General features: G+C 61.8%; 56 protein-coding genes and 1 other RNA gene (2 of these 57 only partly in view). 19 read left to right on the top strand and 38 right to left on the bottom strand.

All coding sequences use genetic code 11. The features are described 5' to 3' along the window. On the bottom strand, positions 1-275 hold the start of the coding sequence (locus AC1ECN_RS00525) for a TetR/AcrR family transcriptional regulator (RefSeq protein ID WP_018072870.1). It extends 304 nt beyond the left edge of the window; 275 of the gene's 579 nt are visible here — the first part of the coding sequence; the start codon lies at positions 273-275; the stop codon falls past the left edge of the window. Between the two features lie 218 nt (positions 276-493). Here AC1ECN_RS00525 and AC1ECN_RS00520 point away from each other — a divergent pair, with 218 nt between their 5' ends. From AC1ECN_RS00520 to AC1ECN_RS00510, 3 genes are all read left to right on the top strand, one after another. After that, positions 494-1,294 (top strand): inositol monophosphatase family protein, encoded by an 801-nt coding sequence (locus tag AC1ECN_RS00520; protein ID WP_130662188.1) that lies wholly within the window; start codon positions 494-496, stop codon positions 1,292-1,294. Positions 1,295-1,405: 111 nt separating this feature from the next. Next, positions 1,406-2,512 (top strand): flagellar motor protein MotA, encoded by a 1,107-nt coding sequence (locus AC1ECN_RS00515; protein WP_477951850.1) that lies wholly within the window; start codon positions 1,406-1,408, stop codon positions 2,510-2,512. 3 nt (positions 2,513-2,515) lie between these two features. Beyond that, a complete protein-coding gene (locus tag AC1ECN_RS00510) occupies positions 2,516-3,547 on the top strand; it encodes a peptidoglycan -binding protein (RefSeq protein ID WP_018481040.1) in 1,032 nt (343 codons plus the stop codon). A gap of 110 nt (positions 3,548-3,657) precedes the next feature. Here the strand turns inward: AC1ECN_RS00510 and AC1ECN_RS00505 are convergent, their stop codons facing one another. The 5 genes from AC1ECN_RS00505 to AC1ECN_RS00485 all read right to left on the bottom strand — a co-directional run bounded on the left by AC1ECN_RS00505 (position 3,658) and on the right by AC1ECN_RS00485 (position 8,812). Continuing rightward, on the bottom strand, positions 3,658-4,896 hold the full coding sequence (locus AC1ECN_RS00505) for an RNA polymerase sigma factor (protein ID WP_130673075.1): 1,239 nt from the start codon (positions 4,894-4,896) through the stop codon (positions 3,658-3,660). 7 nt (positions 4,897-4,903) lie between these two features. Continuing rightward, entirely contained in the window at positions 4,904-5,242 is a 339-nt protein-coding gene (locus AC1ECN_RS00500; RefSeq protein ID WP_024323253.1) for a YciI family protein, read from the bottom strand. Positions 5,243-5,513: 271 nt separating this feature from the next. Then, positions 5,514-5,702 (bottom strand): YegP family protein, encoded by a 189-nt coding sequence (locus AC1ECN_RS00495; protein ID WP_017968150.1) that lies wholly within the window; start codon positions 5,700-5,702, stop codon positions 5,514-5,516. A gap of 174 nt (positions 5,703-5,876) precedes the next feature. Continuing rightward, entirely contained in the window at positions 5,877-6,866 is a 990-nt protein-coding gene (locus AC1ECN_RS00490; RefSeq protein ID WP_018072876.1) for a Bug family tripartite tricarboxylate transporter substrate binding protein, read from the bottom strand. Positions 6,867-7,009: 143 nt separating this feature from the next. After that, positions 7,010-8,812, bottom strand: a complete 1,803-nt coding sequence (locus tag AC1ECN_RS00485; protein ID WP_130662185.1) for an ABC transporter transmembrane domain-containing protein — start codon at positions 8,810-8,812, stop codon at positions 7,010-7,012. Positions 8,813-9,005: 193 nt separating this feature from the next. Between AC1ECN_RS00485 and rpmE the strand changes: the two genes are divergently transcribed. Next, positions 9,006-9,227 carry a 50S ribosomal protein L31 gene (rpmE, locus tag AC1ECN_RS00480; protein WP_003542805.1) on the top strand — a complete coding sequence of 74 codons (222 nt, stop codon included), beginning with the start codon at positions 9,006-9,008 and terminating at the stop codon, positions 9,225-9,227. A 150-nt stretch (positions 9,228-9,377) separates the two neighbouring features. Here the strand turns inward: rpmE and rcdA are convergent, their stop codons facing one another. The 3 genes from rcdA to AC1ECN_RS00465 all read right to left on the bottom strand — a co-directional run bounded on the left by rcdA (position 9,378) and on the right by AC1ECN_RS00465 (position 11,966). Then, on the bottom strand, positions 9,378-9,893 hold the full coding sequence (gene rcdA, locus AC1ECN_RS00475) for a protease adaptor protein RcdA (RefSeq protein WP_003542804.1): 516 nt from the start codon (positions 9,891-9,893) through the stop codon (positions 9,378-9,380). A gap of 390 nt (positions 9,894-10,283) precedes the next feature. Then, positions 10,284-10,475 (bottom strand): DUF1192 domain-containing protein, encoded by a 192-nt coding sequence (locus tag AC1ECN_RS00470; protein WP_024323251.1) that lies wholly within the window; start codon positions 10,473-10,475, stop codon positions 10,284-10,286. Positions 10,476-10,667: 192 nt separating this feature from the next. Continuing rightward, the gene (locus AC1ECN_RS00465) at positions 10,668-11,966 is read right to left on the bottom strand and encodes an MFS transporter (RefSeq protein ID WP_024323250.1); all 1,299 of its coding nucleotides are present in this window, start codon (positions 11,964-11,966) and stop codon (positions 10,668-10,670) included. Between the two features lie 172 nt (positions 11,967-12,138). On the opposite strand from AC1ECN_RS00465, the gene AC1ECN_RS00460 reads away from it, so the two are divergent. After that, positions 12,139-12,303, top strand: coding sequence for a hypothetical protein (locus AC1ECN_RS00460; protein ID WP_165406136.1), 165 nt, complete (start codon positions 12,139-12,141; stop codon positions 12,301-12,303). A gap of 45 nt (positions 12,304-12,348) precedes the next feature. On the opposite strand, the gene AC1ECN_RS00455 is transcribed toward AC1ECN_RS00460, so the two are convergent. From AC1ECN_RS00455 to tkt, 8 genes are all read right to left on the bottom strand, one after another. Beyond that, positions 12,349-13,272, bottom strand: a complete 924-nt coding sequence (locus AC1ECN_RS00455; protein WP_130662183.1) for a PhzF family phenazine biosynthesis protein — start codon at positions 13,270-13,272, stop codon at positions 12,349-12,351. Between the two features lie 156 nt (positions 13,273-13,428). Continuing rightward, positions 13,429-14,454 (bottom strand): class I fructose-bisphosphate aldolase, encoded by a 1,026-nt coding sequence (locus AC1ECN_RS00450; protein ID WP_130662182.1) that lies wholly within the window; start codon positions 14,452-14,454, stop codon positions 13,429-13,431. Between the two features lie 324 nt (positions 14,455-14,778). Further along, complete coding sequence (locus tag AC1ECN_RS00445; RefSeq protein ID WP_024323247.1) at positions 14,779-15,984, bottom strand: phosphoglycerate kinase; 1,206 nt, start codon at positions 15,982-15,984, stop codon at positions 14,779-14,781. Between the two features lie 70 nt (positions 15,985-16,054). Beyond that, positions 16,055-17,929 (bottom strand): potassium/proton antiporter, encoded by a 1,875-nt coding sequence (locus AC1ECN_RS00440; RefSeq protein WP_130673074.1) that lies wholly within the window; start codon positions 17,927-17,929, stop codon positions 16,055-16,057. Between the two features lie 496 nt (positions 17,930-18,425). Beyond that, a complete protein-coding gene (locus AC1ECN_RS00435; RefSeq protein ID WP_024323245.1) occupies positions 18,426-18,605 on the bottom strand; it encodes a hypothetical protein in 180 nt (59 codons plus the stop codon). Between the two features lie 244 nt (positions 18,606-18,849). After that, on the bottom strand, positions 18,850-19,164 hold the full coding sequence (locus AC1ECN_RS00430) for a hypothetical protein (protein WP_003552580.1): 315 nt from the start codon (positions 19,162-19,164) through the stop codon (positions 18,850-18,852). Positions 19,165-19,413: 249 nt separating this feature from the next. Beyond that, positions 19,414-20,424 carry a type I glyceraldehyde-3-phosphate dehydrogenase gene (gene gap, locus AC1ECN_RS00425; RefSeq protein WP_024323244.1) on the bottom strand — a complete coding sequence of 337 codons (1,011 nt, stop codon included), beginning with the start codon at positions 20,422-20,424 and terminating at the stop codon, positions 19,414-19,416. A gap of 81 nt (positions 20,425-20,505) precedes the next feature. Next, positions 20,506-22,479: a transketolase gene (gene tkt / locus AC1ECN_RS00420; RefSeq protein WP_130673073.1), complete on the bottom strand. Its 1,974-nt coding sequence runs from the start codon at positions 22,477-22,479 to the stop codon at positions 20,506-20,508. Positions 22,480-22,813: 334 nt separating this feature from the next. Between tkt and AC1ECN_RS00415 the strand changes: the two genes are divergently transcribed. The 3 genes from AC1ECN_RS00415 (at position 22,814) to ssrS (ending at position 23,710) form a co-directional block, all read left to right on the top strand. Continuing rightward, positions 22,814-23,089, top strand: a complete 276-nt coding sequence (locus tag AC1ECN_RS00415) for a DUF4164 domain-containing protein (RefSeq protein WP_012758879.1) — start codon at positions 22,814-22,816, stop codon at positions 23,087-23,089. 15 nt (positions 23,090-23,104) lie between these two features. After that, positions 23,105-23,482: a cell division protein ZapA gene (locus tag AC1ECN_RS00410; protein ID WP_003542783.1), complete on the top strand. Its 378-nt coding sequence runs from the start codon at positions 23,105-23,107 to the stop codon at positions 23,480-23,482. A 69-nt stretch (positions 23,483-23,551) separates the two neighbouring features. Continuing rightward, positions 23,552-23,710: non-coding RNA, 6S RNA (ssrS, locus tag AC1ECN_RS00405), on the top strand. Between the two features lie 81 nt (positions 23,711-23,791). Here ssrS and AC1ECN_RS00400 read toward each other — a convergent pair. The 4 genes from AC1ECN_RS00400 to AC1ECN_RS00385 form a co-directional block, all read right to left on the bottom strand. Then, positions 23,792-25,279 carry an esterase-like activity of phytase family protein gene (locus AC1ECN_RS00400; RefSeq protein ID WP_477951840.1) on the bottom strand — a complete coding sequence of 496 codons (1,488 nt, stop codon included), beginning with the start codon at positions 25,277-25,279 and terminating at the stop codon, positions 23,792-23,794. A gap of 245 nt (positions 25,280-25,524) precedes the next feature. Beyond that, positions 25,525-26,508, bottom strand: a complete 984-nt coding sequence (locus tag AC1ECN_RS00395; protein WP_075225401.1) for an NAD-dependent epimerase/dehydratase family protein — start codon at positions 26,506-26,508, stop codon at positions 25,525-25,527. Between the two features lie 97 nt (positions 26,509-26,605). Beyond that, a complete protein-coding gene (locus AC1ECN_RS00390) occupies positions 26,606-27,142 on the bottom strand; it encodes a helix-turn-helix domain-containing protein (RefSeq protein WP_130673071.1) in 537 nt (178 codons plus the stop codon). A gap of 76 nt (positions 27,143-27,218) precedes the next feature. Next, positions 27,219-27,551 (bottom strand): ArsR/SmtB family transcription factor, encoded by a 333-nt coding sequence (locus AC1ECN_RS00385; protein WP_018072893.1) that lies wholly within the window; start codon positions 27,549-27,551, stop codon positions 27,219-27,221. A 69-nt stretch (positions 27,552-27,620) separates the two neighbouring features. Here AC1ECN_RS00385 and AC1ECN_RS00380 point away from each other — a divergent pair, with 69 nt between their 5' ends. The 3 genes from AC1ECN_RS00380 to AC1ECN_RS00370 all read left to right on the top strand — a co-directional run bounded on the left by AC1ECN_RS00380 (position 27,621) and on the right by AC1ECN_RS00370 (position 31,837). Beyond that, positions 27,621-28,103: an SRPBCC domain-containing protein gene (locus tag AC1ECN_RS00380; protein WP_477951838.1), complete on the top strand. Its 483-nt coding sequence runs from the start codon at positions 27,621-27,623 to the stop codon at positions 28,101-28,103. Between the two features lie 135 nt (positions 28,104-28,238). Continuing rightward, positions 28,239-29,270: a phosphogluconate dehydrogenase (NAD(+)-dependent, decarboxylating) gene (gnd, locus tag AC1ECN_RS00375; RefSeq protein ID WP_018072895.1), complete on the top strand. Its 1,032-nt coding sequence runs from the start codon at positions 28,239-28,241 to the stop codon at positions 29,268-29,270. Between the two features lie 458 nt (positions 29,271-29,728). Continuing rightward, on the top strand, positions 29,729-31,837 hold the full coding sequence (locus AC1ECN_RS00370) for a mechanosensitive ion channel family protein (protein WP_477951835.1): 2,109 nt from the start codon (positions 29,729-29,731) through the stop codon (positions 31,835-31,837). Between the two features lie 6 nt (positions 31,838-31,843). Here the strand turns inward: AC1ECN_RS00370 and AC1ECN_RS00365 are convergent, their stop codons facing one another. Continuing rightward, positions 31,844-32,221: a DoxX family protein gene (locus tag AC1ECN_RS00365; protein ID WP_027689298.1), complete on the bottom strand. Its 378-nt coding sequence runs from the start codon at positions 32,219-32,221 to the stop codon at positions 31,844-31,846. A 237-nt stretch (positions 32,222-32,458) separates the two neighbouring features. Here AC1ECN_RS00365 and mprF point away from each other — a divergent pair, with 237 nt between their 5' ends. Both mprF and AC1ECN_RS00355 read left to right on the top strand, forming a co-directional pair. Further along, a complete protein-coding gene (gene mprF / locus AC1ECN_RS00360) occupies positions 32,459-35,062 on the top strand; it encodes a bifunctional lysylphosphatidylglycerol flippase/synthetase MprF (protein ID WP_477951833.1) in 2,604 nt (867 codons plus the stop codon). Beyond that, entirely contained in the window at positions 35,059-36,441 is a 1,383-nt protein-coding gene (locus AC1ECN_RS00355) for a virulence factor family protein (protein WP_027689297.1), read from the top strand. Before mprF ends, AC1ECN_RS00355 begins: the two co-directional genes overlap by 4 nt. Positions 36,442-36,490: 49 nt before the next feature. Here the strand turns inward: AC1ECN_RS00355 and AC1ECN_RS00350 are convergent, their stop codons facing one another. The 8 genes from AC1ECN_RS00350 to ruvC form a co-directional block, all read right to left on the bottom strand. Beyond that, the gene (locus tag AC1ECN_RS00350; protein WP_027689296.1) at positions 36,491-37,054 is read right to left on the bottom strand and encodes a DinB family protein; all 564 of its coding nucleotides are present in this window, start codon (positions 37,052-37,054) and stop codon (positions 36,491-36,493) included. Positions 37,055-37,145: 91 nt separating this feature from the next. After that, positions 37,146-37,658 carry an NUDIX hydrolase gene (locus AC1ECN_RS00345; protein ID WP_027689295.1) on the bottom strand — a complete coding sequence of 171 codons (513 nt, stop codon included), beginning with the start codon at positions 37,656-37,658 and terminating at the stop codon, positions 37,146-37,148. Between the two features lie 7 nt (positions 37,659-37,665). Next, entirely contained in the window at positions 37,666-38,568 is a 903-nt protein-coding gene (locus AC1ECN_RS00340) for a metallophosphoesterase (protein WP_027689294.1), read from the bottom strand. Continuing rightward, the gene (gene ruvB / locus AC1ECN_RS00335) at positions 38,569-39,609 is read right to left on the bottom strand and encodes a Holliday junction branch migration DNA helicase RuvB (protein WP_003552548.1); all 1,041 of its coding nucleotides are present in this window, start codon (positions 39,607-39,609) and stop codon (positions 38,569-38,571) included. It lies immediately after the preceding gene. A gap of 83 nt (positions 39,610-39,692) precedes the next feature. Continuing rightward, positions 39,693-40,307, bottom strand: coding sequence for a Holliday junction branch migration protein RuvA (gene ruvA / locus AC1ECN_RS00330; protein ID WP_130673069.1), 615 nt, complete (start codon positions 40,305-40,307; stop codon positions 39,693-39,695). A gap of 13 nt (positions 40,308-40,320) precedes the next feature. After that, a complete protein-coding gene (locus tag AC1ECN_RS00325) occupies positions 40,321-40,734 on the bottom strand; it encodes a type II toxin-antitoxin system VapC family toxin (RefSeq protein ID WP_027689293.1) in 414 nt (137 codons plus the stop codon). Continuing rightward, positions 40,734-40,985: an AbrB/MazE/SpoVT family DNA-binding domain-containing protein gene (locus AC1ECN_RS00320; RefSeq protein WP_018069007.1), complete on the bottom strand. Its 252-nt coding sequence runs from the start codon at positions 40,983-40,985 to the stop codon at positions 40,734-40,736. Before AC1ECN_RS00320 ends, AC1ECN_RS00325 begins: the two co-directional genes overlap by 1 nt. Positions 40,986-41,042: 57 nt before the next feature. After that, positions 41,043-41,552 (bottom strand): crossover junction endodeoxyribonuclease RuvC, encoded by a 510-nt coding sequence (gene ruvC / locus AC1ECN_RS00315; protein ID WP_130673068.1) that lies wholly within the window; start codon positions 41,550-41,552, stop codon positions 41,043-41,045. A 245-nt stretch (positions 41,553-41,797) separates the two neighbouring features. On the opposite strand from ruvC, the gene AC1ECN_RS00310 reads away from it, so the two are divergent. Next, positions 41,798-44,113: a methyl-accepting chemotaxis protein gene (locus tag AC1ECN_RS00310; protein WP_477951828.1), complete on the top strand. Its 2,316-nt coding sequence runs from the start codon at positions 41,798-41,800 to the stop codon at positions 44,111-44,113. A 126-nt stretch (positions 44,114-44,239) separates the two neighbouring features. Further along, positions 44,240-45,241 carry an LLM class flavin-dependent oxidoreductase gene (locus tag AC1ECN_RS00305; RefSeq protein WP_018069004.1) on the top strand — a complete coding sequence of 334 codons (1,002 nt, stop codon included), beginning with the start codon at positions 44,240-44,242 and terminating at the stop codon, positions 45,239-45,241. A 208-nt stretch (positions 45,242-45,449) separates the two neighbouring features. On the opposite strand, the gene AC1ECN_RS00300 is transcribed toward AC1ECN_RS00305, so the two are convergent. Continuing rightward, positions 45,450-46,196: a YebC/PmpR family DNA-binding transcriptional regulator gene (locus AC1ECN_RS00300; protein WP_017968114.1), complete on the bottom strand. Its 747-nt coding sequence runs from the start codon at positions 46,194-46,196 to the stop codon at positions 45,450-45,452. Positions 46,197-46,337: 141 nt separating this feature from the next. On the opposite strand from AC1ECN_RS00300, the gene AC1ECN_RS00295 reads away from it, so the two are divergent. Continuing rightward, positions 46,338-46,841: a pyridoxamine 5'-phosphate oxidase family protein gene (locus tag AC1ECN_RS00295; RefSeq protein WP_012758860.1), complete on the top strand. Its 504-nt coding sequence runs from the start codon at positions 46,338-46,340 to the stop codon at positions 46,839-46,841. A 137-nt stretch (positions 46,842-46,978) separates the two neighbouring features. On the opposite strand, the gene AC1ECN_RS00290 is transcribed toward AC1ECN_RS00295, so the two are convergent. The 7 genes from AC1ECN_RS00290 to AC1ECN_RS00260 form a co-directional block, all read right to left on the bottom strand. Next, a complete protein-coding gene (locus AC1ECN_RS00290; RefSeq protein ID WP_130662168.1) occupies positions 46,979-47,824 on the bottom strand; it encodes an MBL fold metallo-hydrolase in 846 nt (281 codons plus the stop codon). Between the two features lie 267 nt (positions 47,825-48,091). Next, the gene (locus AC1ECN_RS00285) at positions 48,092-48,916 is read right to left on the bottom strand and encodes a TIGR00282 family metallophosphoesterase (protein WP_011653409.1); all 825 of its coding nucleotides are present in this window, start codon (positions 48,914-48,916) and stop codon (positions 48,092-48,094) included. A 3-nt stretch (positions 48,917-48,919) separates the two neighbouring features. Beyond that, on the bottom strand, positions 48,920-49,507 hold the full coding sequence (locus tag AC1ECN_RS00280; protein ID WP_018069001.1) for a 5-formyltetrahydrofolate cyclo-ligase: 588 nt from the start codon (positions 49,505-49,507) through the stop codon (positions 48,920-48,922). Between the two features lie 117 nt (positions 49,508-49,624). Further along, a complete protein-coding gene (locus AC1ECN_RS00275) occupies positions 49,625-50,335 on the bottom strand; it encodes a hypothetical protein (protein WP_130656175.1) in 711 nt (236 codons plus the stop codon). Between the two features lie 59 nt (positions 50,336-50,394). Next, entirely contained in the window at positions 50,395-51,312 is a 918-nt protein-coding gene (locus tag AC1ECN_RS00270; RefSeq protein WP_130662167.1) for an NAD-dependent epimerase/dehydratase family protein, read from the bottom strand. Further along, positions 51,309-52,133 carry a glycosyltransferase gene (locus AC1ECN_RS00265; RefSeq protein ID WP_027689288.1) on the bottom strand — a complete coding sequence of 275 codons (825 nt, stop codon included), beginning with the start codon at positions 52,131-52,133 and terminating at the stop codon, positions 51,309-51,311. The genes AC1ECN_RS00270 and AC1ECN_RS00265 overlap by 4 nt, the downstream gene beginning before the upstream one ends. 351 nt (positions 52,134-52,484) lie before the next feature. After that, entirely contained in the window at positions 52,485-53,705 is a 1,221-nt protein-coding gene (locus AC1ECN_RS00260) for an NAD-dependent epimerase/dehydratase family protein (protein ID WP_477951823.1), read from the bottom strand. Between the two features lie 119 nt (positions 53,706-53,824). Between AC1ECN_RS00260 and ybgC the strand changes: the two genes are divergently transcribed. From ybgC to tolR, 3 genes are all read left to right on the top strand, one after another. Beyond that, positions 53,825-54,280, top strand: coding sequence for a tol-pal system-associated acyl-CoA thioesterase (gene ybgC, locus AC1ECN_RS00255; protein WP_018068996.1), 456 nt, complete (start codon positions 53,825-53,827; stop codon positions 54,278-54,280). 375 nt (positions 54,281-54,655) lie between these two features. Continuing rightward, entirely contained in the window at positions 54,656-55,375 is a 720-nt protein-coding gene (tolQ, locus tag AC1ECN_RS00250) for a protein TolQ (RefSeq protein WP_477951822.1), read from the top strand. Positions 55,376-55,393: 18 nt separating this feature from the next. Continuing rightward, on the top strand, positions 55,394-55,465 hold the beginning of the coding sequence (tolR, locus tag AC1ECN_RS00245; RefSeq protein WP_003542730.1) for a protein TolR. Its footprint extends 384 nt past the window's final position; the window shows 72 of its 456 coding nt (coding positions 1-72); the start codon lies at positions 55,394-55,396; the stop codon falls past the right edge of the window.

The following is a 55,465-nucleotide window of genomic DNA, read 5'->3' as shown; positions in this document are numbered from 1 at the left end:
GCGAAGGCGACGAGAGCGCCTTCCAGAGCCTCGATCGGCCGGTCTTCGCGGCGAAGATCAGCGATGATCTTGTCGATGCTCTCCACATTGTAGCGCTTCAGCGCTTCCAGATAGAGGCCGCGCTTGTCGCCGAAGGTATCGTACATGCTTTGCCGGCTGATCTTCATCGCCGTCAGCAATTCCTCGGTCGAAGTGCCCTCATAGCCGTGCTCGGAAAATACGCCGATGGCGGCATGAAGGGCGGTGTCGCGATCGAATTCCTTGTGTCGTGCCATGACCAGGCTTCTACTCTTATTGGACTGATCTGTCCAGAATAAAATTAATGGTTTCTGGCGCCGCAGGGCAGCCATGCGTGCCTCCCCTTGAAATTTCCCTGATTTTGTGGTCTTGAGGCCGCCAATCTTCGCAGCGCTGCCTGTCATGCATGTTCAGGGACACTTCCCGGCCCTGGCAGCGCGCGCGCCTCGTATCAGTCCCAAGGAAAAATGCGCCGATGGCCCGTTCAGCTCTTCTCAATGTCATGGTTCAGGCTGCCCTCAAGGCAGGAAAATCGCTGGGGCGTGATTTCGGCGAAGTGCAGAACCTGCAGGTTTCCGTAAAAGGACCGGGCGACTTCGTTTCCACCGCCGATCGCAAGGCCGAAAAAATCGTCAAGGAAGAGTTGCTCAAGGCGCGTCCGACCTATGGCTTCCTCGGCGAGGAAAGCGAGGAAATCAAGGGTACGGACGGCGCGCATCGCTGGATTGTCGACCCGCTCGACGGCACGACGAACTTCCTGCACGGCATCCCGGCCTTTGCTGTCTCGATCGCGCTCGAACGCAACGGCGAGATCGTTGCCGCCGTCGTTTTCAATCCGGCAACCGACGAGCTCTATACCGCCGAGCGCGGGGGCGGCGCCTTCCTCAATGACCGACGCCTGCGCGTCGCCGCGCGTCGCGCGCTGTCGGATTGCGTCATCGGCTGCGGTGTGCCGGCGCTCGGCAAGCGCAATCACGGCAAGTTCCTGGTCGAGCTTCGCCACGTGATGGGCGAAGTGGCGGGCATCCGCCGCCTGGGTTCGCCGACCCTCGATCTTGCCTATGTCGCTGCCGGGCGGTTCGACGGTTTCTGGGAAGCGGAGCTTGCGCCGTGGGACATGGCAGCCGGCATCCTGCTCATCCGCGAAGCCGGCGGTTTCGCCACCGACTGGGACGGTGGCGCAACGATGCTGGAGAGCGGCGCGATCGTCGCCGGCAACGAGATCATCCACAAGGCGTTAATCGAAGTCATCAAGCGGCCGGTTCCCGCCAAGTGACCGAACGAAAATCTGGCTGTTGTAAAGTCACGGTTTTCGCCCCGGCATACTTCAATTCGGCACAATGTTGCTCTAGTCTCCGCCAGCAATGACTCCGGAGGCAGCGACCCTATGGAAAATGTGAATGTGGCGGAGATCGGCTCCACCGAAAAGACGGCTGGCACCTATGCCAACAGGCTTTCGAGCCCCATGCCCTTCCTCTGGACGATGCTGCTTTTCCTCGTCATCGTCGGTTTTATCGCCGCTATCCTCTTCCGCCAGACGCAGACCGCCTTCATGCACAATCCGGCCCTGAACGGCCTGATCGTCGGCGTTCTCGCGGTCGGAATCATCCTTGTTTTCAACCACGTACTGGCGCTTCGCCCCGAGGTGCGCTGGTTTAATTCGTTCCGCGCCGCCGGCAGCGTCGACAAGGTCAACCGCAATCCGCGGCTGCTTGCACCAATGCGGGCGCTGCTCGGCAGCCGCAAGTCCGCAGTGTCTCTGTCGACGACGGCGCTGCGCTCGATCCTCGATTCGATTGCCAGCCGCCTCGACGAATCGCGCGACGTTTCACGCTACCTGATCGGCCTCTTGGTCTTCCTCGGCCTGCTCGGCACCTTCTGGGGCCTCATAGGCACGATTGGTTCGATCAGCATTGTCATCCAGTCGCTCGATGCCGGTTCGAACGGCACCGGGGACGTGCTCTCGGCGCTGAAGGAAGGGCTTTCCACGCCGCTTTCGGGCATGGGCCAGGCCTTCTCCTCCTCGCTGCTCGGCCTTTCCGGTTCGCTCATTCTCGGCTTCCTCGACCTGCAGGCCGGCCGCGCGCAAAACCGCTTCTATATGGAGCTGGAAAACTGGCTCTCCTCGGTGACGGATGTCGGCTCCGATCATCTTGCCCCGGCTCTCGACGCCGTTTCCGGCGCGTCCTCAGACGACATGCGCGCGCTCTCCGATTATCTGCGCAAAGTCTCCGAAGAGGGCGGCGCCGGCAGCCAACGCTCCGTCGCTGCGATGGCAAGCCTTGCCGAAGGTATTCAGGGCCTCGTCAAAAACATGCGCAACGAGCAGCAGATGCTGCGCGACTGGATCGAGGCACAGCAGGACGAGGCGAAGGCGATGCGCCGGACGCTTGACCGGCTTGCCGAACGCATCGGTGTGCAGGAGCGCGCGGGCGACCGGGGCGAGCGTTTGCGCGACCGTGCCAGCCAGGCAGAAAAGAGCGAGGGCAAGTAAGCCATGGCTCTTGCCCGCAATCGGCGCCGCGAACGCACGGTCGATTACTGGCCGGGCTTCGTCGACGCGCTGTCGACGCTGCTCATATCGATCATGTTCCTGCTGACGGTCTTCGTCGTCGGGCAGTTCATCCTCAGCCGCGAGATCACCGGACGCGATGAGGTGCTCAATCGCCTCAACAGCCAGATCAACGAGCTGACGCAACTTCTCGCGCTCGAAAAGGGCAGCAACCAGGATCTCCAGGATTCGGTTGCCAATCTGCAGGCCTCGCTTGCCAGTGCTGAAGGCGATCGTTCGCGGCTGCAAGCGCTGCTGAATGCGGGTTCGGGCGGTCAAGATGCGGCGCAGAAGCGGATCGGCTCGATGACGCAGGAGCTCGACGAGCAGAAGCAGGTGAGCGAACGGGCGCTCAGCCAGGTCGAACTGCTGAACCAGCAGATATCAGCGCTTCGCAGCCAGATTGCCGCCGTCGAAGCAGCCCTTCAGGCGTCGGAGGAGAAAGATCGGGTCTCGCAGACCAAGATCGCCGATCTCGGCAGCCGCCTTAACGTTGCGCTCGCCGCGCGCGTGCAGGAGCTGAACCGCTACCGTTCCGACTTCTTCGGCCGGCTGCGCGAGATTCTCTCGGACCGCGAAAATATCCGCATCGTCGGCGACCGGTTCGTCTTCCAGTCGGAAGTGCTGTTTCCTTCGGGCGGTGCCGATCTCAACCCCGAGGGGCAGACCGAGATGGCAAAGCTTGCCGCCGCCCTTCTCGATCTCGCCAAGGAAATCCCGCCGGAGATCAATTGGGTGCTGCGCGTCGACGGTCATACCGATAACGTGCCGCTTGCCGGAACGGGCCGCTATCGCGACAATTGGGAGCTCTCCTCGGCGCGCGCGATTTCGGTCGTCAAGTTCCTGATCGCACAGGGCGTGCCGGCCGACAGGCTGGTTGCCGCCGGCTTCGGCGAGTTCCAACCGATCGCGCCGGGCGATACGCCGGATGCGCGCTCTACCAACCGCCGCATCGAGCTGAAGCTGACCGAGAAGTGATTACGGTGCCGCGCGTCTTTGAAGACGCGCAAAGGAGGCTGTAACACTTTGAATTGCTGCATAATTCCCTAAATCGATTCCGATTTGGGGAATTATGCGGTGGCCTGACATTACCGCTGCACGCCTTTTAACCGGCCGGCGAGAAAGTCGCGCACGGCAGGGCTGTCGCTGAGGCCGATCGCTGTCATATAGGCGTCGGCTGCGGCGGCACTGTCGCCGGCCTGCGCCTGAAGATAGGCACGCACGGCCCAGTAAGGCTGATAGGCTGCGACGTCGCGCCGATCGAGCTTGTCAAGCTGCTCCAGCCCGGCAGCGGCGCTCGAGGCCCTGCCGATTACCGCGGCCTGGCTGACGCGTGCACCCAGCGTCGGCTTCATCATCACCAGCGCCGCGTAGAGCGTCGTCAGCGCCTGCCAGTCGGTCGCTCCTGACAGCCGGCGCGCCGCATGCACGGACTGGATCGCCGCCTGGCACTGGAAGGGGCCGAAACGCTCGAAGCCTCCGGCCTTGCGCAACAGCGCATCCGCTTCGGCAATCATGATCGCGTTCCACGCGGCCGTATCCTGCTCGTCGAGCGGCACATATTGGCCGTTGCTGTCGCGCCGGGTGCTCCGGCGGGCTTGGCAGTGAAGCATCAGCGAGAGGAGGCCTATCGCCTCCGGTTCGTCCGGCAGCACTGCCAGAAGCGCACGGCCGAGCCAGATCGCCTCGCCAGCCAGCGAATGGCGTTCGTTCTCCCCGTCGAGCCCGTCCCATCCGAGACCGTAGGCGGCGTAGATCGCTGAAAGCACGGCGGCGAGCCGCCCGGGCAAGGCGGGGCGAGGCGGGACGGCGAAGGGAATGCCGGCATCGCGGATCTTTACCTTGGCCCGCACCAGCCGCTGGCTCATTGCCTCTGGTGCGACGACGAAGGTCCGCGCGATGGTCTTTGCCTCGATGCCGAGAACGGTCTGCAGCATCAGCGCCGTATGCACGGAGCTGTCGATGGCGGGATGGGTGCAGGCGAAGAGCAGCTTCAGCCGCTCATCGGGAAAGACGGCATTGCCGGCCTCGTTCATGCGTTCCTCCGCCTCCTCGAAGGCGACCGATATCGTCGTTTGCGCATTGGCCTCGACGGTGCGGTGGCGGGCGGCCTGCATGAGGTTGCGGCGGGCGGCCACCAGCAGCCAGGCTTCCGGATTGCCGGGAACGCCGCGCTCCGGCCAGACGCGAAGCGCCGAAGCCAGCGCTTCCGACAATGCATCCTCTGCCGCCGGCACGTCGCGCGAGCGGGCGGCGAGGAAGGCGATCAGCTTGCCGTAGGACTGACGCGCCACCTTTTCGGCAGCGCGTCCGGCATCGGGCGGCATTGCCGCCTCACATCTGCAAGCGCGGGCGTACTTCGACCGAGCCCTTGTCGGAGATCGGGACGCGGGTCGCCCATTCGAGCGCGGTATCGATATCGGGAACATCGATCAGATAGAAGCCGCCGAGCTGTTCCTTGCCTTCCGGATAAGGCCCGTCCTGAACATCGTGTTCCTCGCCTTTGCGGCGCACGATCGTGCCGGTCTCCGGGCCGGTCAGCCCGGCGCCACCGGTCATGATCCCCGCCTGAGCAAGCGCCTGGCTGTAGGCGACCCAGCCGTCGCGATAGACGGGATCGCCGCGGCGGGCGAAATCTTCGGCGGCTTCGCGAATAATGAGAGCATATTGCATGGAGAACTCCTGATCTCGTTGTTGCGTTGATCCGGGCGTGCCGATTTCGGGGACCGATATCCCGAAAACCGTGACGCCCGGCGGAGCGGCGGGGCCGTTCCGAAACAATGAGGCGCGGCCACCGGTCGTTTCGACATGGCCTTCAAAAAAATATGCGAAAAAGAAAAATGGCGCCGAAAATCGCAAGCAAGCGAGCCGGGCTCAAGGGCACCGGCGCTGCTCAAGGGCGCGAAAGGGCAGGGCGGCAATCACGCCGCCGCTGCCGGTCTGCTCAGGACTCGGCCTTCGTCTGGTCGACGACCTCGGCGCTTGGCGTGTTCTTCTTGATGGATTCGATGGCACTCATGGCGGACGCCTTCGCCTTGTAGCCCTCGGACGAGAACATGGCCTCCCCGTTCGATGCCTTGAAGCGGAAGCGGAACTCGCCGGCCTTATCCTTATAGACTTCGAATTTATACATAGATGTCTCCCGAAATCCCAAAACGCTGAATTGCAACCATCAGCTTAGGGGAAGCTAGATCAAAATGGCGAGCTTTTCCACTGCCTTAATCAGGATTGGATTGCCTAGCGTCCAATTGCCGCCGTTTCCATTGGACGCAAGTGAAGGAAGGATGCCGGTACATGCTCTTTCACATTACTCCATCTGGATATTCGCGCCCTTGACGACCGGCCCCCATTTGGCGAGCTCGGCCTTTACATGAGCAGCCAGTTCCTCCGGCGTCGAGCCGACGATGGTGGCGCTGAATTCCTTCATGCGTTCAGCGACGGCAGGGTCGGCAAGCGCCTTTTTAGCCGAGGCGTTGAGACGCATCACCACCTCGTTCGGCGTCTTGGCCGGGGCGAAAAGCGCGTTCCAGGTATAGGTCTCGTAACCTGGAATGCCCGACTCGGCGACAGTCGGCACGTCGGGGAAGGAGGGTGCACGCTCGGCCGTGGTCACCGCCAGCGCCCGCAGGGTGCCGGCCTTGATGTGGCTAGACGAGGAGGGCAGGTTGTCGAACATAATCGGCACCTGGTTGCCGATGACGTCGTTCAATGCCGGACCGGCGCCCTTATAGGGTATGTGCTGCATGCTGACGCCGGCCATGGATTTGAAAAGCTCTCCGGAAAGATGCAACGGCGTGCCGTTGCCCGATGAGGCGTAGCTGTATTTGTCGGGCTCGGCCTTCAGCAGCGCGATCAGCTCCTGCACGGTCTTTGCCGGCAGCTCCGGATTGACGACCAGCACGTTCGGCACGACGACGAGCAGCGAGATCGGCGCAAAATCCTTTTCGGCGTCATAGGGCGTCGATTTCAGGATGAGCGGATTGAGGGCGTGGGTCGCGACCGTGCCCATCAGGATGGTGTAGCCGTCTGGTTCGGCGCGGGCGACGTTACCGGCGCCGAGATTGCCGCCGGCTCCGGCGACGTTCTGGACGATCACTTGCTGGCCGAGATCCTCCGACATCTTCTGCGCAACGATGCGAGCGACGACATCGGTCGAGCCGCCGGCCGCGAAGGGCACGACCATGGTGATCGCGCGATCGGGAAAGTCCGCAGCAGCGGCAGACGCACCGACGGCAAAGGCAAGCACACCGAAACCGAGCGCAAGGCCCGTACGTCGCGTTATATCGGAAAGCGCCATTCCTATCTCCTCCCAAGGATTTCAGCCGCAATATCCCCACCCCGGGGAATGAAGAGGTTAGGGCGGGACGCGCGAAAGACAACCGCAGGAAGGCACGGTGGCGGTCAGACTTTAGTCGCTGTAGGCCGGAAAAGTGGCGGCGGCTATTTCGCCGCGGCGAGCACATCCTCATTGGCGGCGTCGAATTGCAGCCGCGCCAGCCGCGCATAGATGCCGCCGTGGCGGATCAGGCTCTGATGCGTGCCCTCCTCCACGACGCGGCCCTGGTCCATGACGAGGATGCGGTCGGCCTTCAGCACGGTGGCCAGGCGATGGGCGATGACGAGTGTCGTGCGGCCGTCCACCAGGCCGTCGAGCGCCTTCTGCACCAGCGTCTCGCTCTCGGCATCGAGTGCGGAGGTTGCCTCGTCGAGCAGCAGCACGGGCGCGTTCTTCAGGATGGCACGGGCAATGGCGATGCGCTGGCGCTGGCCGCCGGAGAGCATGATGCCGCGTTCGCCAACCTCGGTCTCGTAGCCGCTGTCCAGTCGAGCGATGAATTCGTCGGCCTGCGCGGCAAGGGCTGCGGCGCGGACCTCGTCACGCGAGGCGCCGGGGCGGCCGAAGGCGATGTTGTCATGGATCGAGGCGGCAAAAATGGTGACATCCTGCGGCACGATGGCGATGCGCTGGCGCAGCTCGTCGGGCGTCGTCAGTTGCGCATCGACACCGTCGATCTTCACGCTGCCCTGCTGCGGATCGTAGAAGCGCAGCAACAGCGAAAAGACGGTGCTCTTGCCGGCACCGGAAGGGCCGACGATGGCGACCGTCTCGCCCGGTGTGATGGCGAAGCTTAAGCCATGGAGGGCCGATTTGCCCGGGCGCGCGGGATAGGCGAAATGCACACCGGAAAATTCGACGCGGCCACGGCCGGGCGAAGGAAGAGCTTGCGGGCTGGCGGGGGCGGCGATCGGCGAGACTTCGTCAAGCAATTCGGTCAGCCGGTCGGCAGCACCGGCTGCCTGCGAGAGTTCGCCCCAGACCTCCGAGAGAGCACCCAGCGACCCGGCGGAGATGACGGCATAGAGCAGGAACTGGCCGAGCGTGCCGGCCGAAAGCGTGCCGGCGAGCACGCTGTGGGCGCCGACCCAGAGAACGGCGACGACGCTGCCGAAGATCAGCGTGATGGCGATCCCTGTCAGCAACGCGCGCGAGCGGATGGCGGCGCGGGCGGCCTCGTAGGCGGATTCGACGGCGGTGCCGTAACGCATCGCTGCGGCATCTTCGCCGTTGAAAGCCTGGACGGTGCGGGTCGCGGCGATCGTCTCGTTGGCGAAGGCGGAGGCATCGGCGAGCGTATCCTGGGCGGCGCGCGAACGTTTGCGCACCGAGCGGCCGAAGGCGACGAGCGGGAAGACAATCAGCGGGATCGCTCCGATGACGAGGCTCGAAAGCTTCGGCGAGGTGACGATCATCATACCCATGGCGCCGATACAGAGGATGAGGTTCCTGAGCGCTACGGAGGCAGTGGCGCCGACGGCGGACTTGATCTGCGTGGTATCGGCGGTCAGGCGCGAGACGATCTCGCCGGACTGGTTGACATCGAAGAAGGAGGGCGACAGCCTCGTCACATGTGAAAAGACATCGCGGCGAAGATCGGCGACGATGCGCTCGCCGATGGTGATGACGAAATAATAGCGCAGCGCGCTTGCGACCGCGAGCACGATGGCCATGACCATCAGCATGGCGAAGTAGCTGTTGATAAAGCGACCGTCCGACTGGGTGAAGCCGTGATCGATCATGCGACGCACGGCGAGCGGCAGCGCCAGCGAAGTGACGGCGGCAAGCGCCAGCGACATCAGCGCACCGGCCACCATGGCGCGATAACGCATGACGTAGGGCGTCAGCCTGCCGAGCGGCTGTAGCGACCGCCTTTTGTTTTCCTCAGCCCGTGCCTGCTCTGCCAAATCGTCTCCGATCGCCCGCAGGACCCGCGCAATGCGGCCTGTAGGCTCTTGTTATCTAGGCGTCCTTCATGTATAGGCACCGCATCCTAATGGGAAGCCGTAGCCATCACGACTGCGGCTTCATTTATTCAATCGGTTCGGTGGCTGCAACTGCATGCGGCAAATTGAACTCCGGTATCGCAGGAAGATTGTTATGAAGGCAGGCATCCATCCCGAATATCACATGATCAAGGTGGTCATGACCGATGGCACCGAATACGAAACCCGCTCGACCTGGGGTTCGGAGGGCGCTGTCATGAACCTTGAAATCGATTCCAAGTCGCATCCGGCCTGGACCGGCGGCAACCAGCAGCTCATGGACCGCGGTGGCCGCGTCTCCAAGTTCAACAAGCGTTTCGGCGGCCTCGGCCTCTAATCGTTTTTGCTCGACGGAATTCGAAGAGCCCGGTTTTGCCGGGCTTTTTTGCGTTTGCAGGGGTTCGGGAATGCCGGTGTTCAGCAGCAAACAAAAAACCGGCTGCGTAAGACGCAGCCGGTCCGTATCGAAGAAGTCTCGCAGAACCGGTCAGTTGTTGCCGAAGGCGGTCTGCAGCAGGGAAAGCTGAGCCTGGACGCTGTTCTGATTATCATGAACGATCACGGCTTCGGACGGGCGGTAGATCTCGCGGTCGAGCAGGGCAATGCGGTTCTGCAGACGCAGCGAGCGCTCGACGAGGTCTCGGAAGGATTCCGGCAGGTCGCCCCAGCCGGGCGCGGCGCGGTCGACGTTGAAGCCGTCGAGACGGACCTTGTTCTTTTCGGCCAGTACCTGGTCGCGGGACATTTCGCCATTGTTGACGGCGCGCTGCAACAGCAGCCAGGAGGCCATCTGCATGAGGCGGGTGGTGAGACGCATCGATTCCGCGGCGTAAAGAACCGAGGCCATCCGCGGCAGAACCTTGGAGGCGGCGCGGCCCTGGCCGTCGAGGTAGGCGGCAGTCTCTTCGACCAGCGACATGCCTTCCGCGTAAAGTGCCTTGAACTGCGAGGATGCAGCGGCGCGGCCTGCAAAACTGATCGTGTTCAATCCAACTTCCGACATCGCAATAGTCCCTGTTTGCACGCAGCTACATATATTCAGGTAACGCCGGCACCGACGGAAAAGTTTCCGGGGCCCGTCTTTATGACTTTAAGATGGTATCATTAGCCCAAATGCGCAAGCCGTTTCTTAAGAAAGGGTTAATCTCCACAGTTTCGTGGAAGTGCGCCGGCCATGGGAAAAAGAAGAGCCGCAAACGCGGCTCTCAAGGTAAAACAGGGAGAAAAATCAGACCAATTCACCGCTTGGAAAACTGTCTGAGATCCAGAGAAAATCCGGATGAATATAGTAATACCTTATAAAGCTTAATATTTTATTAACATTGTGCTGAATTAAGACTTGAGGCGGTCTGTTTTGTCCACCTATAACCTTGTTTTTCGAGGTTTTAGCTGATTACGAGCGGAACAAGCTTTCCGCCGCCTGCCGCCCGGAGGCCTTGCGAGTGGCCTCGGCCTCGAGGCGGGCGATCTCCGTCTTCAGCAATTCCACCCGCGCTTTCAACTCGTCGACCGAAAGCATGGAGAGATCGGCACCGATCTCGTGGCCGACTTTCTTCTGCGGCCGGTCGTCATCGATGAAGCTCATGGTTCGTCCTCCGTTTGCTGCCTATAGCTTTTCACGCAAGTGCGGACGCAAAACCGCTGCGCAGTTTTGCCGGAATTGCTCCAGAGCATGATGCCGAAAAGTGTGAGCGGTTTTCGGACGACATCATGCTCGCACTATATAATGTAGAACAGGATTCAAATTTTAGGCCGACCCGGCCTAAATCATCCTTTTCTAGCCGAACTTTACAGCAGGATCGTCGCTTTCGGGAGATTTTCCGGTTTCGGGAGGTTTGCTGGTGCCGCGGTCGGCAAGCGACATGCTTTGCGGTGTCAGCATCGGCGAGGTGCCGGTCGGGATCGTCGTGTAGGCGTCGCGGTCGCTGGCGGGGATCGCAGCGCGGATGCGGCTTCGGATGATGGCGTAAACGGTGATCAGCACATGGGCGATGGCGGTGACGAGGAAAAGCGCATGCGGAGTGATTGCCGACATGACGGGACCGCTGATCGTCGGGCCGATCACCGTGCCGATGCCGTAGAGCAGCAGCAGGCCGCCGGAGACCTTGACGAAGTCCTCCGACGCCGCGAAGTCGTTCGCGTGGGCGACGGCGATCGGATAGAGCGTATTCGCCACTGCGCCGTAAAGGACAACGAGCCCGATCAGAAAGGCGGGGGACGTGGGGTGAAGCAGAAAGATCAGCAGGCCGGCAACGGCGGCGATCCCCGACATGGCGGCGAGCACGTAGCGCCGGTCGATGCGATCGGAGAGCCGGCCGGCGGGCAGCTGCATTACGGCGCCGGCGAAGATGGTGGAGCTCATCATGACGGCGATACTGGTGTCGGAAAGGCCGGCGCCGGCGCCGAAGACGGCGCCGAGCGTGCCGTAGGCACCGTTGGCGATACCGACGAGCAGGATGCCGAGGCAGGAGACCGGCGAGTTGCGATAGAGCGCCGGCAGGTCGAGGCGCACTGCCTTCAGCGGCTGCGGCGAAGCGGCGGTCGACAGCGTCGTCGGCAGCATGGCGATGCAATAGAAGATGCCGCAGATCATGAACAGCACCGGCGTGCGCACATCCTCGAGCGGGATCATCATCTGGCCGCCGACGACGCCGAGCAGTGTGATGCCGATATAGAGCGAGAAGATCGCGCCGCGGCTCTCGTTGCTGGCGCGCTCGTTCAGCCAGCTTTCGATGATCATCGACGTGCCGGCGGTGGAGAAGCCGGTGACGGCGCGCAGGACAACCCACCAGACCGGATGAATGATGATGCCGCTGACCAGCGCGATGATGGCGATGATCGAGATGAAGCCTGAAAAGGCACGCACATGGCCGACGCGGCGCACGATCTTCGGCGCAACCAGGCAGCCGATGACGAAGCCGCCTGCCCATGAGGTGCCGAGCAGGCCGAGCGTCGTCGTTGCGTAGCCTTCGAGATTGCCGCGCACAGGAAGCAGGATGCCCTGCAGGCCGTTGCCCATGAAAAGGAAGAGCGTGCCAAAGAGCAGCGCGGCGACGGATAGAAGGTTTCTTTTCATTTCCCCAGACTCGGTCTCAGCGATTTGCAATGGACATAAGGCAAGACCTGCGTCAGCCCAGTCTCAAGATGATTGATTGTGCCCCGGAATGTCTTTACGGCGTGTGGAGATCCTGTGTTCGCGCGGAAAAATGTCCGTCCTGTGACATTCCGAAAAACGGAAAAAATAAAGCATGACAAAGCTGATAGCCTTGCTGCTCATCCTTGCCATGGCGATACAGGTGATCAAGCCGCTTGGGCTTCCCGGCCTCAGGCGGCGGATGGATTTCTGGAAGATCGCGCTGATCGCTTTCGGCGTCTGGGCATTGGCTCTGCTTTCGCGCGATTTCCTGATGTAACCCTGAATTACATATAACCGGGGGCTACGACCCGACCTGCGACCGTCAGTCCTGCAAGCTAATTTCTCCGCGCATGACGGAAACGCAGCTTCCCGAAATGACGACATCGGTGACGATGCCGTTGGATTTCACGACATCAAGGGTGATGACGCTGCGGCGGCCCATTTCGATGCCCTGTTCAATGGTGATGCGGACGTTCATATCAGTCTCCGGCGCCAGCGAAACGAGATAGGCGCCAAGCGCGGCTGAAGCGCTGCCGGTTGCCGGGTCCTCGGGCACATTGTCGAGCGGCGCGAACATGCGGGCGCGGATATTCCATGGATTTTCGGCTGCTCTCACATAGACGAAAAGCGAGAAGTCGTGGCCGCTCGTCGTCTGGCGGCCGGCAGCTGCCTGGAACCCGGCGAGGCTCGGGCGGGCAGCGGCCAGCGCTTCGAGCCCGTTCAGTTCCGCGACGGCGAAGTTCAGGCCGACCGAGGCAAAGACCGGGGCATGGGTGGTGCTGACGATGACGCCGGGGTCGAGCGAGACGCAGCCGGCGACGGTTTCCTCGGCAATGGTATCGCCGATCGTCAGCGGCTGCGGCGCGCGGATGGCGGCGGCCGCAACCTTTCCGCCGCTGCGTTTCAGGTTGACCTCGACGATGCCGGCCCTTTCCTCGAAGCGCAGCGTATCGCCGACCGGCTTGCCGAAGATCTCCGCTTGCTGGCCGAGCACATAGGCCGTGCCGACGTTCGGGTGGCCGGCGAAGGGTATTTCCATCGTCGGGGTGAAGATGCGCACGCAGGCGGAATTCTGAGCGTCTTCCGGCGGCAGCACGAAGGTGACTTCGGAATAGCTGAACTCGGTGGCGATCTTTTGCATCGCCGCATCGCTCAGACCGCGCGCATCGGAAATGACGGCAAGCGGATTGCCCTCGAAGCGGGTGGAGGTGAAGACATCGACGGTGACATAGGAGAGGGTGTTCATGGCGGCTCCTGTTGTGACAGGGCGCTATGAGTAATCACGGTTTTTCGCGGAACGAAGCGGTTTCTTGTCGCCGTGACAATGAGAGGCAGGAGAGAGGGATGGCAGGGGCGGCTACGCTGCGTTTGCCGTCCCTGCCCAAGTCCTAAGCGTTTATAGTCAGGCGGCCTTTTCCAGGTCCTTCTTCCAGTTGCCCTTGGCGGCGAGGCTGTTCATCTCGGCGCGGTGGGTGAATTCGCGCTGGCCGGCGGCGACATTTTCCTGCTTGCCGTTCCAGGCCTTGAGCGCGCTGTCCTGCAGGGCGCGACCGTAGGAGAAGGTGACGAACCAGGGCAGGTGGCCGATGGCATTGATCGCCGAAAGGTGGGCTGTCGCTTCTTCGGTCGTCTGGCCGCCGGAGAGGAAGGCGATGCCGGGAACGGCAGGCGGAACGGTCGCCTTCAGCACCTTGACGGTGCGTTCGGCAACTTCCGCGACCGAGGCCTTGCGGGCGTTCTTGCCGTCGATCACCATGTTTGGCTTCAGGATCATGCCTTCGAGATTGACGCGGGCGTCGGCGAGTTCCTCGAAGACGATGCGCAGCGTGAACTCGGTCACTTCGGCGCAGCGGTCGATATTGTGGTCGCCCGGTTTGCCGTCCATCAGGCATTCCGGCTCGACGATCGGAACGATCCCGGCCTCCTGGCAGAGTGCGGCATAACGAGCAAGCGCCTGAGCGTTGGCGCGGACGGAACCGCGGGTCGGCAAGGTCGGCGAGATGGCGATGACGCCGCGCCACTTGGCGAAGCGGGCGCCGGCTTCATAATATCTGGCAAGGCGCTCGCCGAGGCCATCGAGGCCTTCGGTGATGGTTTCAGCGGGATATTTGGCCATCGGCTTGGCGCCGGTATCGACCTTGATGCCTGGAATGGCGCCGGCTGCGCGGATGATATCGACGAAGGGCGTGCCGTCCGCAGCCTTCTGGAACAGCGTCTCTTCGAAGAGGATGACGCCGGAGATATATTTCTTCATCGCCTCGTCGGAGCGGAAGAGCATTTCGCGGTAGTCGCGCCGGCTCGTTTCGGTCGATTCGAGATTGATCGCGTCGAAACGCTTCTTGATGGTGGAGGTCGATTCATCGGCGGCGAGCAGTCCCCGGCCGCCCGTAACCATCTGCATTGCAATGTCTTCCAGTCGTTCGCTCATTTCGTTCTCTCCACAACAATAAACATCGGCACTTCAGGAATATAGAACGCGGATAACAGAAGTTTATAGGGAGGAAAATGGAGGGCTAAGTCATTGAAACGATTGAATTCAATTCAATCGTTTGAAAGTTGGGATTTTTTTCGCCCTCTGAGCAAAAGACCGCGGAAGCTTCTTTTCTTCCGCGGTCTATCCACATGTAAAAACTGCGAAATCAGTCTTACCGGTTACCTACAGCGCCGCGCGTCTTTTCAGACGCGCAAAGGACGCTGTAGCACTTTGACTGGCTGCATCATTATGACCTTAAATCGGTTCTGATTTAAGAAATTATGCAGCAGCGGCGTTGAGGACGGCGACGCCGGGAAGCTCCTTGCCCTCCATCCATTCGAGGAAGGCACCGCCGGCGGTCGAGACATAGGTGAAATCGTCGGCAACGCCGGCATGGTTGAGCGCCGAGACGGTATCGCCGCCGCCGGCAACGGAGGTGAGCTTGCCGGCCGCAGTGCGCCCAGCGGCATATTTCGCAGCAGCGACGGTTGCAGCATCGAAGGGTTCGATCTCGAAGGCACCGAGCGGGCCGTTCCAGACCAGGGTTGCGGCGCGCTCGATCCAGGCGTTGATGGCCTCGACGGATTTCGGGCCGACATCGAGCACCATGGCATCGGCGGGAATGGCGTTGATATCGATTGTCTCGTTGGCGGCGCCGGCCTTGAACTCGCGGGCGATCACGCCATCCTCCGGCAGGATGATGGCGCAGCCGGCGGTGGCCGCCTCGATCATGATCTGCTTGGCGGTTTCGGCGAGATCATGTTCGCAGAGCGACTTGCCGACATTGGTGCCGCGGGCGGCGATGAAGGTATTGGCCATGCCGCCGCCGATGACGAGCGCATCGACCTTCTTCACGAGATTCATCAACAGGTCGATCTTGGTGGAGACCTTGGCGCCGCCGACGATCGCGACGACAGGGCGCGCCGGATCGCCGAGGCCCTTTTCCAGCGCCTCCAGCTCGGCCTGCATGGTGCGGCCGGCATAGGCCGGCAGGTGGTGGGCAAGGCCTTCGGTCGAGGCATGGGCGCGGTGGGCGGCCGAGAAGGCATCGTTGACATAGATATCGCCGTTGGCGGCAAGCGCCTTGGTGAAGTCGGGGTCGTTCTTTTCCTCGCCCTTGTGGAAACGGGTGTTTTCCAGAAGCAGGATATCGCCGTCATTCATCGCGGCGACGGCGGAGGCGGCGGCCTCGCCGATGCAGTCGGACGCCGTCAGCACGGCATGATCAAGCACTTCCTCGACGGAAGGGGCGATCAGCGACAGCGACAGATCCGGCGAAGGACCATCCTTCGGCCGGCCAAAATGAGCCAGAAGGATCACCTTGGCGCCCTTCTCGGACAGTTCGAGGATCGTCGGCGCCACACGCTCGATGCGCGTCGTATCGGTGACCTTGCCGTCTTTCACCGGGACGTTGAGGTCGACGCGGACGAGAACGCGCTTGCCGCTGAGGTCGGAAAGATCGTCGAGGGTCTTGAAGGAAGGCATGGGGAGGATCCTGTCGTGGTTGGCGAAAGTTGCGCCGAACATAGCAAGGATCATTCGAGACGCAAGGCGTTCAGCGGCCGTTTTCGCGTGTGCCTTCGTCGCGTCCGGCCGGGGCTTTCGGCGGAGTTTCGGATACCGCGTTTTCCCGGTTCCGGCGCCCGTTCAACCGGTCGCGGACGCGCTGGATGATGTCCTTGAGATTGATGAAGATCGGCAGCGTTATCGCCGGCTCGACCGCTTCGAGCGACATGCCGACGGAAGTGACGTGGTCGTGCTCATCGAGATCGCGGACGATGAGGATGATCGAGCCGAGGCGGACGCGGTCGGCATAATCGGCCTTGCCGCCGAGGCGCTGTCGCATCAATTCGGCGATCGTCAGGCCCTTTTCGGATTCGTTGAGCAGGCCGGGGCCATAGGCGGCGTCGAGATCGGCGGCGGGGCGGGCAGGAGAGAGCGCGAAGGCGCCGAAGAATTCCGCATCGTCGTCATCGACAGGCGCACGGCTGGCGAAGAGCCGGTCGAGCAGGCGGGAGTAGCTCGGGACGATGAAGAGGTAGACGAGATCGTTCTCGCGCAGCCGCCCGGCATATTGATAACGCATCGACTTGCCGTCGCGGATGACGAGCGAGGGTGTCGCCCAGCGCGGAATGCGTTCGCCGCGCAGCACCGGGCTATCCTTGATGACGCGGTAGGAGAGCAATTCGTGGTGGGCGGCACCCGGCAGGTCGACCTCAACCTTGTCGACGGCGCCGATGCGCGGCGGAATGATCAGCCCGAGCTTTTTGGCGACGGGCTTGATCGTCCAGCCCTGGACGAGCAGCGAGACCAGCACGATGATGAAAGCGGTGTTGAAATAGATCTGTCCGTTCTCAAGCCCACCGAGGATCGGCATGATGGCAAGCAGGATAGAGACGGCGCCGCGCAGGCCGACCCAGGCGACGAAGCCGATCTCTTGCTGCGTGTAATCGAAGGGAAGCAGCGACAGCCAGACCGCCAAGGGTCGGGCGACGAAGATCAGGAAGAGGGCCAGCAGAATAGCCGGCACGATGATGACAGGGAATTGCGACGGCGTGGCGAGCAGGCCGAGCACCAGGAACATGATGATCTGCGCCAGCCAGGTCATGCCGTCCTGGAAGCGCTTGATGGTGCCGATCGCCTGCATCTTGCGGTTTCCGGCGTAGATGCCGGCGACATAGACGGCGAGGAAGCCGCTGCCGCCGACCGCGCCGGTGAAGGAGAAGACGAGAAGAGCGAGCGCCAGCACGAAGATCGGCGTCAGGCCGCGATCGGTATCGAGCCTGCTGACGATCAGCACGATCATCATGCCGCCGAGCAGGCCGAGAATGACGCCGAGGCCCATCTGCTGCACGAACATGGCGAGCATGCCGATATTGATGCCGGCGTAACGCTCGCCGCTCGCCAGCACCTCGACAAGGGCGATGGTGAGAAAGATCGCTATCGGATCATTGGTGCCGGATTCCACTTCCAGCGTCGAGCGCACCTTGTCGCGAATGTTGATGCCGCCGATGCGCAGCAGGAAGAAGACGGCGGCGGCATCCGTCGATGCGACGATCGAGCCAAGCAGCAGACCTTCCAGCCAGGTGAAGTTCAACAGCCACATGGCGGCGAAGGCAAAGAGCGAGGCGGTGATCAGCACACCGACCGAGGCGAGCGCCAGGGAGGGCACGGCCGCCAGCCGAAAGGCCTGCATCGGCGTACCGAAGCCGGAATCGAACAGGATGACGGCCAGCGCGATGGAGCCGAGAATATAAGCGAGATAATTGTTGCTGAACTCGATGCCGAGGCCGTCGACGCCGGCGGCAAGGCCGATCATCAGGAAGAGCAGCAGCAGGGGAGCGCCGAAGCGGAAGGCGAGCAGGCTCGAAAAAGCGGCAAGAAGCACGAGCGCCGTCGAAACCAGCACCACGATATAGAACGCTTCCATGCCCACCCCTTTCCATCGACTGCTTTGCGAACACAGCCGCCCCGGCCGATCCGCCTCTATTCAACCCCTCCGTCACGCGCGGCGATCCGTCAGTAAACGGCAAAACGTCAGAGAAGGGTAGGCCTTGCGGCTTAACCTCGTCGCGATGCTGCTTCATGCTGCTGAACGGCTGCCGGACGGCCAACCGACACGGAATGCTACGGGAGAAATTCTCTATAAAGAATGTATAGGAAAATCAGGCGAGAGCAGGGCAAAAAAGACAGGCACGGATTTTTCCTGCCGGTATCTGCGAATGGCAACAGAATAAGACACGCTCCCTTTCAAGCGGCCCGTTTGCCTTGTCCGATGAAAGGAAGACTGGATTGCAGGCGCGGATGCGGAAAGCGGGGAAAATGAACGCTGAGATTTTTCGATAGCGGGAGGAAAATGCCAGCCGCCCAGCGAGAGCAGCCGGCTGTAGTTTTGTGCCAGAAGCGGCCGGCCGGCCCTTGCTCTGCTATCCCAACACTGCCTGAAGTATGATGATGGCGAGAAACGAAAGGCCAATGAACGCGGCAACCCAGATGACCAGACGATTAGCCTTTGCCAGCACGGCAGGTCTGACGTCCCGCTTGGGGTGAAACCGTTGCCGCCGTTTGAGGGTGGTGTGGGACAAGCGTTTTTGTGCCTCTACCATTTATCACCTCCACTTGGCTCACTTTAGCTATTGTGCGCTGTGCATTTCCTCAATCTAGCACGCTTGGCCAGCGGATTGCCAACCCGTGATCCATCCTTGCGGCCAGGGAAGTCGTCGATGATGGTTTAGCAGGGACGTCTATCGAATTCGAACCCGAGGCAGCCTCAACTGCACCGCCATCCTGTCCTGCGAACGGCGGCGCTTCTATATGACTTCGAAACCGGAAAAAGATGCGGATCGTCGCTCAGTCTTCTGTGTCTTCGCCCTCGTCGGTCAGATCCGCGACCGGGACCAGGAAAACGACGAACTCGTCCTCGATGGTCCGTTCGGGATCGTCGTCGAATTCATAGGCGTGCTCGACTTCGCTTGCTTCCTCGGTGGTCGCCTTGCGCAGGCTCAGGGCCGCTTTGCGGTCCCAAAGCGGCTTGCCTTCGGATTCCAGGACGGTCAGATCGTCGCGAAAGTCTTCCGCCTCGAAGAAATGCGTCGCTTCCTCGTGATTTTCCGAGCGAAAACTGGCAACGGCGCGGCCGGCGATTTCAACGGTAAAGTAATCCATCCATCTCTCTCATTTTCATGCGGGCGACAGCGCTACCGCACGGTATTGGCGTTCCGCACCTGGCCGGTGGCCGATGCGGCGTGAGGAAACTGGGCATTTGGAATGTCCAGGGTGACGTATTCTAGCAGATCTCATCCGGGCAATGGGCGAAAAGATGCCAGTGCGGGAAGGCCGGTTTCGTTTGGAGGCACGGCAACAAAAAGCGGCCCGGTTTCCCGGGCCGCTTGCATGTCGATGCCTCAAGAGCGCTCAGATGAGCTTGGCGAAAGCGACTGCCGTGTCGGACATGCGGCTGGAGAAGCCCCACTCGTTGTCGTACCAGGACAGGACGCGCACGAAGTTRCCTTCCATGACCTTGGTCTGATCGGTTGCGAGGATCGACGAGTGGCTGTCGTGGTTGAAGTCACGGGAGACGAGCGGCTCGTCGGTGTAGCCGAGGATGCCCTTCAGCTTGCCGTTTGCAGCAGCCATGATGGCTTCGTTGATTTCGCCAACGCTGGTCGCCTTCTTGGAGACGAACTTGAAGTCGACGACCGAAACGTTCGGGGTCGGAACGCGGATGGAGGTGCCGTCGAGCTTGCCTTTCAGATGCGGCAGAACGAGGCCGACTGCCTTGGCTGCACCCGTCGAGGTCGGGATCATCGAGAGGGCGGCCGCGCGGGCGCGATACAGGTCCTTGTGCATCGTGTCGAGCGTCGGCTGGTCGCCGGTATAGGAGTGGATGGTCGTCATGAAGCCGTGGTCGATGCCGACGGCGTCGTCGAGAACCTTCACGACTGGCACCAGGCAGTTGGTGGTGCAGGACGCGTTGGAGATGACCAAGTGCTCCTTGGTGAGCTGGTCATGGTTGACGCCGAAGACGACCGTCAGGTCGGCACCATCGGCCGGTGCCGAGACGATGACGCGCTTGGCGCCGGCGGTCAGGTGAGCGGCAGCCTTGTCGCGGGCGGTGAAGATGCCGGTGCATTCCATCGCGATGTCGACACCGAGTTCGCGGTGCGGAAGCGTTGCCGGATCCTTGATCGCCGTGACCTTGATCGGCTTGCCGTTGCCGACGATGATCGTGTCACCCTCGACCTTCACCGTTGCCGGGAAGCGGCCGTGGATCGAGTCGTAGCGCAGCAGGTGGGCGTTGGTTTCAACCGGGCCGAGATCGTTGATGGCGACGACTTCGATGTCGGTGCGGCCGGATTCGACGATGGCGCGAAGGACGTTGCGGCCGATGCGGCCGAAACCGTTGATGGCAACCTTGACTGTCATGTTCATTCACTCCCGATAGAGTAGGGCCCGATAGCGAGGGCCTGGAATTGAGGAGATGGAGAGCGCCTCAAGGCGCCCTCATTAAAGCTTTGCTTCCGCGGCCGCAACGACGGCGTCGGCGGTGATGCCGAAATGCTTGTAAACTTCCTTGACCGGGCCGGAAGCGCCGAAGCTCTTCATGCCGATGAAGGTGCCTTCCGGTCCGATGAACGCATCCCAGCCTTCGCGAACGGCGGCTTCGACGGCGATCTTGACCGGCGAGTTGCCGAGGATTTCCTTGCGATAGGCTTCCGGCTGCTCGAAGAACAGTTCCGTGCAGGGAACCGATACGACGCGGACGGTGACGCCCTTGGCTTCGAGTGCCGTACGGGCTGCAACGGCGATTTCGACTTCGGAGCCGGAGGCGAAGATCGTCACCTTGGCGTCGGCATTGCCGGCGAGCACATAGGCGCCCTGTTCGCAAAGGTTCTTTTCGGTGTATTCGGTGCGCGCTGCGAGCAGGTTCTGACGCGTCAGAGCAAGGCCCGAAGGACGGTTGTGCGTCTTGATGGCGATCTGCCAGCATTCCGCCGTTTCCGTAGCGTCGGCCGGACGGAAGACCATCAGGTTCGGGATGGCGCGCAGACCGGCGAGCTGTTCGACGGGCTGGTGCGTCGGGCCGTCTTCGCCGACGCCGATCGAGTCATGCGTCAGGACGTGAATGACGCGGATGCCCATCAGCGAAGCGAGGCGGATCGGCGGACGGCAATAATCCGAGAAGATCAGGAAGCCGCCGCTGTAGGGGATGAGGCCGCCATGCAGCGCAATGCCGTTCATGGCAGACGCCATGCCATGCTCGCGGATGCCCCAATGCATATAACGACCGGCGAAATCCGTCGGGGTGATCGAATGCATCTGGCTGGTCTTGGTGTTGTTCGACGGCGTCAGGTCGGCGGAGCCGCCGAGCGTTTCCGGCAGGAAGCCGTTGATGACCTCAAGCGCGTCTTCCGAAGCCTTGCGGGTCGCAACCGTCGGCTTGGTCTCGGCGAGCTTCTTCTTAAATGTGCTGATCGCGGCGTCGAAACCTTCCGGCAGCTCGCCTGCCATGCGGCGGGTGAACTCGGCTTTGGCCGGAGCCTTGGCGAGGCCGTCTTCCCAGGATTTGACGAGGTCAACGGAGCGCGCGCCGGCTGCACGCCAGCTGTCGAGAACGTCCGAGGGGATGACGAAGGCTTCGGCTTCCCAGTTCAGTGCCTTGCGGGTGGCTGCGATTTCTTCGGCGCCGAGCGGGTTGCCGTGGACCTTGTGGGTGCCCTGCTTGTTCGGGGCGCCGAAGCCGATGATCGTCTTGCAGGCGATGAAGGTCGGCCGGTCGGACTTCTGGGCAGCTTCGATCGCGTCGGCGATAGCGGCCTGATCGTGACCGTCGATCTCGATCGTGTTCCAGTGAACCGCCTTGAAGCGGGCGACCTGGTCGGTGGAATCCGACAGCGACACGGCGCCGTCGATGGTGATCGAGTTATTGTCCCAGAACAGGACGAGCTTGTTGAGCTTCAGGTGGCCGGCGAGCGCGATGGCTTCGTGGCTGATGCCCTCCATCAGGCAGCCGTCGCCGCAGATCGCATAGGTGTAGTGATCCTGGAGATCGGAGCCGAACTCCTCGCGCAGCTTGCGTTCGGCAATCGCCATGCCGACGGAATTGGCAATGCCCTGGCCGAGCGGACCGGTCGTCGTTTCGATGCCTGTGGCATGACCGTATTCCGGATGGCCGGCAGTCTTCGAGCCGAGCTGGCGGAACTGCTTCAGATCTTCGATCGTCATGTCCGGATAGCCGGTCAGATACAGCACCGAATAGAGCAGCATTGAACCATGGCCGGCTGACAGCACGAAGCGATCGCGGTTCGGCCAGTGCGGCTTCTTCGGATCGAACTTCAGATATTTGGTGAACAGGACCGTTGCCACGTCGGCCATGCCCATCGGCATGCCCGGGTGGCCCGAGTTCGCCTTTTCAACGGCGTCCATGGCGAGAAAACGGATCGCATTCGCCATCCGGTCGTGTTGTTCGGGAGAGGTCATGGCTTTTCCGCAAGTTCCGGGTGTCGGGGGGATGGCCTCGAGCCTCCAAGACCATCGAGTGAAAGCGGCAGAGACATAGCAGTTGGGACGGGCAAGTCAATAAATGGCAGGCCAAATCCGGGCACGCAGCGGCGATTTTTGACATTTGATCGCGCGATTGTACAAATGACGAATCTGATGTGGCGAGCCTATGTAAAACGCTCATCCACAGGATAGGCCGGTGGGCAAGTGACAGGATTTATTGACGGGCCGTCGGCGAGCTGCATATCCTTTTGAAATCGCAGGATCGGCGCGGCGTGCCGATTCGCGGATCCTGCGCGGGAATCGGAAAGACATGATGCCCACAGGCAAAACCATGGAAGCAGCGCTCAACGAATTGAGACAGGCGATATCGAGCCTCGAAAACGCCGTCGACATGCGCGTCGAGCGGCAGCGCGAGCAGGGCGAGATCGAGGGCGAGGTGCGGCGTGTGCACGCCGACCGTTCCCGGCTGGCGCAGGAGCTCGACCAGGCCGAATTCCGCGCCAACCGGCTGGAAGAGGTCAATCGCGAGGTATCGCGGCGGCTGGTGACGGCCATGGAAACGATCCGCGCGGTTCTGGATCGCTGATAGAAAGAGTTTGGCATGGCGCAGGTGACGGTAACGATCGACGGCAAGGCCTATCGCATGGCCTGCGAGGAGGGGCAGGAGGATCACCTGACCGATCTCGCCACCCGCTTCGACCGCTATGTCGGCCATCTCAAGGATCAGTTCGGGGAAATCGGCGATCTCAGGATCACCGTCATGGCCGGCATCATGATCACGGACGAGATTGCCGAGCTGACGCGCCGCGTCGCCGGGTTGGAGTCCGAGCTCGAGACGCTGCGCGGCAATCGCGATACGGTGCTTGCAGCCACCGCCCGGACCGAGGAAAATCTTGCGGCAGCGCTCAGTGAAGTGTCGAGCCGCATCCGCGGCATCACCGACAAGCTGAACGGCCGGTCCGCCCCCGAACTCAATTGATCTCAATTAAATAGGGGCGGCCTTCCGTCGCCACTGGCGCGCCAGCACAAACGACCTTATATATCGCCATGCGGTCTGCGCCTCTCGACAGGAACCACAATCCCTGGGGCCATACTCGATCCAAAGGGAGCTGTCCCTGGCCAGGCCCGTGGGCCTGGACACACGGCGCCCACCTACGTTTGTAGGCACCCAGGATCGTAAACATCCATCGGTGGTCGTGGATCGCACCGTTTCCTTCCATTTTCAGCGAAGACGCCGGATATGGCGGGCGAACGCGGGTTGCCCGTTCGCCCTTCTTCAGCGCGTCCGTTACTTCTTCAGACCTGGAAGGGTGACCTGGAAGACCTGGAACATGGTGTCGACGTCGGCACCGCCGTCCGCCTTGTAGGCGGCACCCACCTGGAAACCATCCTGCGTCAAGAAGTCGTTGTCATTGGCGACGAACAGGAAGTAGTCGTCCGGCAGGTTCGGGTCGAGAACGCTCGCCAGACCCATGGCTTCCCACTTTTCCGACAGATTGTTCTTGTCGTTCGGCGCGCCGTTGTGCAGGCCGAAGCGGGTGAGATCGGTCTTGTCGTTGAGGTCGATGAAGGGTGTCAGCGTCGCCGGCGTCAGCGAGGGATCGATGACGCCCTTCGGCGCGATCGGCTTGCCGTCATCGAAATCGCTGCCGGCGATGTCGGTCGCGGCGGAAATGTCGACGATGTCGACCTTGCGGTAGAGCGAGGTGTCGCCCTTCAGGCCCTGGCCGTTGCCGCTGTCGCGGGCGAGCATCAGGAAGGTCTTGTCGGACAGGGCGACGATTTCGCTCTCGGCGGCGATCGTCGTCTTGTCCTTGGCGTCCTTGAAGTCCGGCAGCGGCACGACATATTCGTGCACCAGTTTCAAGTGATCGGGATCGGCGGCGTCATAGATCATGGCGCGGGTATTCTGGCGGGTCGAGCCGGAATCGCCGCCGTCCTGGCGGGCGACCGACTGCAGCACAGCGATGATGAACTTGCCATCAGGCGTCATCGCCATGCCTTCGAGACCCTGGTTGTTCTGGCGGCCGGTCTCCGGATCTTTCGGGTCCGGAGCGGAGGCGCCGGAGCCGGGATTGTTGGAGGCAAAGCTCAACGCGCCCTTGCGCATCGGCAAAAGCGCCTTCGGCGGCTGGGTGGCGGAGAGCAGGTGTCCGTCAGCGGCGAAGTGATAGATATAAGGCCCGTATTCGTCGCTGACGAACATGCTGCCGTCGGCCATGCGGATGATGGCTTCATTGTCGAGCGCGATCTTGCCGTTCGTCGCCTGCGGCAGCGCGGGAAAACTACCGGCAGCGGGGCGGACGCCGGATTCCGGGTCGAGACCGGTCATGTCGCCGCCCCTGTCGTCGACGAAGAGTGTGGAATCGACGAGCTTTGCGTCGACGCCCGACTGTTCCTTGCCGACCTCGGGTGCCGCACCCGGAGCGGTCGGCGTCAGGCCGATCGAGATGGTGTTCAGACGTGGCCGGTAATCAACGGTGCCGACGGCGTTGTAACCGCGGTCGGGCAACAGGTAGAGCGTGCCCTTGTAGCCGGCGCCGTCGCGGCTCCAGGCGGCGGGATCGATCGCCATGCCCGAGCCGGAACCGAAGGTCTCGCCGAATTTGTCACGCTGGTTGGCCGGAATGCGGCCGATGCCCACCAAGCCCTTGTTGACGAAGGTGAGGCCGCCGACGGTGGCGGAATTCTCGGCCATTGCGACGACTGGCGCGGCGGCGGATGCCGCGAGAACCGCGGCGAACAGCCGCGATGCGTATGGTCTGACATTCTTCATGGAAATACCCTCTCGGTCAAAAGCGCTCTCGAAACGGCTTCCGCCCGCAGGCTGGACACCGCTTCAAATGACACCCCGGCCTGGATTCGATTTCCCGATGGCACAACACGCCCTGGATTTCGTCGCCACATATCCCCGGCAGACGGTCTATGACGGGATCGTGATATCTGGATGACACTTCTCAGCGAAAGCGTCATGCTGGAGAGGAAGTCGGGCTTTCGCGTGTCCGCATTCCAGCTGCTGCTCTATCCGACCGGGTAAGGCCCTTCGGCGAAGACCTCATCGTGGTAGCCCTTGGAGCCGACATTCAGCGCCAAAGGGCTTCGCCACTCCCTGTTGTCGCGCAGGCAATCGAGCACGAAACGGAAATCATATCGCGGCTGCCAGCCGAGTTCCCGCCTTGCGCGTTCGTTGACATAGACACGGTCGAGCGAAGGAAACATCTTCCAGCCGCGTGATGCGTAAAGGGCGCCTGCACCCGGGAACAGTCGTTCGACGACGTGAGGCGCGTCGCGCCGGATCGCGGCGAGATCACTTGCCGAAAACGGCGTCGTGGCGGAGATGATGTAGCGGCCAAAGCCGATTGCCGGCGCCTTTTCGAGCGCCAGCAGATGGGCGCTGACCACGTCGCTGATATCGACGCGGCGGTGAAGAAGCTCGTTGGCCTGGGCATTCTCTGCCGAATAGCCGTTACGAATATCAGGATTGTCGTCGTTTTCGGGAAAGAAACGCGACGTCCTGAGAATGACCACCGGCAGGCCGGACTTGCGGGCGAAGAGTTCGCACAAGCCTTCGGCGGCGAGTTTCGTTACGCCGTAGATGTTTTTCGCGACGGGAAGCACGTCCTCAGTCACCCATGCCGCCGGTTCGCCGGCAGCCGGCGTTAATGCCGCACCGAAGGTGCTGGTGGTGCTGGTGAAGACGAAGCTTGCAACGCCTGCTGCGACCGCTTCTTCGAGCAGGTTGAGGGTGCCGGCGATATTGGTGTCGAGGAAATCGTAATTGCCGTGGGTTGCCACATGCGGTTTGTGCAGCGTCGCGGCATGGATGACGTGGCTGATGCCTGACATCGCCTGCCGGACGAACGCGCGATCACTGATCGAGCCGACCATGTCGGTAAAAGCCGAGGGCTTGATATCGATGCCGCGCACCCAGCGGCTTTCCGCCCTCAAGGTCCGCATCAGCGCTTCGCCGAGATGGCCGGCACTTCCCGTCACCAGTATCGTCATCACATCGTCTCCTGACCGTTCGGCGGCGGACGCTATAAAGACTAAGGTTTTCAGACAACGCATAAATTATGCATGGGCGTGCAGGAAAGCTTGAGGCTCAGCCGATGGTCGTAACAAGGCGGCCAGTGCTGCCGTCGGAAAGCATGATCCGTTCCCAGGTCACGCGGCCGGCGGCGATCGGCAGCAGCGCATTGCCGTTCGCGCCGGTATCGAGGGTCAACGACGAGAGCCTGCCCTCATGCCAGCCGCGCTCCTCCAGCGACTGCTCGGCGGCGGCGATTTCGGCGGATACATAAGAGAATAGGGAGCGGCCGAGAAAGGCGCCGAGCGGCGCCCGCCACTCTGCCTGCCTCGGGCGGGAGGCGGAGAGCAGCCGGTGGGTGCGGTCGCAGATCAGATGCACCGGCCGGACGGAATCCTCGACCAGCCGTTTCAGCGCCGTATCGACTGCTGCATATTGCGGTGAGGCGAAAATCCGTTCCAGCTTGGCGGCCTGTTCGCCCGACAGGGCGAGCTGATCGCGCTCCCAGCGTGAGACCGTCGCCTGGTTGACGCCGAGGAGTTCGGCGAGATGTTCCTGCTTCATGCTGCGCAGCAGCCGCCTGCGGCGTATGCCGGCGCCCGATATCGTCATCTGCCTGATCCCGTGCCGTTTTGGCCAGCATAAGGCTTGGGCTGGCCGGCAAGCAAGCTGTTGGGCGGCCGGATCATTATTCGGGCTGGCCCTCGAGGTCGTCTTTCAGCCGGTCGAGAATCGACAGGGAATGTCCGGCATAGGTGCTGATCCAGCGGTCATAGATGTGTTTGATCGGCAGGCTGTTCAGGTGGTTCCAGCGCTCGCGGCCTTCCTTCCTGGCGATGACCAGGTCAGCCTCTTCCAGCACCTTCAGATGCTGCATCACCGTACAGCGATCCATCTGCGGAAACGTCTCGCAAAGGGTCCCCGTGGTTCGGGGGCCATCCTTGAGCAGATCGAGGATTTCGCGGCGGCGATGATGCGCCAGCGCCTTGAAAACGGGGTCGTCGGTTGATTCGCTTGACATGTTATATTTTTATAACATAATGGCGCCAAGGACAATGGAACAGACACACTGGAGAAGAGGAGAAGTGTCATGTCTCTCGGAATCCGCATTTCCGGCCGTGTCGGTCGCCCCGTTGCAGAGGTGTTCGATGCCGTCGTCAACCCGAAGAAGCTCAGCAGCTATTTCACCACGATCGGTGGGGCGAGCGCGCCGCTCGTGAAGGGCACGACGGTCACCTGGTGGAAGGATGCGCCAGTCGAGGTCGTCGAACTCRTGCCGGAAAGCCGCATCGTGCTTCGCTGGGATGGCGGCACTGGCGAGGACGAGGCAAGATACAAGACGCTGGTCGAGATGAACTTCAAGCCGCTGGAGGATGGCGGGACGCTGGTGACGATCGCCGAGACCGGCTGGCGCGAAGACGATGCTGGCCGGCGCGGCACCTATCTCAATTGCGAAGGCTGGACGCAGATGCTCTGCTGCATGAAGGCTTTCGTTGAATATGGCATCAATCTGCGCGAGGGCATGTTCCTCAGCGAAATGAAGGGTGAGCCGGCCAGCGCGCCGGACATTTGACGATACGTCGATCTCAGCGAGATCGGCGGTGCAATCGTCGCATTCGCCGATATCACCGAGACTTTGCTTGCCTGTCACACTGCGGGTGCTAATTTCCGGATTCGATACTTCACTTCGGTTTCCAGGAGATTCATTATGCAGCTTGGCATGGTTGGTTTGGGCCGCATGGGCAATTATATGGTCCAGCGCTTGATGCGGGGCGGTCACGAATGCGTCGTTTACGACGCCAGGCCGGAAAGCGTTGCCGAGCTCGCCGGCCTCGGCGCGACCGGCAGTGCTTCGCTTGCGGAATTCGTCTCGAAGCTGACCCATCCGCGCGCGATCTGGCTGATGCTGCCGGCGGCGATCGTCGACAAGGTGCTGGCGAGCCTGATGCCGCTGCTTGAGAATGGCGATATCGTCATCGACGGCGGTAACTCCTACTACCACGACGATATCCGCCGCGGCGCCGAACTCATCACCAAAGGTATCCATTATGTCGATGTCGGCACCAGCGGCGGCGTCTTCGGCCTCGAGCGCGGCTATTGCCTGATGATCGGCGGCGAGAAGGGCATCGTCGAGCACCTTTCTCCCGTCTTCGCAACGCTGGCACCCGGCGTCGGCAAGACGGAAGCCTCGCCGAACCGGAGCGCCGAAGCGGCTGCTGCCAGCACCGCGGAGCAGGGTTACCTGCATTGCGGCCCGCATGGCGCCGGTCATTTCGTCAAAATGGTGCATAACGGCATCGAATATGGCCTGATGGCCGCCTATGCCGAAGGTATCAATATTCTGAAACACGCCAATATCGGCGCCGCCTCGCATGAGGCCGATGCGGAAACCGCGCCGCTCGCTCATCCGGAACATTTCCAATATGACTTCAACCTGCAGGATGTCGCCGAAGTCTGGCGCCGCGGCAGCGTCATCACCTCCTGGCTGCTCGATCTCACGGCCGATGCGCTGCATGCCGATCCCGCACTTTCGAAATATGCCGGCCGCGTCTCGGACAGCGGCGAAGGCCGCTGGACGATCATGGCGGCAATCGACGAAAGCGTGCCGACGCCGGTGCTGAGCGCTGCACTCTACGGCCGCTTCTCCTCGCGCGATAACGACGAATTCGCCAACAAGGTGCTGTCGGCGATGCGCGCGGGCTTCGGCGGCCACGTGGAAAAACCGGTCGCGAAATCCTGAAGGCAAGCGACTTCACTCACGGTTCCGGCAAATCCGTCATCCTGAAATGGCGAGCGCGGCGTTTCGTTTCGAGGAGGCGGCGACGTTGACCTTTCCTAGAGCCTTTCCTGGTCAGATTGCAGCATTCTGCCCGAGCAGGTTTTCGTCAGGGCATACCTCTTGGTACGTCCGAGCCGATCGCCTCTGCCCTGGCGCAAAGATGCCCGGCCCTTCGGGTTGGCTGAAACGGGCCGGCTGATCGACCGGCCGGCTTGGCCGTAGAGCTGGGCTACGACGCGCGCCGGCCGGTCGACCATCCGACTCCGTTTGAGCCAACAGAATGCTGCAATCTGACCAGGAAAGGCTCTAGCCATCAGTATGGGTTTCCTACTGCTTGCTGGCGGCAACGGTCGCGAGTATCCATTGCAAAATGTCGGCGCTGCTTTGCACAAGCGACCGACATTTCATTGGAGGCGGTCATGGAGCGTGGCATGGCAKGGGGCTTGAAGGCCSTCATATTCGGCATACTGGCATTGCTTGCGCTTTTTTCGGCGGCTGCGCCTGGCTTTTCCCAGACGCCGCCAGCGCAAGTGCCGGCGGCCGCCCCACCGGCCGAGGTGCGTGAGATGATGGAGCTCATGCAGACGCCTCAGGTCAAACAATGGATGTCGACGCAGATGGCGGCGGCGCCGGCGAGCGATTCCGCGGTCGGCGACCAGATGTCGGTCTTGTCAGGTCTGCTCCAGCATGCCCGCCGGCACGTCTCGATGGTCTCCGATGCGGCGATGATGCTGCCCTCACAGGTCGGCCATGCTTCTTCGCTGTTCTTCGGTGAAATCGCCGCCGCCGGCTGGCCGCGCATGGCGGCGCAGTTTCTGGCGATTTTCCTGCTCGGCACCATCGTCGAGCGCATTGCCCGCTATGCCTTTCGGCGCCGCCGCCAGGCGGCGCAGATGGCGGGCATGCATCTTGCCCCGCGCGTCATCCCGGCGATGATCTTTGCCGTGGCGACGGCGCTTGCTCTTCTTAGCGTCAGCTGGCCGCCGGTCAGCCAGAGCATCGCGATCGTTTGCGTTGTCGCGCTCGTGGTCCAGCGCTTCACGATTTGCCTCGGAGGTGTCCTGGTCGATCTCATCGGGCTGGCGCGGGTGGAGGAAGAACGGCAGGGTGTCACCGCTGCGATCATGCCGGCGCGCGCGGTTGCATTCTTCTGGTATCGGCGCTGTGCGACTTTCGTCATCTATTTCATATTCGGCTGGGCGGTGATCCAGTCGATGGAGCCGCTCGGCTATTCCTCGAGCGTCCGGCTCCTCATCGGCTACATCCTCGGCATAGGCCTGTTGCTGATCGCGATCGAGGCGGTCTGGTCGCGGCCGCACAAGGACGAGAAGCGCGGTCACGGGACCTCCTGGGCGCTCACCGTCTATTTCCTGGTGCTCTGGAGCCTCTGGGTCGCAGGCTTCAACTGGCTGCTTTGGCTCGGCATTTACGTGCTGCTGCTGCCGCGCGTGCTTGCCGTCTCGACGATTGCGGTAAAATCGCTGCAGCAGACCGAAGCGAGCTTCCTTGCCACGCGCCGCATTGCAGCCGTACTGCTCGACCGCGGCGTGCGGGCGCTGATCATTGCCGTCGCCGCCATCTGGCTTGGGCGTATGCTCGGCGTCGGTGCCGATACGATGGCCGCCGGCGAAACGATGATCGACAAGATCGCGCGCGGCGTAATCGGCGGCATCGTCATCCTGCTTGCCGCCGATCTGCTCTGGCATGTCATCAAGGCTTATATCGACGGCAAGCTGCTCGATTCATCCGTGGATGGCGGAGCAACGGATGAGGAGAAGGCCAAACGCGCGCGGATACAGACGCTGTTGCCGATCTTCCGCAATATTCTCGCCGTCGTGATCGCCGTCATTGCCGCTCTGATGGTGCTCTCCGGACTCGGTATCGAGATCGGGCCGCTGATCGCCGGCGCCGGTGTCGTCGGCGTTGCGGTCGGCTTCGGCGCTCAGACCATCGTCAAGGACGTCATCAGCGGCATGTTCTATCTCTGGGACGATGCCTTCCGCATTGGCGAATATATCGAAAGCGGCAGCCACAAGGGCGTAGTCGAGGCCTTCAGCCTGCGCTCGGTGAAGCTCAGGCATCATCGCGGGCCGCTGACGACGGTGCCGTTCGGCGAACTCGGCGCAGTGAAGAACCTCAATCGCGACTGGACGATCGACAAGATCAGCCTCAACGTCAAATACGACACCGATCTCGTCAAGGCGAAGAAGGTGATCAAGCAGATCGGCCAGACGCTGCTCGAAAATCCGGAATTCGGCCCTCATATCATCGAGACGCTGAAGATGAAGGGTGTCGAGCAGTTCGGCGAATTCGCGATCGAAATCCGGCTGTCGATGATGACGAAGCCCGGCGAGCAATTCGTCATCCGCCGCAATGCGCTGGCGATGATCCGCAATGCCTTCCAGGAAAACGGCATCGAATTCGCCGTGCCGACGGTGCAGGTGGCGGGCGACCGCGATGCGGAGGTGGATGCTGCCGTCGCGCGCTACGCCGCGCATGCGCGGGCGGGCGGCGAGCCGGCGGCATGAACCGCCTCACATCGCGCCGGCGGCTGCGATCAGCAGGCCGCCGATGATCGCCATGTTCGTCTTCCAGGTATTGATCGCGCTGTCGCGCGCCGTTCCCTGCATGTCCCAGAAATTCAGCAGCATGACGGTGGCGGCCAGCGTGAAGATGATGAGACCGAATGCCGCTGCCGTGACAAAAAGGCCGAGCATCAGCAGGATGCCCGCGACGATCTGAAACAGGCTGCCCAAGACCAGCACCCATTTCGCAAAAGGGACGCCGCGGGTTTCGATCGCCTCGGTCAGCGGCACGATGACGAAAAAATGATGAATGCCGCCAGCGACATAGAGACCGCCCAGCAGCAGACGTCCGAGGGCAAGCATCACAAAGGCCGAACCATCCTGCATATCGAACCGTTCTCCTGCGTCTCAACTCTCCGTCGAGGGCAAGGCTCTTCCGAAGCTTACGAAAATGCAATGCACCGTGACGCCCGCCTGCGCAAATTCGCCCCAATTGAGGATGATTGAGGCGCAGGCGGCGGGGCTGGGGTAGCGGCGGCATGGCTTCATAGAGCTTATATGCCTCTCATGTTACGTCTTTCGAAATGATTCCCGCCAAGCTGGCAGTTGCAGCAGGGTACGAGAATGTCGGGGCACGGCAATTTGGAAGAGATGGAAGAAACGGACGGGTTTTCTTTTCGCGGGCTTTTCAGGCGTTACAGAACGCCTTTGCTGGCCGCCGCGTCACTGGTGGTCTTCTGCCTCGTCGGTTACGCGATCGTGCAGCTCACCAACGAGGTGCGCTATGACGACGTCGTCGGTGCGCTGGCGGCGACCAGGCCGAGCGCGATCCTGCTTGCGCTGTTCTTCACGGCGCTCAGTTTCCTCTCGCTGATCTTCTACGATCTCAACRCCATCGAGTACATCGGCAAGAAGCTGCCCTTTCCGCATGTGGCGTTGACGGCGTTCAGCGCCTATGCCGTCGGCAACACCGCCGGTTTCGGCGCGCTTTCGGGCGGCGCGATCCGCTACCGTGCCTATACGCGCCTCGGGCTCTCGCCGGAGGATATCGGCCGCATCATCGCCTTCGTCACGCTGTCCTTCGGATTGGGGCTTGCGGGCGTCGCGGCGATCGCCCTCATCGTCATCGCCGACGAGATCGGCCCGCTGATCGGCGTCAGCCCCTTCCTCCTGCGGCTGATCGCCGGCTCGATCGTCGCCATTCTGGGCGCGGTGATGATTATCGGCCGTGACGGGCGCGTGCTCGATCTTGGCCCTGTGGCAATCCGCCTGCCGGATTCGCGTACCTGGTCGCGCCAGTTCCTCGTCACAGCCTTCGATATCGCCGCCTCGGCGTCCGTGCTCTATGTGCTGCTGCCGCAGACGGCCATCGGCTGGCCGGTCTTCCTCGCCGTCTATGCGATCGCCGTCGGTCTCGGCGTGCTCAGCCACGTTCCGGCCGGGCTCGGCGTGTTCGAGACCGTGATCATCGCCTCGCTCGGCAGCGCGGTGAACATCGATGCCGTGCTCGGATCGCTGGTGCTCTACCGGCTGGTCTACCATGTGCTGCCGCTGCTGATCGCCGTGCTCGCGGTCTCGGCGGCGGAGCTGCGTCGTTTCGTCGACCATCCGGCTGCCTCCAGCATGCGGCGCATCGGCGGACGGCTGATGCCGCAGCTGCTGTCGGCTCTCGCGCTGCTGCTTGGCGTCATGCTGGTGTTTTCGAGCGTCACGCCGACGCCGGACCAGAACCTCGAATTCCTCTCCAACTATCTGCCGCTGCCGATGGTCGAAGGGGCGCATTTCCTCTCCAGCCTGCTGGGGCTGGCACTCGTCGTCGCCGCGCGCGGCCTCGGCCAGCGGCTCGACGGCGCCTGGTGGGTTGCCGTGTTCTCGGCGCTTGCCGCGTTGACTTTGTCGCTGCTGAAGGCGATCGCGCTTGTCGAAGCCGCTTTTCTTGCCTTCCTCATCTTCGGGCTCTTCGTCAGCCGCCGGCTCTTTACCCGCCAGGCCTCGCTGCTCAACCAGGCGCTGACGGCGTCCTGGCTGATGGCGATCGCCGTGATCGTCGTCGGCGCCGTCGTCATCCTGCTCTTCGTCTATCGCGACGTCGAATACAGCAACCAGCTCTGGTGGCAGTTCGAATTCACGGCCGAAGCGCCGCGCGGGCTGCGCGCCGTGCTCGGCATCACCATCATCTCGTCGGCGATCGCCGTCTTCAGCCTGCTCCGGCCGGCGAGCTTCCGGCCGGAGCAGGCGACGGACGAGGCGCTGGTGCGTGCCGTCGAGATCGTCATGAAGCAGGGCAATGCGGATGCCAATCTCGTGCGCATGGGCGACAAGAGCATCATGTTCTCGGAAAACGGCGATGCCTTCATCATGTATGGCCGGCAGGGCCGCTCCTGGATCGCGCTGTTCGATCCGGTCGGCGACCATCGCGCCGTGCAGGAACTCGTCTGGCGTTTCGTCGAAGCGGCGCGTGCCGCCGGCTGCCGGGCGGTGTTCTATCAGATATCGCCGGCGCTGCTGTCTCATTGCGCCGATGCTGGCCTGCGCGCCTTCAAGCTCGGCGAACTGGCGGTGGCCGATCTCAGGACCTTCGAGATGAAGGGCGGCAAATGGGCGAACCTTCGCCAGACGGCAAGCCGCGCCCAGCGCGACGGGCTGGAATTCGCCGTCGTCGAACCGCAGGACTTGTCTTCGGTCATCGATGATCTAGCCGCCGTTTCCACGGCTTGGCTCGAGCATCACAATGCCAAGGAAAAGGGCTTCTCGCTCGGCGCGTTCGATTTCGATTATGTCTCCTCGCAGCCGGTCGGCATCTTGAAAAAGGACGGCAGGATCGTCGCCTTCGCCAATATCCTCGTGACCGAATCCAGACAGGAGGGCACGATCGATCTCATGCGCTTCTCGCCGGACGCGCCGAAGGGCTCGATGGACTTTCTCTTCGTGCAGATCATGGAATATCTGCGAGAGCAGGGTTTCACCCACTTCAATCTCGGCATGGCGCCTCTCTCCGGCATGTCGAAACGCGAGGCGGCGCCCGTCTGGGACCGCATCGGCAGCACCGTTTTCGAACACGGCGAGCGCTTCTATAACTTCAAAGGCCTTCGGGCATTCAAATCCAAGTTTCATCCGCACTGGCAACCGCGCTATCTTGCGGTCTCCGGAGGGGGCAATCCGATGATCGCGTTGATGGACGCGACATTTCTGATTGGGGGCGGATTGAAAGGGGTAGTGAGAAAATGATCAGGACAATCCTTCTTGCCACGGCATGCGCCTGCATGCTCGCGGCCGCACCGGCTGACGCCGCCGAGGAGACCACGCAGAGCTTCGAAACCGGGCTCATCCCGTCGCCGCACATCTTCCTGCCGGAAGGGGAGGTGAAGGGCACGGTGATGCTGATCTCGGATGCGGCCGGCTGGGGCGACTATGAGAAGGCCGAAGCCGACAGGTTGGTCGCCGAAGGCGCCGTTGTCATCGGCGTCGACTTTCCCTCCTATATCCAGGCGCTCGGCCGGTATGACGTCAGCCTCAACGACGGCTGCGTCTACATGGTGTCGGACATCGAATCGCTGAGCCAGCAGGTGCAGCGCGCGACCGGCAACAACGCCTATCACCTGCCGATCGTCGCCGGCATCGGCGAGGGCGGGGCCTTAGCGCTGGCGATTGCCGCGCAAACGCCGGATGCGACGATCGGCCAGACACTTGCCGTTAATCCGGTCGCCGGCATTCCGCTTGCCAAGGAGCTTTGCACGCCAGCGTCCAAGCAAGTGGTCGGCGAACGCACGGTCTATGGCCTCAGCGACGGCGTCCTGCCGGACCCGATCGTTACCGTCTTCACGCCTGATGCCAACAAGGATGGTCGGGCGCATGCCGAGGCGCTGAAGAAGGCCCATGACGCGATCGAGATCCGCGATTCCACCGACGATGCGCAGACGGCGTTTGCCGATACGCTCGACGATCTCGTCACCGCCTCCGGCGCCTTCGGCAACCCGCTCGGCCTGCCGCTGGCTGTGCTCGAGGCAACGCCGGCCCTCGATACGATGGCGGTGATCTATTCCGGCGACGGCGGCTGGCGCGACATCGACAAGGAGGTCGGCGGCACGCTGCAGAAGGAAGGTATTCCGGTCGTCGGCGTCGATTCGCTCCACTATTTCTGGAAGGAGCGCAAGCCGGAGGAGACAGCCGCCGATCTTTCGAAGATCATCGATTTTTACCGCAAGCAGTGGAAGGTGAAGCATGTGCTGCTCGTCGGTTATTCCTTCGGTGCCGATGTCGTGCCCGCCACCTACCAGCTCCTCAAGCCAGCCGAAAAATCGGCGGTGGCGCAATTGTCGCTGCTGTCGCTTTCGCACGAAGTCGACTACGTCATCTCCGTTCTCGGCTGGCTCGGCCAGAAGACGGAAGGGGCGGGAGGCGATCCCGTCGGCGATCTGAAGAACATCGATCCGAAGCTCGTGCAATGCATCTACGGCAAAGACGACGATGACGATGTCGCCTGTCCGGCGCTGAAGGATAGCGGCGCCGAGGTTATCGAACTGCCGGGCGATCATCACTTCGACGAGAATTACGACCTTCTGACGAAGACAATCATCGACGGGCTGAAGAGGCGGCTGCAGGATTAAGCGCAGCGCGTCCGATAGGACGCGCTAAGGACGCTTTAACACTTTGAAATCAGCGCATCAGCGTTTCTTCGCTCCAGCCGAGCGCGGTGAGTTCTGCGCCGCGAAACCGCGCATCGTCGGCAACTATGAATTCGTCGAGTTGCGGCGGAGCGATGCTGGTGCCGGAGAGCATCGCATGCACCTGTCCGCGATGATGGGTCTGATGTTGGAAGAGGTGGCCGAGCACGTCATCCATCCGCTCTTCTTGAATGCGGGCACCGCGATGGAGGCTGATGGTCGAGGTGAGCCTCTCCGGCGTCAGGGCCTCGCAAAGCGCCACCAGGCGCTGATCGACCTTCGCCTGGGCTTCTGCCAGCGAGGAAACGTCATCGAACGGTTCGTCGATCTCGAAAGCCTTGAGCCCGAGCGTGCCGCCTTCCAGGCCGTCGACATAGAACCAGTCGACCGTGATGATATGGTTCAAGGTTTCCTTGATCGAGGGAAAGAAGCTTGTGCGTTGCGCTTCGAATTCGCCAGGCTTCAATGCCGCGCAAGCTTGAAGCAGCCGGCGGTTGGCAAGGGCGTTGTTATAGGCAAGTTTGCGGAATGGCCTGACAGGATCGTAGGTCGGCATCGGCGCGTCTCCTCTTTAAGCGCTTTTGGCTACAGCTCCGGGCGCCTTTTGAGGCGCGCAAAGGGCGCTGTAACACCTTGAATTGCTTGTGTCAGTCTTTGCCGTCGAGATCGCCGTCCCGCCAGACGAGATGACGTGGCGAAACGGGAAGGGTTTCGATTTCATCGGCGATGAAATAGGGCGGGATGTCGAGTGCGGTCAGGGCATCGCGCGTCGCGGGCACCCATTTGAACTCGAGATAGTTGTCGCCGTCCTCGACCCGATGGGTGATCTCGCCCGGCCGGAAGGGGAATTCCGGCGGGATGTCCATCAGATAATAGAAGCCGAGTTCGTGCCAATCGCGCTGTTCGTAGTGGAAGAAATTCTCGACGATCCACAGCAGGCGATGGACGGTCACCTCAACGCCCAGTTCCTCCACCATCTCGCGCTTCAGCGTCTCTTCCGACGTTTCGCCTATCTCCGCCCGACCGCCCGGAAAAGTCCAGAAGGGCTCGTGTACGGCGCGATGAACGAGCACATGGCCATCGCGAAAACCGAGGCCGGCGATGCGATAGTTGAAACGCCGACCGCCTGCACTCAGGCGGATGTGAATGCGCTTGGTCATGCCATTCTTATCCAAGATCGATCACGACAATTTCCGGCGGCACGCCGAAGCGGACGGGTGCAATGGAGCAGCCAAGCCCGCCGGAAACGATGATATTACGCTCCTCTTCAACGATATGGCCATAGGCGTAGCGATTGCCGTAGCGCGAGGGCACGATCGGCGAACGGCCGAGGAAACGGATCTGTCCGCCATGCGTGTGGCCCGATAGCGTCAGCGAGACACGCTCGGGCACGCGCGGAAAGATATCGGGCTCATGAGCGAGCAGCATGACGGGCGCATCGTCCGTAATCTGCGCCATCGTTCCCTCGAGATCGTCGAGGCCGAGCATCTGCGTGCGGCCCCACTTCCGGCCCGGCAGCAGCGCCAGCTGATCTTCGAGGCCTGCGAGCCAAAAGCCGCGGCCATCCTTTTCGAGCCGAACGGCGCGGTTGCCGTAGACCGGGATTCCGACGTCGGCGAGGGCCCGATGTCCGAATGTTTCCATCCCGCCGTTCTTCTGGGCGGTCCTGTCCTCCCACCAATCGTGGTTGCCCATGACCGCATGGACGCCGAGAGGAGCCTGCAAGGTGGCGAGCGCCTTCGACCATTGGCTCGAATGCACGTATTGCGTCACCATGTTCATGCCGGCGGCATAGTCGCCGAGCAGGACGGTGATATCGCCTTCGAGTTCATTTGCCCTATGGCAGATCGCGGCAATGCGGCTTGCYGACATCCAGGGTTCGCAGGCATGGAGATCGGCGAGCGCGACGATGCGGAGCTTGAGCCCGGGCGCCCATCCCGGCGGCGTCAGCCGGTAGCGGGTGATGGCGAGCCGCGCGAGTGGTTCATAGGCGAAGGCATAACCACCGAGCGACATGACGCCTGCGACACTGCCGCCGAGAACCTTCAAAAATCCGCGGCGGGTGATCACTCAGTTGTCCTCCTGGAACAGCCGGAACTGCGCAGCCTCCATATCCTTAGGTGGTTGCATTCCCAGATGTTTCCACGCGATTGCGGTCAGAACACGGCCGCGTGGCGTGCGCTGAATGAAACCCTGCTGGATCATGTAGGGCTCGATGATGTCCTCGATCGCGTCACGCGGCTCGGAAAGGCCGGCGGCGATGGTTTCGATGCCGACCGGGCCGCCGCCGAAATTGACCGCGATCATGTTGAGGTAACGTTTGTCGAGCTGATCGAAGCCGACATTGTCGACCAGCAGGCGGGTCAGCGCCTCGTCGGCGATTTCTCGGGTGACGGCTTCTGCCCTTGCCACCTCGGCAAAGTCGCGTACGCGCCGCAGCAGACGGCCGGCGATGCGCGGGGTGCCACGGGCGCGTCTTGCGATCTCGCGGGCGCCCTCCTCGGTGATCGGCAGGTTCATCAGCCGCGCGCCACGGCGCACGATCAGTTCCAGCTCCTCGACGGTGTAGAAGCTCAAGCGTACCGGAATGCCGAAGCGGTCGCGCAGCGGCGTCGTCAACAGGCCGAGGCGGGTGGTGGCCGCCACCAGCGTGAATTTCGACAGGTCGATCTTCACCGAGCGAGCGGCAGGGCCTTCCCCGATGATGAGGTCGAGCTGGAAATCTTCCATGGCCGGATAGAGGATTTCCTCGACGGCGGGATTGAGGCGATGGATCTCGTCGATGAAGAGCACGTCGCGCTCCTCGAGATTGGTGAGCAGGGCAGCGAGATCGCCGGCCTTGGCGATGACAGGGCCCGACGTTGAGCGGAAATTGACGCCGAGCTCTTTGGCCATGATCTGCGCCAGCGTCGTCTTGCCAAGGCCGGGCGGCCCGACGAAGAGCACATGGTCCAGCGCTTCGCCGCGGTTTTTCGCCGCCTCGATGAAGACCTTGAGATTGGCGCGCGCTTCCGCCTGGCCGGTGAACTCGTCCAGCGATTGCGGGCGCAACGTAATATCAAGGTCTTCGCCCCGCTTTTCCGGCGATATCAGGCGGGCGGGTTCACTCATGCTCTCATTCCGTTTTGAAACCTGTCACACCAATACACCAAAAAACGGCTGCCTCGACATTCCATCATCGGTTTTCCGGCCTTTCACCGCGCCAGCTCCTTCAACCCCAGCCTGATCAGCTTGGCGCTGTCGGCGCCATCGCCTGCAGTCTTCATTGCCGCGGCGATCGCGTTCGCCGCCTGGTCGCGGGAATAGCCGAGGTTGGTCAGCGCGGAAACCGCATCGGCGACAGGCGCGGCCGCGACACCTTCGCCGAGTTCCTGCTTGAGGGCGATATTGATCGCTTCCCCGGCAAAGGCCGGCGCCCGGCTCTTGAGCTCGGTGACGAGGCGCATCGCCACTTTGGGACCGACGCCCGGCGCGCGCGAGACGGCGGCGCGATCCTGCAGGGCGATCGCATTGGCAAGTTCGCCTGGCGTCAGCGTCGAGAGCACAGCGAGCGCCACCTTGGCGCCGACGCCCTGAACGCTCTGGAGCAGGTTGAACCATTCCCGCTCCAGCGCGGTCATGAATCCGAAGAGCCTCAACTGATCCTCGCGCACATAGGTTTCGATGAACAGTACGCAGGCTTCACCAACTGAGCCGAGCTTGGATAGGGTACGCGCCGAGCAATGGGCGACGTAGCAGACGCCGTGCACATCGACGAGCACATAGTCTTCGCCGATCTCGTCTATGGTGCCTTTCAGCTTGCCGATCATAAGTCGCGGTCTCTCAAGGATGCGTTTCGGGGGTTATAAGGTCAACGGAGGGGAAATAGGAGCGGTATCCGCTGGGATCGCGGGTCAAAATTCTGTAGCCCCTTATCGCCGCATGCGCGCCGATGAAGAAATCGGGCAAGATCCGTTCGCGCCCACCGCCGGCGCGACGATAAAGCCGGAAGGCCGCAGCAGCGGCGAATGCAGCCGGCCAAGGCAGATTCTCGCGGCGGAATTCATCCTGCGGCAGCAGTCGATCGACTTCGTCCACGTCGTCGTACCGAACGGAAAATTCGGAATAGATGATCGGGTTTATGAGGACAGGACCGTCTTTGAAGACCTCAAGCATCTTTCGACGCGACCAACCATGCCAGTCCGAACCGACCACGGCCAGATCGACAAGTATGTTCGTGTCGACAAGTGTGGCCATCAGCGATCACGGGTCATCGACATAAGGTCTTCGGCATCGATCTCCTGATCGCCAGTGCCCTCGAGGCGACGGACCGTCTGCATGAAACGATCCAGGCGACCCCGATCCTCGATCTCCTGCTTGCCGTTCTTCGGCGAGAGAACGAGCTTGCCGCCCTCTATCGAGAAAATGACCTCGCTGTTGGCCTCGATGCCGACAAGTTCTCTGAGATCGCGAGGAATGGTGACCTGCCCTTTGGACGTAACACGCATCTTGTTGCTCCTTCGTGGTAAGAATTATCCTTACCGACAGAACAAGTCAAGAACACACTACCCAGCCAGCGCCTGTCGCATCCGGTTGCTGCCGCGATTATGCGCATGGCAGATGGCGATCGCCAGAGCGTCGGCTGCGTCGTGGCCCTTGAATTCGACCTTCGGCATCAGGATCTTCAGCATCATGTGGATCTGCTGCTTTTCGCCGTGGCCGACGCCGATGACGGCCTTCTTCACGGCGTTCGGGGCATATTCGGAGACCGGCAGCCCGGCGCGCGCCGGCACCAGCATGGCGATGCCGCGGGCCTGGCCAAGCTTCAGGGTCGCCACCGCATCCTTGTTGACGAAGGTCTGTTCGACGGCGGCCTCATCCGGCTTGTAACTGTGGACGATCTCCGCCAGGCCGTCGTGCAATTGGCAAAGGCGGGAGGCAAGGTCCATGTCTCCATCAGAGGTCACGGTTCCAGATGCCACAAACCGCAGGGAATTGCCTAATGTCTCGATGATTCCCCAGCCGGTGCGGCGAAGCCCGGGATCGATGCCGACGATGCGAATCGTATTTTGCATGGTTCAACCTATAGCGATTGCGAAATAAGTGCCACCGATATGTGAACAAAACAAAAACACTCCAGGATTTCGGCCGCGTCATTTACCGCGAATTAAAACAGATGCCTGAATTCTAGTCATCAAATACGAGAGGGGCTTCTTTTGGCAAAGAGTTAAGCCTCCGATGTTGTGTTTACAGGTCAGTTGATCAGGCATACGCCGCGTGCCCGCGCTGGCAGGCGCGGTTCAGAAGGGGTTCGTTGTACATGGCTCGGAGATTTCAGTCGCTGTCCTTCAAGGTCATCGTCACATTCATTCTGATGACCGTGCTGTCGATTGCGGTCATCGATGTGCTTGCCTATTTCGCCAGTAGCCGCATTTCGGACGAACAGGCGCTTAAGGCCAAGGAAAGCGTGCTGATCTTTCGCGGCGACATGCTGCAGGACCAGCTGACGCAACTTGAAAACCAGGCCAACTCCATCGCGCGCATCGAGGCGCTGCAGATGTCGATCACCAATCTGAAGAGCGGCTGGAAGACCATCGAGAAGACCGCGGGGGATGCTCGCGCCGAGCTGAAGAAGGTATTCATAGCAGGCAACCCCAATCCCGCCGACCAGCGCGAGAAGCTGATCAAACCGGAAGGGCCAAGCGGCTTTTATTATTCGAGCCACGAGAAGACGCAGGGCGAAGTCGCCCGCGACCTCGAGGATACTGCCTTCAGCGATCTGCTGATTGTCGATCTCGAGGGTACTGTTCTCTATTCCTATAAGAAGGAAGACGATTTCGCCGAGAACCTGAAGTCGGACGCCTGGAAGGCGACTGGCGCTGGCATCGCTTTCGCCAAGGCGATCGAGAATACCGCCAAGGCGACCGATGATGCTGCGCCGACCGGCTTTTCCGGCCTTCGTGTCGATGCCGGCAGCGGCAAGTCGGCGATCTTCTATGCCGTACCGATCGTCAAGCTTGGAGCGCTCAAGGGCATCATTCTCTTCAAGGTGCGGGACGAGATCGTCACCGGCATCCTCGCCAAGGGCATCGTCCAGGGCAGCACGGCGCGGGCGGCGATCGTCTCCGGCGATGGATCCGCCGTTGGTCTCGACGGTAGCGGCAAGCTTGCGACGCTTGACGCGACACCCTTCACCTTCATCAAGAGCGCGCTTGCCAGTTCGGCGATGACAGTTGCCGATTTCAGCCGGGCGGACGGCGCGGCCCGTGCCTATGTCCGCGGCATCGACTATCGCGGCGACCGTTTCCTCGTGGTCGAAAGCGTACTTCTGAGCGAGCTCAATGCCGGCTCGATCGAGATCGCCACCCTGCTGACGATGATCGGCATCGGCGTGCTCGTCGTCATGGCGCTTGCCACTGGGCTCGTCACCAATTTGCTGTTCTCGCCGCTTGCGCGGCTTGCCGGCGTCACCCGCGATGTCGCCGACGGCAAGCTCGACAGCGAGATCGGCAGCCTGAACCGCAAGGACGAGATCGGCACGATGGCGAACGCGCTCGACCGCTTCCGCCACTCGCTGATCGAAAGCCGCGAGCTCGAAGCCGCCAGCGAGGAGACGCGCCTGCAGGCCGAACACGACCGCCAGCAGAATCTGGCCGAGCGCGAGGCTGAGGCGAAGACGCTGCAGCAGGTGGTCGAGGCGCTCGACGAGGGCCTGCATCATCTGGCGAACGGCGATCTCGCCTACCAGATCGATACCCATTTCCCGAACGAGCTCGAAAGCCTGCGCGTCAATTTCAACGAGGCGTTGGCGACGCTCAGCGAAACCATGACGGCGATCGGCGGCAACTCGATGGCGGTGCGCGCCGGCTCCGAGGAGATGCGCACCGGCGCCGACGAGCTTGCCGGGCGCACCGAGCGCCAGGCCGGCTCGATCACGGAGACGGCGAATGCGATCAGCGCCATCACCCAGTCGGTCCGCCGGCAGATCGAGCGGGCCGAACAGGCCGAGCGCATCGCCCGCGACGCCAAGAAGGAGACGACCGGCTCAGGCCAGATCATGCGCGAGACGATCGCGGCGATGGAGGCAATCCAGGCCTCGTCACGCCAGATCAACACGATCATCTCAGTCATCGACGACATTGCCTTCCAGACCAACCTCCTGGCGCTGAATGCCGGTGTCGAGGCAGCGCGCGCCGGTGAATCCGGCAAGGGCTTCGCGGTCGTCGCTATGGAAGTGCGCGAGCTCGCCCAGCGCTCATCGAGCGCGGCCAAGGAAATCTCCAGCCTGCTGCAGAAATCGACGCATGAGGTCGAAAGCGGCGTTGCGCTTGTGGAAAAAGCGGGCGTCGCGTTGACGGGCATCGGCGCCCATGTCGAGGCGATCAACGGGCAGATCAACGAGATCATGGGTGCGACCCGCGAGGAAGCCAATACGCTGCGCGAGATCAATAGCGCCGTCGCCGAACTCGACGCGATGACGCAGCAGAACGCCTCGATGGTCGAGGAGACGACGGCGGCGATCCACCGGCTCGCGACGGAAGCCCWGGAAATGGACCGCCAGCTCGGCAATTTCACGCTGCCGCCCGGCCACCATCAACCGAGCGCCGAGGTGCACGTGCTGCGCCGTCACCGGTAACCCGGCGTTTTCAACATTGCATGAGGGTCGCGCTCGCGCGGCCTTTTTTGTTTGCATATATGGTTTGGAATGGCGCGGGCGCGAACCTACATAGACGGCATCGTCCAACTGCCCGGCAGGTTTCCCATGGTTCCCTTCTCCATACTCGACCTTTCCCCCGTTGCCGAAGGCAGCACCGTGCGCCAGTCCCTCGAGGGCTCGGCGCGGATGGCTGTGAAGGCCGAGGAATTCGGTTACAAGCGCTTCTGGCTCGCCGAACATCACGGCATGCCGGGGATCGCCAGCGCTGCCACCGCCGTTGTCATCGGCCATGTCGGGGCTGCGACAAAGCGCATCCGCATCGGCTCCGGCGGCATCATGCTGCCCAATCATTCGCCGCTCGTTATCGCCGAGCAGTTCGGCACGCTGGAGGCGCTCTTCCCCGGTCGCATCGATCTCGGCCTCGGGCGTGCACCGGGAACGGACATGCGCACGGCACAGGCGCTGCGGCGCAACCTCGAGGCCGGTGCAAACAGCTTCCCCAACGACGTGGTGGAACTGCAGCAACTCCTCGATACGCCGGTCGAGAACCAGGCGATCCTCGCAGTTCCCGGCAATGGCTCACATATCCCGATCTGGCTGCTCGGCTCCAGTCTCTACAGCGCCCAACTCGCCGGCATGCTCGGGCTTCCCTATGCCTTCGCCTCGCATTTCGCGCCCGACATGCTGCTCGATGCGATTGCGATCTACCGTGACCGCTTCCAACCCTCGGCGACGCTCGATAAGCCCCATGTGATGGTCGGCGTCATGGGTGCTGTGGCGGCGACGGACGAGGAGGCACGCTATCATTTCACCTCCGCCCAGCAGCAATTCGTCAATCTGCGCCGCAATGTCCGCGGTCCGTTCCCACGTCCGGTGGCCGATATGGGGGACTTCTGGTCGCCGATGGAAAAGATGAATGTCGAACACACGCTGCGTTATGCCGTGGTAGGCTCGCCGAAGACGGCGGAGGCGAAACTGACGGAGTTTCTGCGGGAAACGCAGGCCGACGAGGTGATCATCTCGATGCCGATCCACGACATCGAGGCGCGGCTGACATCGGTGGAACTATTCGCGGGGCTGGGAAATTTCATGCGAGCCGCCGCTTAGAACAGGATGATTTTAGGCCGGTCGGCCTAAAATCTGAATCCTGTTCTACATTATATAGTTAGAGCATGATTTCGTCCGAAAACCGCTCACACTTTTCGGCATCCTGCTCCAGGGCCTGCGCGAGGCGGCACTCTGACGACGCCACCTTTCCGGCAAGAAAAAACCCGGCGTTGCAGCCGGGTTTTTATTTGACACCTGCCTCAGGAGATCAGGCCGAGAGCTTCGCCAGCACTTCTTCCGAGACTTCGAAGTTGGAATAGACGTTCTGCACGTCGTCATCGTCTTCCAGGCTGTCGATGAGTTTCAGCAGCGACTGGGCTTTTTCCTCGTCCACCGGCACGTTGTTCTGGGCGCGCCAGACGGCCTTGACGGTTTCGGCTTCGCCGAGGCTCGATTCCAGCGCTTTCGCCACTTCGCCGAGGGCTTCGAAGGCGCAGGTGATGTAGTGGCCGTCTTCATCGGTCTCGACRTCGTCGGCGCCGGCTTCGATCGCGGCTTCCATCACCTTGTCGCCATCGCCGACGGAAAGCTTGTAGGTGATTTCTCCGACATGGTCGAAGGAGAAGGACACCGAACCGGTTTCGCCGAGAGCGCCGCCGGCCTTGGTGAAGCTCGAGCGGACGTTGGAGGCGGTGCGGTTGCGGTTGTCGGTCAGGGCCTCGACGATGATCGCCGTGCCGCCGGGGCCGTAGCCCTCATAGCGGACTTCATCGTAATTTTCGCCGTCGGCGCCGGCCGCCTTCTTGATGGCGCGGTCGATATTGTCCTTCGGCATGGACTGGGCCTTGGCGTTCTGGATCGCCAGGCGAAGGCGGGCGTTCATCGTCGGGTCGGGCAGGCCGGCCTTGGCGGCAACGGTGATTTCGCGCGCAAGCTTGGAGAACATTTTCGACCGCACGGCATCCTGACGGCCTTTGCGGTGCATGATGTTTTTAAACTGTGAATGGCCAGCCATGGCACCCCTGTTCACGTCTCATTGTTCGGAATGGGCCGCCTTATAAGAGCGAAACGGCACCCGTTCAAGGAAAAAGCAGTTCGGAACAAAGGCGAGGGGATGACGTTTCAACGGAACTCCATCCAACGGAAAGGAACGGTCATGGCAAGTCTCAGCGAGGCGCAGGAACATCCAGCACGTCAGCTCTGGGATCAGGTCAACGATGTCCATGCCGGCATGCTCGGAATTTCCGGACTGGATATGCACATGCAGCCGATGGCGCCGCATGCCGATCCCACCACCAACACCATCTGGTTTTACACCAAGACCGACGCCGACATCGTGCGCGCCATCAAGCCCGGCAGCCGCGCGCATTTCTGCGTTATCGGCAAGGATCACGACTATCACGCCTGCCTCGCCGGTGTGATCGAGGTGCATCCTGATCCTTCCAAGATCGAGGAATACTGGAGCTCGATCGTCGCGGCCTGGTATGATGGCGGCAAGAAGGACCCCAAGCTTACCATGCTGTCCCTCCATGTCGACGATGCCGAGATCTGGGTTTCCACAGGCAACAAGCTGAAATTCGGCTGGGAGATCGCCAAGGCCAATCTCGACGACGACAAGATGCCGGATGTCGGCATCAAGCGCCATCTGCAGTTCGCCTGATGCGCGAGGCTCCTGCATAATTCCTGAAATCGGAATCGATTTAAGGATAAAATTATGCAGCAATTCAAAGTGCCACAGCGTCCTTTGCGCGTCTAAAAAGACGCGCGGCGCTGTAGAAGGAAAGCCGCCGGGCCTTTTTACTGCACGCCCTTCAACACATAAATCAGCGGCTTTTTCGGCAGAGTGCGCATCGAGATGGTGATGCTGTCATCGGGCGCATTGGCGACGTCGAAATCCTTGCCGAACATCGAGACGAAGGCTTCGACCGGCGGGCCGCGCCGGTGCATCGGCAGGATCAACGACGAGCGTAGCCGCTTGATGACGCGGCTCATGCTGTCGGCGCCCATTGTCAGGCCACCGTCGACGGGAACCATGACGATGTCGAGGCGGCCGATCTCGGTATAATGGGCATCCGTCAGTTCGTAGTGCAAGTGGCCGAGATGACCGATGCAGAGGCCGGCGATTTCGAAAATGAAGATGGAGTTGCCGTTCTCGTGCGCACCGCCGAGGCCATAGCTGAAGCGGATATCCGTCGTGACGTTGCGGATATAAGCATCGCCGACGACGAGATTGATGTTCGCCTTCTCGCCCGGAACATCGCTCCACCCATGCAGCACATGCTTGATGCCGGGATCGGGCGTCAAGGTGAAGTGGGTCGAATGGGCCTTGTTCATGGTTACGACGTCGGGCATCGTCGCCGGCCTGTACCAGCCATTATAATCTGTCGCGATGACGATGCCTGAGGGCGTTTCGATCTCGAAGGTGGAGTGGCCGAGGAAGGTGAGTTTGACGTCCTCGCCCTCGGAGACGGCAGGCATCAGCGGCGGAGCGCCGGAAAAGCTTGCGAAGGTCACCTTGGGGATGGTTTGCGCGATCGCCTGACACTGGCTGACCGGTGGCCGCTGCCCTTGTGCCCCGGCAAGATTCGGCGCGGCGAAGGCCGCAAGGCATGCGATAGCGAGGACAAGATATCGCGGCTTCATGCCACCCCTCCGGCGCTCTATCACCCTTTGATCGGCGCATAACCCCGAAAATCGATTCCGATTTTCGGGGTTATGCGCGAATGGCGGGAGGATGCGGCATGAGGCCGCAGGGGTCCAGACGGAGGATGCTCACAATTGCGTGTTGGCGGGGTGGCTAGAACAGGATGATTTTAGGCCCGGTTGGCCTAAAATCTGAATCCTGTTCTAAATTAAAGAGTTAGAGCATGATGTCGCCCGAAAACCGCTCACACTTTTCGGCATCATGCTCTATCGCCAGAACTCTGGCACCGTCTCGGCCAGTCGCGGCCCGAGCCGGAGTGGCGCGATCTTTTCGGCAAGTCCCGTCGTATCCGAGATTTCCACGCCGACGCCGCAGATCGTCGCGGGGCCGTTGGCTGCTTCCATGCGGCCCTTCGGCATCTTGGAGATGAAGCGGTTGAGCGGCTCCTCCTTGTCCATGCCGAGGGAGGAGTCGTAGTCGCCGCACATGCCGGCATCCGACATATAGGCGGTGCCGCCGTTCAGGATCTGTGCGTCGGCCGTTGGCACATGCGTGTGGGTGCCGACGACGAAGCTGGCGCGGCCGTCGACGAAATGGCCGAAGCACTGTTTCTCGCTGGTCGCCTCGGCATGGAAATCGAAGATGATCGCGTCGGCCTGTTCCTTCAGCGGGCAGGCGTCGAGGATGACCTCCGCCGATTTGAAGGGGTCGTCGAGTTCCGGATGCATGAAGACCCGGCCCATGACGTTGGCGACGAGCACGCGCGCGCCGTTCCTGGCATAGAAAAGGCCGGAGCCGCGGCCAGGCGTGCCTTGCGGATAGTTGGCAGGACGTAAAAACTGATCGTGCCGGCCGGCAAAAGCGACGGCTTCCTTCTGGTCCCAGACGTGATTGCCTGTCGTCACCACATCGGCGCCGGCATTGATCGTTTCCAGAAAGATGTCCTCGGTGATGCCGAAGCCGCCAGCGGCGTTCTCGCCGTTGACGATGACGAAATCGAGTTTGAGGTCGGAAACCAGGCCGGGAAGACGGTCCCAGACCGCCGTGCGTCCCGTCTTGCCGACCATGTCACCCAGAAAAAGCAGCCGCATTCCCTATCCAATCCAAGAGGCAAAAAAGCGAAGGCCGCTTTCTGTCAGGATGGCATCCAGGCTTATGTCGTGCGGCTCAGCGGGCACATGTGCCACTTCCTGGCAGTCGAATGCAATGCCGATCAGCTTCGGATGCAGGCCTTTTTGCCTTAGCCGGCTGATGGCGCGGTCGTAGTGGCCGGCGCCGTAGCCGATGCGGTGGCCGCGGGCATCGAAGGCCGAAAGCGGCACCAGCATGATCTCGGGATCAAGAATGGCGGCATCTGTGCCGGGGCCGACCGTACCGAAACCGGTATCGACGAGCGGCGCACCTTCCGCCAGCTCGCGAAAGACGATGGTCTGCCGATCGAGGATCGCCGGCACGCAGAGCCGCGCACCGCGCACGGCAAAGCGCGCCATCAGCGGCCTGAGATCGGCTTCCGAACGGATCGGCAGAAAGCCGGAGATGATCGTACCCAGTGCAAATCCGACGGCCTCGCCGGCATGTTCGGCCATTGCGAGACTTTTGGAGGCGCGTTTCTCTGCGGGGATGGCGTCGCGTGCGGACAGCCGTTCGTTGCGCAACTGCGCTTTCAATTCTCTAGAGGTCATTCGATCTGCCGGTTCTGAGAGATTTACCCGAGCATAGACGGCTGGATGTTCGATGCAAATGCCGGATGCGACAGCATCACGCGCGTTTGACGCCTCGGCCGCCGGCGGCAGCGATCGTCAGACGACGATGCTTGTCGGTATTGTCGCCGTGGCGATGGAGAAGCCTGCCATATCAGGAACGGCATTGGCCCCGGCCTGCCGGTTTTGCTGCCGCAACTCGCGCATCGCCTTTTCGAGCACTTGCTTGAGTTCGCGCACCACCGCCTTGAACTCTTCCATCGTTTCGCGGTCATCGGCCGAAATGCCCGAGAATTTCGGGGCATCCTCGGCGACGCTGGCATAGGCGTTGCGTGCGTTGGTGGCGGCGTCCGGTTCCTGCGAGCCGGTCTCGCCGGCCGCAGTTTCTCCTGAAGTATCCGTCAGCGCAGCGGCGGCCCCGCTCGTTGCGACTGCTGTCGCATCCGTGGTTGTTGCATCCACCGGAACGGCCGTTGCCGGGCTGCCGGTCGCGACTGATGATGCGAATTCTGAGGCGGCGGTGCCGACCTTGCGCGCCAGTTCGGCGGCCAGCCGGGCGACTACCTCAGGTGCCATGTTGGAGCTGCGCAGCATCTCCAACTGCTGCTTTGCCTCTTCGAGCTTGCGTTGCGCCTTCGCCTTGGCCTCGTCTCCCGAGTTCGCCAAGGTCTGGCGCATCTGCTGCAGCGCCTGGGTGGCGCGCTGCAGCTTCAGCACGCCTTGATCGGTCTCGCTTCCGGCGGCTGAAATGGCTGCCGTCGAAGACGTGCCGCGCAAGATGATGGAGGCAGACGTGGTAGCGACCTGCATGGACAATCCCCCGATTTTTAATTCGGGCCCCCGATTGCAATTCGGCGCATTTTGCAACGTCAGGCTTGCGTGGACCTGTGTCTTGGGGATTCGGGAAGCGCAGCGGCCAGCCGCCGTATCGTCTCGTCGAATAGAGGCGCTCCGCCGGGCGTCCAGCCGAGCGCGCGGATTTTCGCCGTGCTCATGGGATTGAGCGCAGCGCTATCGGCGGGAGCCGGCAGCGCGTGTCGACAGCCCGTCTCGCTGCGGATGGGTAAAAGGATATCACGCGTGTCGACTGACATGTCCGAGACGTTGAAGACCTCGCCGGAGATGCGAGTGCTTTCCGTCTCCAGCATCAGCCGTACCGCCCGCCCGAGATCGCGGCCGTGAACCTCGGTTCCCACGCGGGCAACAACCGGCCGGCCGGCCAGGTAATCGGCGATGAGGCCGTCCCATTTGTTCGGCGAGAGATCGCCATAGACGCCGGTCGGCCTCAAGCTTACGCCGGCAAAACCCGGCGTCGAGAGATGGGCAAGCGCGCGTTCGGCATCGAGCTTGACCTGGCCGTAGAGTGTTTCGGGCTTGGCCAGCATCGTCTCCGTCAGTTCGGTTGCCTCAGGATGTTCGCCATAGGCGGCGCGGCTGGACAGGAAGACGCAGCGGCGCGTGCCGGCGCGTTTGGCGGCTTCGAAAAGCCGAACGGTGCCGTCGAGGTTCAACCTGTGGAAGGTCTTCGGATCGTCTCCCTCGCCGCCACGATATTTGCCCGGAACATGGCTGAAGGCGGCATGGACGAAGAAATAGGCGTCGTCGAAGACGTCGATCTGATCCTTGTCGGGATCGAGCGAAAGCGCTGCGAACTCGACCGGGCGGGAGAAGAGGCGGGGCAGCGGCGCGCGGCGCCCGCCGACGATCACCTGATATCCGGCGGCCAGCAGTTCCTCGACGACATACCGGCCGACGAGACCCGTTCCACCCGATACCAGTACCTTCATGCTGCCCCTTCCGGATTGTCCAGCGCCGTCACCTCAGGCACATCCCCGCCATCGTGGAAACTGTGCCACAGATCGATCAAGGGTTGTAGTTGCGCTGCCTTGGGATGATCTTTTTCCCACGGTTTTTCATACTGGTAGTGCAGGATCGAAATGCTCTTCCAGTCCCAAAGCTCCGGCATGGTGAACCATACATATTGCAGCATGTTGAAATAAACCGGCAGGCCGTGCCAATGCGGGAAGAACGTCTCAAGAAAGGTCTGATCGGTGCGCCGCCAGAAAGCGTCCAGCCTGTCAAGCCTTTCGAGCATGTGCCGGAATGTGTCATGCGAGGGCGTGGCGACGAAGACGCCGGAATTCATGCGGCGGAAGTCGGCGAGGCTTTCGTAGACATTGGGGGCGGCGGAAAATTCCGGATAGAGGAAGAGCCTGTCGACATTCTTCAGCACGAGGGCGTCGGCGTCGATGAAGACGCAGCGCTGGTATTCGACGAGTTGCCAGAGCCTGAGCTTGCAGAAATTGTCGAGCGGCGAATGGAAATCCGGCTTGCGGCCTTTGGTGAAAGGGGCTGCGGAATGGAGCTTGCCGCGGGCGTGACGTTGGTTGAAGGCGTCGGAAAGCGGCAGATGCTCAACTTCGATCAGGCGGCAGTCGAGCGCTTTCAGGGGAAAAAGGGCGGCTGCATCCACGCCGCCGGTGTGGAGAATAACGATGTCCGCCCCGGTGCCGGTTCGGCGCAGGGAGCGGGCAAGCGCGGTCGCGCCCATGGCGTAATCGGCATTGGTGACGAGTGTGACATAGGCGAAGACGGACGAGCGGTTCATCGGATTCCGCTGCCTCGATATATCTTGCTCCGGCTAAGGAGAGACGGCAATGCGTTGCTACACGTCTCTTCTCCCCAGCGGGGAGAAGGTGCCGGCAGGCGGTTGAGGGGGTGAGCGACGACAGGAGCGAGTGCACTGAGCGTAAGCGAAGGGCAATGAACGGCGTGCCGTGCGGCCCCCTCATCCGACCCTTCGGGCCACCTTCTCCCCGCTGGGGAGAAGAGGGAGCAAGCCGCGACCTTCCCGCTTTGGCGAGTCCAAATGAAGTGCCGACCCATGGTTGAGCTGACATGATGGGGGTGAGTTTGTGGGTTGGCCGCTGACTCCCTGGCGCTCGTCATAATGCCGCACTCATGAAACCGACTTCAGCCGCTTGCCTTCCGGATCGTGATTGATCGTCGCGGCGATGTCCTTGGTCCAGGCGGAGACGGCCGGAACGCGTGCGCGGTCGACGCGATAGGCGAATTTCTTCGCGACGTCGACGATTTCGCCGAGCAGGCCCGCTTCCAGCGTGATCGGGTCGAGGCCGAGATCGCGGAATTTTTCGTTCCGGACGATCAGCTCGTTTTCTGCGGCTTCCTTGCGCGGGTTGGGCAGCCAGGCAATCTTGGCGCCGCTCATCCTGGCGATCATCTCGGCAAGGTCGCGCACCCGGTGGGTTTCCGTCATCTGGTTGAAGATCTCGAYGCGGGCGCCGCGCGCCGGCGGATTTTTCAGCGCCAGCTCGATGCAGCGCACCGAATCCTGGATGTGGATGAAGGCGCGCGTCTGGCCGCCGGTGCCGTGCACCGTCAGCGGATAGCCGATCGCCGCCTGGATGAGGAAGCGGTTCAGCACCGTGCCGTAATCGCCGTCATAGTCGAAACGGTTGATCAGCTGCGTGTGGCGGCGTGTCTGCTCGGTATGCGTGCCCCAGACGATGCCCTGGTGCAGATCGGTGATCCTGAGACCATCATTCCTCGCGTAGAACTGGAAGAGAAGCTGATCCAGGCACTTGGTCATGTGATAGATCGAGCCGGGATTGGAGGGGTAGAGGATCTCCTGGTTGACCATCTCGCCGCCTGCGGTTTCGATGCCGACCGGCAGATAACCTTCGGGGATCGCCGCGCCGACCGTCGAATAGCCGTAGACGCCCATGGTGCCGAGATGGATGAGATGGGTATCGAGATTGAGCTCCGTCAGCGCGTTCAGCAGGTTGTGCGTGGCGCTGACATTGTTGTTGACGGTGTAGTTCTTGTGGCGGTCGCTCTTCATCGAATAGGGCGCGGCCCGCTGTTCGGYGAAATGGATGACGGCATCCGGGCGATGTTCGGAAAGCCAGTTCTTCAGGAGTTCGTAATCCTTGGCGAGATCGATCAGATTGAAGTGGATGCGGCGTCCGGTTTCGGCATGCCAGATGCGGGTTCGCTCCTGGATCGAATCCATTGGTGTCAGCGACTGTACGCCGAGTTCCGTGTCGATCCAGCGGCGGGAGAGATTGTCGAGGATATGGATGTCGTGCCCGGCATCGGAGAGATGCAGCGATGTCGGCCAACCGATGAAACCGTCTCCGCCCATAACCGCAATCTTCATCGCATCGTCTCCTGATTGGTCGCTCGTTGTCGGGAATAGTTAGGAATTGTGACAGTTATTCAATGCTTGCCTGTCTGGAAGCGTTGCGCCAAAGAGGGCACCTCAGTTTGGAGAAAATTATGACGGAACGCCCTTTTTCCATTTCGGGAGAGCTGATGGAGGCCGGACACCGCCTCGTCCAGCGGGTCTATTATGAAGATACGGACTTCTCAGGCCTGGTCTATCACGCCCGCTACCTGCATTTCCTGGAGCGCGGCCGCACCGATTATCTGCGCTGCCTCGGCGTCGAGCAGCGCGAGCTCGTCAGCGCCGACGAGGAGGGCCTCGTCTTCGTCGTCCACCGCATGGAGATCGACTTCAAGAGCCCGGCGCGCATGGACGATGTGCTGACGATCCTGACGCATACGGAAAAGGCCGGCGGCGCCAAGATGGTGCTCAATCAGCAGATCCGCTCGGGCGAGACGCTGCTGATCGCCGCCAGGGTGATCATCGCCGTCATCAACGCCCGAGGTCGGCCGAGGCGGCTGCCGGAAACACTGGCAGCGAAATTCCTGGAAGGCAGCACGCCGCTATAGTCCGAATTGCCGAAAAATCGGGCCTTGTCAAAACTTGAACTTTATGTGAAGGAATTCCCGCGCCGCAGGATGAGCGCTCTTTCGGCAGCCGGACCTTGCTCCGGTCAAGTAATCCATGGAACGAAATCTTCCAAATACAGGCTTACTGTCACAGTCCGGCACTAACGATCTATTAACCATAATAGTGTCTTACTGGGAAAGTCGGAGTTTGTGCGGTGCACGCCTTCCTTTGACCAAATTTGACGGCAAGAAGGCGGAAGATGAGCTTGGAAGTTTGACCAGGGCTTTGGGCGGCGGCCGCCGGACACTTCTTGCGAGATCAGTTTGTGCCGCCCGGTCCAGCACCGGGCGTTTGGATTCGGGGATTTTGGACCAATGGAACAAGTAGGATTGGCAGCAGCAACGACGGACGTCAGCCTCTGGTCGCTTTTCATGCAGGCCGGCATCGTCGTCAAGCTCGTCATGCTCGGGCTCATCGCAGCCTCGGTGTGGACGTGGGCGATCGTCATCGACAAATACCTGGCCTATGGCCGCGCACGGCGCCAGTTCGATAAGTTCGAGCAGGTGTTCTGGTCGGGCCAGTCGCTGGAAGAACTTTACCGCTCGCTGTCGGAACGCAACAATACCGGGCTGGCGGCAATCTTCGTGGCCGCCATGCGCGAGTGGAAGAAATCCTTCGAACGCGGCGCCCGCTCGCCGATCGGCCTGCAGATGCGCATCGACCGGGCAATGGRCGTGACGCTGTCACGCGAATCCGAATTTCTCGGCGCGCGGCTTGGATCGCTCGCGACCATCGGTTCGGCCGGCCCGTTCATCGGTCTGTTCGGCACGGTCGTCGGCATCATGACCTCGTTCCAGGCGATCGCCGGTTCGAAGTCGACCAACCTTGCGGTCGTCGCGCCCGGTATCGCCGAAGCGCTGCTTGCCACCGCGATCGGCCTCGTCGCGGCTATCCCGGCGGTTATCGCCTACAACAAGTTCTCTGCCGATGCCGGCAAGCTCTCGGGCCGCATGGAAGGTTTCGCGGATGAATTCTCCGCCATACTTTCGCGCCAGATCGACGAGAAACTGCAGCCGCGCGCTGCCGCTCAGTAACCAACGGAGTATTCTGACATGGGTATGGCTGTTGGAGGCAATGGCGGCGGGGGCGGCGGACGCCGCCGTCGCGGCGGTCGGAACAGGGCC

This window comes from Rhizobium sp. 01N447_2 (assembly GCF_056399245.1).
This window is presented reverse-complemented; position numbering and strand designations above follow the sequence as displayed.

Bases quoted from the DNA above. Each gene is read 5' to 3' on its own strand.
- ruvC (WP_130673068.1), bottom strand. From the start codon at position 41,552: ATGCAAAATACGATTCGCATCGTCGGCATCGATCCCGGGCTTCGCCGC.
- AC1ECN_RS00465 (WP_024323250.1), bottom strand. From the start codon at position 11,966: ATGAAAAGAAACCTTCTATCCGTCGCCGCGCTGCTCTTTGGCACGCTC.
- ruvB (WP_003552548.1), bottom strand. From the start codon at position 39,609: ATGAGTGAACCCGCCCGCCTGATATCGCCGGAAAAGCGGGGCGAAGAC.
- tkt (WP_130673073.1), bottom strand. From the start codon at position 22,479: ATGACCTCTCCCGAACAACACGACCGGATGGCGAATGCGATCCGTTTT.
- AC1ECN_RS00345 (WP_027689295.1), bottom strand. From the start codon at position 37,658: ATGACCAAGCGCATTCACATCCGCCTGAGTGCAGGCGGTCGGCGTTTC.
- AC1ECN_RS00290 (WP_130662168.1), bottom strand. From the start codon at position 47,824: ATGAAGCCGCGATATCTTGTCCTCGCTATCGCATGCCTTGCGGCCTTC.
- AC1ECN_RS00435 (WP_024323245.1), bottom strand. From the start codon at position 18,605: ATGGTAGAGGCACAAAAACGCTTGTCCCACACCACCCTCAAACGGCGG.
- rcdA (WP_003542804.1), bottom strand. From the start codon at position 9,893: ATGTCGGAAGTTGGATTGAACACGATCAGTTTTGCAGGCCGCGCCGCT.
- AC1ECN_RS00365 (WP_027689298.1), bottom strand. From the start codon at position 32,221: ATGCAGGATGGTTCGGCCTTTGTGATGCTTGCCCTCGGACGTCTGCTG.
- AC1ECN_RS00265 (WP_027689288.1), bottom strand. From the start codon at position 52,133: ATGAACCGCTCGTCCGTCTTCGCCTATGTCACACTCGTCACCAATGCC.
- AC1ECN_RS00520 (WP_130662188.1), top strand. From the start codon at position 494: ATGGCCCGTTCAGCTCTTCTCAATGTCATGGTTCAGGCTGCCCTCAAG.
- AC1ECN_RS00445 (WP_024323247.1), bottom strand. From the start codon at position 15,984: ATGCCTTCCTTCAAGACCCTCGACGATCTTTCCGACCTCAGCGGCAAG.
- AC1ECN_RS00285 (WP_011653409.1), bottom strand. From the start codon at position 48,916: ATGCGGCTGCTTTTTCTGGGTGACATGGTCGGCAAGACGGGACGCACG.
- AC1ECN_RS00320 (WP_018069007.1), bottom strand. From the start codon at position 40,985: ATGCGTGTTACGTCCAAAGGGCAGGTCACCATTCCTCGCGATCTCAGA.
- AC1ECN_RS00430 (WP_003552580.1), bottom strand. From the start codon at position 19,164: ATGGATTACTTTACCGTTGAAATCGCCGGCCGCGCCGTTGCCAGTTTT.
- ybgC (WP_018068996.1), top strand. From the start codon at position 53,825: ATGACGGAACGCCCTTTTTCCATTTCGGGAGAGCTGATGGAGGCCGGA.
- AC1ECN_RS00515 (WP_477951850.1), top strand. From the start codon at position 1,406: ATGGAAAATGTGAATGTGGCGGAGATCGGCTCCACCGAAAAGACGGCT.
- AC1ECN_RS00460 (WP_165406136.1), top strand. From the start codon at position 12,139: ATGACAAAGCTGATAGCCTTGCTGCTCATCCTTGCCATGGCGATACAG.
- AC1ECN_RS00450 (WP_130662182.1), bottom strand. From the start codon at position 14,454: ATGAGCGAACGACTGGAAGACATTGCAATGCAGATGGTTACGGGCGGC.
- AC1ECN_RS00390 (WP_130673071.1), bottom strand. From the start codon at position 27,142: ATGACGATATCGGGCGCCGGCATACGCCGCAGGCGGCTGCTGCGCAGC.
- AC1ECN_RS00280 (WP_018069001.1), bottom strand. From the start codon at position 49,507: ATGACCTCTAGAGAATTGAAAGCGCAGTTGCGCAACGAACGGCTGTCC.
- AC1ECN_RS00510 (WP_018481040.1), top strand. From the start codon at position 2,516: ATGGCTCTTGCCCGCAATCGGCGCCGCGAACGCACGGTCGATTACTGG.
- AC1ECN_RS00350 (WP_027689296.1), bottom strand. From the start codon at position 37,054: ATGCCGACCTACGATCCTGTCAGGCCATTCCGCAAACTTGCCTATAAC.
- AC1ECN_RS00385 (WP_018072893.1), bottom strand. From the start codon at position 27,551: ATGTCAAGCGAATCAACCGACGACCCCGTTTTCAAGGCGCTGGCGCAT.
- AC1ECN_RS00455 (WP_130662183.1), bottom strand. From the start codon at position 13,272: ATGAACACCCTCTCCTATGTCACCGTCGATGTCTTCACCTCCACCCGC.
- AC1ECN_RS00395 (WP_075225401.1), bottom strand. From the start codon at position 26,508: ATGACGATACTGGTGACGGGAAGTGCCGGCCATCTCGGCGAAGCGCTG.
- AC1ECN_RS00505 (WP_130673075.1), bottom strand. From the start codon at position 4,896: ATGCCGCCCGATGCCGGACGCGCTGCCGAAAAGGTGGCGCGTCAGTCC.
- gnd (WP_018072895.1), top strand. From the start codon at position 28,239: ATGCAGCTTGGCATGGTTGGTTTGGGCCGCATGGGCAATTATATGGTC.
- AC1ECN_RS00500 (WP_024323253.1), bottom strand. From the start codon at position 5,242: ATGCAATATGCTCTCATTATTCGCGAAGCCGCCGAAGATTTCGCCCGC.
- AC1ECN_RS00440 (WP_130673074.1), bottom strand. From the start codon at position 17,929: ATGGAAGCGTTCTATATCGTGGTGCTGGTTTCGACGGCGCTCGTGCTT.
- AC1ECN_RS00490 (WP_018072876.1), bottom strand. From the start codon at position 6,866: ATGGCGCTTTCCGATATAACGCGACGTACGGGCCTTGCGCTCGGTTTC.
- AC1ECN_RS00495 (WP_017968150.1), bottom strand. From the start codon at position 5,702: ATGTATAAATTCGAAGTCTATAAGGATAAGGCCGGCGAGTTCCGCTTC.
- AC1ECN_RS00295 (WP_012758860.1), top strand. From the start codon at position 46,338: ATGGCAAGTCTCAGCGAGGCGCAGGAACATCCAGCACGTCAGCTCTGG.
- AC1ECN_RS00355 (WP_027689297.1), top strand. From the start codon at position 35,059: ATGATCAGGACAATCCTTCTTGCCACGGCATGCGCCTGCATGCTCGCG.
- AC1ECN_RS00305 (WP_018069004.1), top strand. From the start codon at position 44,240: ATGGTTCCCTTCTCCATACTCGACCTTTCCCCCGTTGCCGAAGGCAGC.
- AC1ECN_RS00270 (WP_130662167.1), bottom strand. From the start codon at position 51,312: ATGAAGGTACTGGTATCGGGTGGAACGGGTCTCGTCGGCCGGTATGTC.
- AC1ECN_RS00410 (WP_003542783.1), top strand. From the start codon at position 23,105: ATGGCGCAGGTGACGGTAACGATCGACGGCAAGGCCTATCGCATGGCC.
- AC1ECN_RS00470 (WP_024323251.1), bottom strand. From the start codon at position 10,475: ATGAGCTTCATCGATGACGACCGGCCGCAGAAGAAAGTCGGCCACGAG.
- AC1ECN_RS00400 (WP_477951840.1), bottom strand. From the start codon at position 25,279: ATGAAGAATGTCAGACCATACGCATCGCGGCTGTTCGCCGCGGTTCTC.
- AC1ECN_RS00325 (WP_027689293.1), bottom strand. From the start codon at position 40,734: ATGGCCACACTTGTCGACACGAACATACTTGTCGATCTGGCCGTGGTC.
- AC1ECN_RS00275 (WP_130656175.1), bottom strand. From the start codon at position 50,335: ATGCAGGTCGCTACCACGTCTGCCTCCATCATCTTGCGCGGCACGTCT.
- ruvA (WP_130673069.1), bottom strand. From the start codon at position 40,307: ATGATCGGCAAGCTGAAAGGCACCATAGACGAGATCGGCGAAGACTAT.
- AC1ECN_RS00415 (WP_012758879.1), top strand. From the start codon at position 22,814: ATGATGCCCACAGGCAAAACCATGGAAGCAGCGCTCAACGAATTGAGA.
- rpmE (WP_003542805.1), top strand. From the start codon at position 9,006: ATGAAGGCAGGCATCCATCCCGAATATCACATGATCAAGGTGGTCATG.